Consider the following 54,935-nt stretch of genomic DNA (forward strand, 5'->3'; position numbering starts at 1 on the left):
ACCGAGCACAACCCCAGCACACAGCACCGCCCGACCGAGGACGGACACCCCCCGGCACGGCCCCGACCCACCACACAACCGAACGCGCTACACCCACCCCCACCACACCCGCACAGGCCGCCGCAGGCACACAGCCACCCAAACAGCCGAACCCCCAGGCAAAGAAACGGCCCCGCCCAAACCCGGGCGGGGCCACCTCAAGCACAACCGTCAGCGGCGAGCAACGCCCTCCGCCCGAGCCGCCGCAGCCACCGCCGCGGTCACAGCCGGAGCCACCCGCTCGTCGAACGGCGACGGAATGACGTAGTCAGCGGCGAGGTCGTCCCCCACCACCGACGCCAACGCCTCGGCCGCCGCGATCTTCATCCCCTCGGTGATCCGAGAGGCCCGCACCTGCAGCGCCCCCGCGAAGATCCCGGGGAACGCCAGCACGTTGTTGATCTGGTTCGGGAAGTCCGACCGCCCGGTAGCCACCACGGCCGCGTACTTGTGCGCGACCTCGGGGTGCACCTCGGGATTCGGGTTGGCCATCGCGAACACGAAGGCCCCCTCAGCCATGGAAGCAACGGCAGGCTCCGGCACCGTACCGCCGGACACGCCGATGAAGACGTCGGCGCCTTCCAGCGCGGCCTCCAGCGACCCGGTGATCCCGGCCTTGTTGGTGAACCCGGCCAGCTCCCGCTTCACGGACGTGAGGTCGTCCCGATCGGCGGACACAACGCCCTTGCGGTCGGCGACGGCAACGTCACCGATACCCGCCTCGACGAGCATCTTGGCGATGGCCACACCAGCGGCCCCCGCACCCGAGATGACGGCGCGCAGGTCCCCGATCGACCGCCCGCTCAGCCGCGCAGCGTTCCGCAGCGCAGCCAGCGTCACGACAGCCGTACCGTGCTGGTCGTCGTGGAAGACGGGAATGTCCAGCGCTTCCTGGAGCCGACGCTCGATCTCGAAGCACCGAGGCGCCGAGATGTCCTCCAGGTTCACGCCACCGAAGGACGGCGCGAGCCGCACCACGGTCTCGACGATCTCGTCGACACCGGTGCAGGCCAGGGCGATCGGAACCGCGTCCACGCCCCCGAACTGCTTGAACAGAATCGCCTTCCCCTCCATCACCGGAAGGGAGGCCTCGGGCCCGATGTCTCCGAGCCCCAGCACAGCCGTACCGTCCGTCACGACGGCGACGACGGACGACTTCCACGTGTAGTCGTGGACGAGGTCCGGCTGCTCGGCGATGGCGGTGCACACCCGCGCGACGCCGGGCGTGTACGCAAGGGACAGGTCGTCCTTGTCACGGACCGGCACGGTGGCCTGCACAGCCATCTTGCCGCCGCGGTGCAGCGCGAACGCGGGGTCGAAGGAATCGAGGGGCTCCGCCCCGCCGTCCTGGCCCGTATCGCTGTCGCTGCGAGGATTGACGATCTCCGCTGCCACTTTGTCTTACCCCTTAGGTCTTCATGGTTTGAGGGTGGCCACTCCTGGTTGAGAAGTGGGCGGGCACCGCATACGGCCCTTGTCGTTGATGCGTACGGGCCGGTACGCGACGGACGCGCCGCACACACGCCCTGAGCCCCGGATGAGGGGTGTAAAGAACCTTCTTACCGGACGACCGGCATCGAGGACGAGTCCAATACGTGCAAGGTCACATGACGGAACGTAAATCGATCATCGATCACCGCATGCCGGTGACATGAATCATGGGACGTCATACGGACAAGTTCCCGGCAGCCCCTTGACGGGCGCTCGACGGCCGCTCAAGCCGCCACGAACACCCCGGCGCGATCATCCGCATCCCGAGATGCGCCGAAGATCTTCCGGCCGGAATGCCACATTCCCGCAGATGGTCCGGTCGTGATGTACCAACCTGGTGTGGTTCGGGTGTCACCCGTTATCCGATTTTGACATGGCTGGCCCCCTGAATGCCTCAGTCCGAATGGCAAGATGCCGTAATCACACGAGGTCGCGGCACTCGAAGAGGTGTGCTCTCGTCGACCCAGGAACCAAGGCGGCCACCGAACCCATCGGCGGGCCGCGCCGCCCCATCGGCAACTCCACCCATCCGCCGGAGGAACCCAAAATGACCGCAAGCTCCACCCGTCGTACGACCACCGCGCGTTCCAGGACGGCCGCGGTAGGTGCGATCGCGGTCGCAGGCGCCCTGATTCTCACCGGTTGCGGTGACCAGACGAACAGCGGCGGCGACAACTCGTCGGACACCGCGTCCTCCAACAGCGCCCCGCTGTTCGACAAGCTGCCCGCGGACATCCAGAAGGCCGGCGTCATCAAGGTCGGCACCAACGCCGAGTACGCCCCCATGGAGTACCAGGAGGGCGGCAAGATCGTCGGGGTCGACCCCGACATCGCCGCCGCGCTGGGCAAGCAGCTGGGCGTGGAGTTCAAGTTCACCTCCGGCTCCTTCGACGGCCTGATCAGCTCGCTGAACTCCGGCCGCTACGACGTGGCGATGTCCTCCATCACGGACACCAAGGCGCGCCAGGAGGGCCTGGACGACGACGGCAAGAAGCTCGGCCCGGGTGTCGACTTCGTCGACTACTTCACGGCCGGCACCGCCATCTACGTCCAGAAGGGCAACCCGAAGAAGATCGACTCGATCGAGGACCTCTGCGGTCAGACGGCCGCCGTGCAGCGCGGCACGACCTACGAGCAGGCCCTGCAGAAGCAGTCCAAGGCCTGCACGGAGGGCGGCAAGAAGAAGATCACGATCGAGTCGTTCGAGAACGACACCGAGGCCCAGACCCGCGTGAAGTCGGGCGGCGCCGTCGCGGGCGTCAACGACTACCCGGTGGCCGTGGACCTGGCCCGCAAGGCCGACGGCGGCAACGCGTTCGAGGTCGTCGGCGAGCAGGTCGACGCGGGCCCGTTCGGCATCGCCGTGAACAAGGACAGCACGGAGCTCACCTCGGCTCTGGAGGCGGCCGTCAACGCGATCATCGAGGACGGCACGTACACGAAGATCCTCGAGAAGTGGGGCGCCGAGAGCGGCGCGATCGAGAAGTCCGCGATCAACGGCGGCAAGTGACCGACCCCGTAGCACTGAAGGGCAGTCACTGTGACTGACAAGTTCGACAAGGAACCGGCGGACGCGAGTCCGCCGGCCTCCACCGCAATCGCCCCCGAGGCGATCAAGGCCATTCCGGTCCGGCACTACGGCCGCTACGTCAGCGCCGTCGTGGTCCTGGCGCTGGTGGCGCTGCTGATCAACGCCTTCGCCACCGCCGAGAAGATCCAGTGGGACGCGGTCGGCGACAAGCTGTTCGACTCCACCGTCCTCGCGGGCGCCGGCCGCACCCTGCTGATCAGCGTCCTGGCGATGATCGTGGGTGTGGTGCTGGGCATCGTCCTGGCGGTGATGCGGCTCTCCAAAAACCCGGTGACTAGCTGGGTGGCCTGGGCCTACATCTGGTTCTTCCGCGGTACGCCGGTCTACGTCCAGCTGCTCCTCTGGTTCAACCTGGCGCTGATCTTCCCCATGCTGAATCTCGGTCCGATCTACAAGGACGAGATGACGGACGTCATGACCCCGTTCATGTGCGCCCTGCTGGGCCTCGGCCTGAACGAGGCGGCGTACATGGCGGAGATCTGCCGCGCCGGTCTGATGGCGGTCGACGAGGGCCAGACGGAGGCCGCGCACGCGCTCGGCATGAGCCACGGCAAGACGCTGCGCCGCATCGTCATCCCGCAGGCGATGCGGGTGATCGTGCCGCCGACCGGCAACGAGTTCATCAACATGCTGAAGACCTCGTCGCTGGTGTACGCGGTGACGTACAACGAACTGCTGCGCGCCACCTCGACGATCGGCTCCACGTCGTACGCCGTGATGGAGATGCTCTTCGTCGCGTCCATCTGGTACCTGGTCATGACCAGCATCTTCAGCGTCTTCCAGTACTACCTGGAGCGGCGTTACGCCCGCGGCACGCTGCGCCAGCTGCCGCCGACGCCGTGGCAGAAGATCAAGGCCAACATGCTGTCCCTGGGCCGTGAGAGGGGTGCCGCATGAGCGCCATGGTGAAGTCCGAGGGCGTGCACAAGTCCTTCGGCGCCCTGGAGGTCCTCAAGGGCATCGACCTGGAAGTGAAGTCGGGCGAGGTCTTCTGCCTGATCGGCCCCTCCGGTTCGGGCAAGTCGACCTTCCTCCGGTGCATCAACCACCTGGAGAAGATCAACGCCGGTCGGCTGTACGTCGACGGCGAGCTGGTCGGCTACCGCCAGAAGGGCGACAAGCTGTACGAGCTCAAGGACAGCGAGGTCGCGCTGCAGCGCCGGGACATCGGCATGGTCTTCCAGCGCTTCAACCTGTTCCCGCACATGACGGCCGTGGAGAACGTCATGGAGGCGCCGATCCAGGTGAAGGGCGCGAGCAGGGCCCAGGCCAGGGAGCGGGCGCGGGAGCTGCTGGAGCGGGTCGGCCTGGCCGACAAGGCCGGCAGCTACCCGGCGCAGCTCTCCGGCGGCCAGCAGCAACGCGTGGCGATCGCCCGGGCGCTGGCGATGGACCCGAAGCTGATGCTCTTCGACGAGCCGACCTCGGCTCTCGACCCGGAGCTGGTCGGTGACGTCCTCGACGTCATGCGCGACCTCGCCGAGTCCGGCATGACGATGGTCGTCGTCACCCACGAGATGGGCTTCGCCCGCGAGGTCGGCGACAGCCTGGTCTTCATGGACGGCGGCGTGGTCGTGGAGTCCGGCAACCCGCGGGACGTACTGACGAATCCGCAGCACGAGCGGACGCAGTCGTTCCTGTCGAAGGTGCTGTAGGACGAGGTGTTGTAGCAGGACAACGGAGAAGGGGCGGTACGAGATCCTCGTACCGCCCCTTCTCCGTACCCCGGCGCCTACTTGAGCGCGAGCAGCAGCGTGTCCGCCGGTGAGGACCACACCGGCCGCGCCTCCGCGAACCCCTTCTCGCGCAGCACGCGCGCGTGCCAGGCGGCGGAGGGCATGTCGCCGTCCGCGTGCTCGCCGTAGATCTCGAAGCGCTTTGCCGTGGGCTCGGCGAGGACGGGGTCGTTCGCGGCGACCTGCCACCACTCCGCCCAGTCGAGGGCGCCGCCCTGCTGGGCCCGCTCCATGACGGCGTGCCGCTGTTCCCGTTCGGCGGCGTTGATCCGGGGCGTGGAGTCGTCGATCATGTGGTCGGCGTTCATGAAGACGCCGCCGTGCCGGACGAGCCCGGCGACCTGGCCGTAGAGGGTGGCGAGGGGGTCGCTGTGCAGCCAGTGGAGGGCCGTGGCGGTGAGGACCGCGTCGTACGACTGGTGCGGCAGTCGCGTGGGCCAGTCCGCGGTCTTCAGGTCGGCCTCGACGAAGGTGACCCGGTCGTCGCCCTCGAAGGTGCCGCGGGCGATGGCGAGCAGCGCGGGGTCGAGGTCGATGCCGGTGCTGGTGGCCTTCGGGAAGCGGGCGAGCAGCCGGGCGGTGATGCTGCCGGTGCCGCAGGCGAGGTCGAGGACGCGCGGCGCGGGGCCGACGAGGGCCTCGACCATGTCGAGCATGACCCGGAACCGCTCCTCGCGGTCCGGCATGTACACCTCCTGCTGACGGTCCCAACTCTCCTGCCAGGCCTGCCAGTCGGTTCCGGTACGCGTGGACCCGGTATTCGTGGACATGGAAGCCCCCTCATTCAGTCGCGACGTAATACCCTGGAAGCACGATCAGCTGTTACCCCGACCGCACCACGACCATAGAGCGCCTCCGTAAGGACTACAAGTGGAACTGGCCTATTACTCGGATTACGCCGTACGACTCGTCAACAGCGAGGACCCGGCCCGGGGCAAGGACGCGCTGACCTCGGTGGACGCCGTTCGCGACCTGTTCGGCGGCAACTCGTCGGCGGCCCGCCGCGCCGCCGAGGCGGACGTGACACGGTTCCGCTCGGTCCGGGGCCGGCTGCGCTCGGTCTTCGAGGCGGCGGACCAGGGCGACGAGACGCTCGCGGTGGACCTGCTGAACTCACTTCTCCTGGAGTTCCCGGTGAGCCCGCAGATCTCCGGGCATGACTACCGGGACGACGACGGCCGCCCGTTGTGGCACATGCACCTGGCGGACCACCCGTCGAACGCGACGGCGGGCTTCGCGGCCATCGCGGCGATGGGCCTGGCCTTCCACCTCACCGAGTACGGCGTGGACCGCCTGGGCCTGTGCGAGGCGGCCCCGTGCCGCAACGCCTACCTGGACACGTCCACGAACCGCTCCCGGCGCTACTGCTCCGACCGCTGCGCCACCCGCGCCAACGTGGCCGCCTACCGGGCCCGCAAGCGCCTGGAGGCCGACCGGTCCGCGAAGACGGGCCTGGCGGCCGACAGCGCCCAGCGCAGCAGCGCGAGCGGCGAGCGCTGATCCGGCTTCGGCGGCCGGTAGCGGAAGCGGACCTTGCCGAGGATCAGTTCGTCGGGCACGACGCCGTAGTCATTGCTGTCGCTCCCGGCGAACGAGTTGTCCGCGAGCACCCACCAGCCGCCCTCGCGCCGCTGCACGGCGCGCTTGACGATGAGCAGGTCCTGCTGGAACGGATGGCGCAGGACGACCACGTCACCGGGCCTGACCCGGGCCCTGTGCTGCACCAGGAGCTGGTCCCCTTGATACAGCGTGGGCACCATGGACGGCCCGGTCACCTCGGCCACCCCGAAGGGCTGTGCAGCCCTCCCCCGCTCGGTCTCCTGCGACAGCTCCGGCATCCCCGGCACCTCCCCGGTACGTTCGTCCACCAGTCTCAGTCTGACCCCGGACTTTTGTCCTAAGCCCATGGGGGCACTCGCGAAAACGCTTCTTCCAGGGAGTAATGTCCCACCTGAGAAGACGATCACGAGGAAGGAATGCTCCATGCTTTCCCGCCTGTTTGCCCCCAAGGTCAAGGTCAGCGCACACTGCGACCTGCCCTGCGGTGTGTACGACCCCGCCCAGGCCCGCATCGAGGCGGAGTCGGTGAAGGCCGTGCAGGACAAGATGGCCGCCAACGACGACCCTCACTTCCAGGCCCGCGCCACCGTCATCAAGGAGCAGCGCGCCGAGCTCGCGAAGCACCACGTCTCGGTGCTCTGGAGCGACTACTTCAAGCCCCCGCACTTCGAGAAGTACCCGGAGCTGCACCAGCTGGTCAACGACGCCCTGAAGGCCCTCTCGGCCGCCAAGGCGTCCACCGACCCGGCCACGGGCCAGAAGGCTCTGGACTACATCGCCCAGATCGACAAGATCTTCTGGGAGACGAAGAAGGCCTGACACCACCAAGTCGGCCTCCGAGGACCGGCGATCGGTGCACCATCGCAAGTCCACGGGCATCCGTGAGGGGCTCGGCCGGTTCTCCGGCCGGGCCCCTTCGGCGTTGTGGCTCAGCTGCTGCTCGCGGAGCCGGCGCGCTGTGCGGCCTCGTCCGCGTCCATGCGCAGCATGGCGATGACGCCCCCGAACAGAAGCAGTCCCGCCGAGCCCAGGATGCCCACGAAGACACGGCCCGGCAGGTCGATGGGCAGGGCGAGCAGGACGAGCAGTCCGGCCCAGACCGGCAAGGCCTGTGCGAGGGGTGTCGGGATGGTCAGGAGCCAGCCGGCGTCCAGGTCGAGGTGGCGCGCCTGGCGTGCGCCGTCCGTCGGCACACCCTGGACGGCCGTCGCCGTCGCGCCTTCCGCTGTCTGCGGTTCGATCGCCCCGTGGACGTACCAACCGTCGTCGCTGATGAAGGCGGCGCCGATCCGGGTCGGCCCCTTGCGGCCGCCGGTGGGGTTACGGCCCGGATGCCAGACCAGGGAGCCTTCGGTGCCGTCCGTCGCCCGCGCGAACGCGAGGGTGGTCACATGGGCGTGGAACTCGACGGGCCCCGCGTCCGTGGCGAGCGTCAGCGGCTTCGCTCCGGACCCGCCGCGCACGACGCCGGTGATCCGGGCGCGCAGCACCCGTTCGTCGCCCTGCAGCGGATGCGGGAAGCGCTCGTCGCGCCGGGCCATGACGGCGGACCCGATCACGAGCGCCACAATGCCGAGCACGGGCAGGAGCAGGATGCCGGTCCACCACTTGCTGAGGGCACGGCCGTCCAACTGACGGTCCACCACGGCCCGTTCGTTGTCGCCGATCGCACCGAGCTCCGGCTGATCGGGGGCGTACGCGACGAACGCCCGCTGTCCTACGGCGCACTCGTCCGCCCACTCCGAGCGGAACTCGGCGCGCGCGCCCGGGCCGTTGCCGTCGGCGGCGGGCAGCGTGACCGTGCTGGTGCAGAAGCACGTGCTGCCGTTCTTGTGCTCGTCCTCCTCCACATCGCTCACGGACTCCACGCGCAGCTCGCGCACCACGGCACCGGCCGCCGCGAGGTCCGCGGCTGTCCCGGTGAGGACGGGGCTGCCCACGCCGAGCGCGAGCGGCACCACGATGACCGCGAACGCCCCGCCAAACGTGAGCACTTCACGGGAGCGGCGTTTGGCCAGGCCCTCCAGTCGTCCGGGAAGCGCCCCGTCACGAACCGTCGCCGCGGGCACGGAGACGCGCTGGACGAGGCCACGGTGCACCACGAGCCTCGCCGGACGGCCGGCGCGGCTGCGCGCGAGCCATCCCCACCCGACACAACCGGCCACGGCCGACGCCGAGACGAGCACCAGGGCATCGCGGAGTGCCGAGCTGTCCAGGGAGAGCCAACTGCCGAAGAGGAGGGACAGGGCGATGACGGCACCCCAGCCCACCACGTCGCCCACCACCACTGCCGAAGCGATCTTCGCGGCCTGACGGCCGGTCGGGGCGGCCTGGCTCGTCTGCTGCTGCGGGTCATTCATCCGAGGTCATCCGCGATGTAGAACTCGTCCGACAATTCCCCTGATCCCCTACGTCCAGGCCCGGCGCTCCGACACCAAATGCCCCGAGCCACACGGGACTTGGAGCGCGGCCCGCGTGACATTGCCCTTCACAGAGCTACGCTTTACTCGACCGTGACCAGGGGGAGTCGGACGAGGGGGCTTCAGCGCATGATCTTCACAACGTGCACCACGGAGCGCCGCAGAACAGCGGCCCCGTCGAGGTCATCACCCCGACGAGGCCGCTGCGGAAGAAGCCGTAGGACATCCCTAACGGCCGTCCACGTGATCGTCCTCCCCCGCCTCCAACAACCCTGCCGCCGCGCCCACGATCCGCGGATCAGGGCTGCCGACGACCTCCTCGTCCTTGTCGGTGTAGTCGAAGCGGGCCAGCACGCTGCGCATGGCCTCGACGCGGGCCCGCTTCTTGTCGTTGGACTTCACCACCGTCCAGGGGGCGTGCTCGGTGTCCGTCTCGCGGAACATGGCGACCTTGCCCGCGGTGTAGTCGTCCCAGCGGTCCAGGGAGGCGAGGTCCATGGGGCTGAGCTTCCACTGCCGTACGGGGTCGACCTGACGGATCGTGAAGCGGGTGCGCTGCTCGCCCTGTGAGACCGAGAACCAGAACTTGATCAGGTCCACGCCGTCGTCCGCGAGCATCCGCTCGAACAGCGGGGCCTGGCGCATGAAGCGCCGGTACTCGTCGTCCGAGCAGAAGCCCATCACGCGCTCGACGCCCGCCCGGTTGTACCAGGACCGGTCGAACAGCACGATCTCGCCGGCGGTCGGGAGGTGTTCGACGTACCGCTGGAAGTACCACTGCCCGCGCTCACGCTCGGTCGGCTTCTCCAGGGCCACCACACGCGCGCCACGGGGGTTCAGGTGCTCCGTGAAGCGCTTGATCGTGCCGCCCTTGCCCGCCGCGTCCCGTCCCTCGAAGACGATGACGAGCCGGCGGCCGGTCTCCTTGATCCAGCTCTGCAGCTTCAGCAGTTCGATCTGCTGGAGTCGCTTGTGCCAGTCGTACTCCCGGCGCTCCATGCGCTGCGCGTACGGGTAGTTCTCCCGCCACGTGTCGATCGGGCTGCCGTCCGGGCGGATCAGTACGGGGTCGTCGGGATCGGTGTAGTCGACCTTCAGGTCCGCCAGTTCGGACAGCAGGGATGGAGTCGTCGTCATCCGGTCCTCCAGAGTGCTCAGTGGAACTGCGGCACGATCAGATAGATGCCGTACGCCACCACGGCCGCGCACGCGAGGAAGCACAGGCCGGCCTGCGTGACGCCGAGGGCCGACGTGCCGCCGCCCTCCTCGCGGGCGCCCTCGAAGCGGGCGAGGCCGAGGACGCCGAGGGCGAAGACGACGACCACGGCGACGGTGACGCCGATGCTCACCGCGGTGACCTGGCCGAGTGCGGTCCAGTCGATGCTCATGTTGCGTAACTCCCGTGACTCGGACGTGACTCAGGCGGCCGTACCGACGGAGGCCGGTGCCGGGGTGCGGACAGGGACCTCGTGGTGGTCGTTGACGTTGTTGGCGTGCACCGGGTTGCGGCGCGAGAGAAGGACGATGCCCGCGGCGACGGCCGCGCCGATCAGGGCGACGACGACCGTGCCGAAGTTGCCGCCGTGCTTGACCACGCTCGCGGAGACGCCTCCGACGAACGCGGCGGCGGGCAGCGTGATCAGCCAGGCGGCGACCATGCGGCCCGCGACGCCCCAGCGCACCTCCGCCAGGCGACGGCCGAGGCCCGCGCCGAGGATGGAGCCGGAGGCGACCTGGGTGGTGGACAGGGCGAAGCCCAGGTGGGCCGACGTCAGAATCACCGCGGTGGAGGCCGTCTCCGCGGCGAAGCCCTGCGGGGACTGGATCTCGGTGAGGCCCTTGCCCATGGTGCGGATGATCCGCCAGCCGCCCAGGTAGGTGCCGAGGCCGATGGCGAGACCGGCCGACGCCACCACCCACACCGGCGGGCCGGCGTCGTGGCCGAGGGCGCCCGCGGAGATCAGGGTCAGGGTGATGACGCCCATGGTCTTCTGTGCGTCGTTCGTGCCGTGGGCGAGGGAGACGAGGGACGCGGAGGCGATCTGGCCGAGCCGGAAGCCCTTGGTCACCGACTTCTTGCGAGCGCGGGCGGTGATCTTGTAGGCGAGGTACGTGGCCAGCAGCGCCGCCACACCCGCCACCAGCGGCGAGGCCACCGCGGGGATCAGGACCTTCTCGACGACCTTGTCGAAGTGCACGCCGTGGGAGCCCGCACCGACCCACACGGCCCCGATGAGGCCGCCGAACAGGGCGTGCGAGGAGCTGGACGGCAGCCCGACCAGCCAGGTCAGCAGGTTCCACAGGATCGCCCCGACCAGCCCCGCGAAGATCATCCCTGGACTGACGAGAGTGTCGTCCACGATGCCGCCGGAGATCGTCTTGGCGACCTCGGTGGAGAGGAAGGCACCGACGATGTTGAGGACTCCACTCACCAGGACGGCTGTTCTCGGCTTGAGGGCGCCGGTCGCGATGGACGTGGCCATCGCGTTCGCCGTGTCGTGGAATCCGTTGGTGAAGTCGAAGGCGAGCGCCGTGACGATGACGACCGCCACGAGGAACGTGATGTGGTCCATGCCTCCCATGCAAACAAGCGCTTTCATACAGGAGGCGAACTGAGGGCAAAGCCCGGGTCAGGACCCGGCACGCAGCCGGTGACCATCGTGCGATGCTGACGTGGTGAATCGTGAGGATCTGGTACGGCTGCGGCAGGCACGCGACCGCATGGACCGCGAGTACACCGAACCGCTGGACGTCACGGCGCTCGCCCGCACCGCGCTGATGTCGCCGGGCCACTTCCAGCGCAGCTTCCGCGAGGCCTACGGCGAGACGCCCTACGGCTACCTGATGACCCGCCGCATCGAGCGCGCCAAGACCCTCCTGCGCCGGGGTGACCTCTCGGTCACGGACGTCTGCATGGCCGTCGGCTGTACGTCCCTGGGCTCCTTCAGCTCCCGCTTCACCGAACTGGTCGGCGAGACCCCGAGCTCCTACCGGGCCCGCTCGCACGACGAGAGCGCGGAGATCCCGCCCTGCGTGGTGCGGGCGTACACGCGCCCGAGACGGACGTAGCGCCGGTTTTGACCTTAGCTTGGACCCATGGACCTGAAACTCCACACCTGTTTCATCGCCGTCGACGACCACGACAAGGCGATCGCCTTCTACTGCGACGTCCTGGGCCTGGAGATCCGCAACGACGTCAAGTACGAGGGGATGCGGTGGACGACCGTCGGGTCGCCGCTGCAACCGGACGTGTCGATCGTCCTGGAGCCGCCCGCGGCGAACCCCGACCTCTCCCCCGCCGACCGGGAGGCGATGGACCAGCTGCTGGCCAAGGGCGTACTGCGCGGGGTCAACTTCACCACCGAGGACTGCGACGCCCTCTTCGCCCGCGTCCGGGAAGCCGGCGCCGACGTGCTCCAGGAACCGATGGACATGCCGTACGGAGTGCGTGACTGCGCGTTCCGGGATCCGGCGGGGAACATGCTGCGGTTCATGGAGCGGAAGGCATGAGCCGACAGGTCTTGTGGACCTACGCGTTCATCGACCGGCCAGCCGAACTCTTCGGGCAGGCCTGCGAGTTCTGGACGGCTGTCACGGACACACGTCTCTCCGAACTCCGGGGCGAGAACAAGGAGTTCACGACCCTCCTGCACGACGGGGCCGACGCCTGCGTCAAGGTACAGGGGGTGGTCTCGGGTCCGGGCGGTGCGCATCTGGACTTCCCGGTGGACGACGTACGGGAGTTCACGCGGTCGGCGCTGCGGTTCGGGGCGGAGATGATCGCCGATCACGGGACGTGGGCCGTACTGCGGTCGCCCGCAGGGCAGTTGCTGTGCACCATGCCCTGGCACGGGGAGACGACGCGCCCGCCCGTCGTGCGCGGCAGCCGCCTCGACCAGGTCTGCCTCGACATCCCGCCTTCGTCCTACGACGCCGAAGTCACCTTCTGGAGCGGTCTGTTGGCCGACTGGGACTCGGCGCCCGGCTCGCTCCCCGAGTTCCACGTGCTCAAGCCCCCGCCCCGCCTCCCGGTCCGCATCCTCCTCCAGCGCCTCGACGAGGAACGCCCCGCCTCCGCCCACCTCGACCTGGCCTGCGCGGACATCGAGGCGACGAGGACCGAGCACGAGCGCCTGGGCGCGACCCTCGTCGCCCGCGGCCGCCACTGGACGGTGCTGCGCGACCCGGCCGGCGGCACGTACTGCCTGACGGGACGGGATCCGGAGACGGGCGGGTTGCCCTAGGGCCTGCCCGACGGATCATGCCGGCGTCGCGGGGTCTGGCACGCACTCCCCCACTGCCTCAAAGGCGTGGGGGACCCCCAGCCGCGTTGTCGTCGGTTACCGACTCCCCCATCGCGTCGCCGCCCTCCTCCGCCTTGCAGCTGCACGCACCAGACCCCGCTCGACTTGCCTGGCAGGCGCCGTTTCTTGCAGCCGGGCAGGCCCTAGCCCGAGATGAACGCGCACGCGTGGATCACCCGCCTCCCGTCGGAATCGACGGTGGGGCTCGGGCACAGGGTCTCCCAGCCCTCCGGGAGCGAGGGCGTCCGGCTGGTCTTCTCCTCCCCGCCGTACGGCTCCGCCGAATCCTGCAGCCACAGCGTGAGCCCACCCCCGACCACCACGACGGCCGCCCACACCACCACGGCCCAGCGCCATAACCGGTGGCGACCGGTCACCGCCACGACTCCACGTCCACCACCGCGTCCACCGGGATCGGCCCGTACACGTGCGGGAACTCCTCGGCGCCGGGTTCGGAGGCCTCGTACTTGAGAGGTACGTCGAGACGGGCGGGGTCCACGACGAGCACCACGAGGTCGGGCACATCCGCGAAGAAGGCCGCGGCCGTGCGCGGGAGTTGCTCACGTGTCGAGCAGTGGATGAACCCCTCCTCCTGGAGGGTGCGGCCGCGGGTGGAGATCTCGTACGTGCCCCGGGCGCGGGCCTCCTCCCACAGAGAGCGTTCCGTGATGTGCAGGATGGGTGTCGTGGACATGGGGCCCACGCTACGGCCTCAGCCGCGCCGCCCGCCTCTGCAGATACCGCTGCTCGGGCAGGCTCAGCGTCTTCGCGGCCGCCGATTCGTAGGCGGCGCGGGCTTCGTCGTAGGAACCGGCCCGCTCCAGCAGATGCCCCCGCACCGCATCCAGGCGGTGCCCCAACTCGCCCGCCAGTCCGTCCAGTTCGGCGAGGCCCGCCTCCGGGCCATGGACCATGGCGACGGCGACCGCCCGGTTGAGGCGCTCGACGGGGCCGGGGACGAGGCGCACGAGGACGTCGTAGAGGCCGAGGATCTCCCGCCAGTCGGTCGCCTGCGCGGAGGGGGCCTCGTCGTGTACGGCGGCGATGGCGGCGCGCACCTGGTAGGGGCCCGCGTTCCGCCGGGCCAGCGCCCGGGTGACCAGCGCGACGCCCTCCTCGATCGCCGCCTTGTCCCAGCGGCCGCGGTCCTGCTCGTCGAGGCGGACGAGGTCGCCGTCCGGGCCGGTGCGCGCGTCGCGGCGGGCGTCGGTGAGGAGCAGCAGGGCCAGCAGGCCCGCCACCTCGCAGTCGTCGGGCAGGAGGCGGTGGACCGTGCGGGTCAGCCGGATCGCCTCGCCGGCGAGGTCGCGCCGTTGGAGGGCGGGGCCCGAGGTCGCCGTATGGCCCTCGTTGAAGATCAGGTAGAGGGTGTGCAGGACCGCCGGTAGCCGCTCCGCCCAGTTGTCCGGCCGCCCGAAGCGCACCCCGCGCACCTTCTGCTTGGCCCGGCTGATGCGCTGGGCCATGGTCGCCTCCGGGACCAGGTAGGCACGGGCGATCTCCGCCGTCGTCAGACCGCCGACCGCGCGCAGGGTGAGCGCGATCTGCGCGGGCGGGGTCAGATCCGGGTGGCAGCACAGGAAGAGGAGGGAGAGGGTGTCGTCCTCGTGGGGAGCCCGGTCTTCCGCGGAACGGGAGGTGAGCGCCGCGACCTTCTCCTCCCGCGCCCGCCGCGCCTCCTCCGCGCGCAGCGCGTCGGTCAGCCGCCGCGAGGCCACCTTGATGAGCCAGCCGCGCGGATTGTCGGGGATCCCTGCCGACGGCCACTGCCCGGCCGCCGCGAGCAGCGCCTCCTGTACGGCGTCCTCGGCGGCGTCGAAATAGCCGTACCGCCTGACCAGCGCGCCGAGGACCTGCGGCGCATGCAGGCGCAGCAGGTCCTCGGTCTCGGTCGTCCGTCCCACGGTTTCTGGAAGCTCCCGGCTCTCAGATGTCCCCGGCGCCGTCCAGGATGGGCCGGATGACCACCGGGTAGACGGGGGCTCCGGCGGGCTGGGGGCAGCGGGTGATGCGGTCGGCGATCTCCGTGACCCGCTCCAGGCTCTCGCACTCCAGCACCCAGTAGCCGGCCAGCAGCTCCTTGGTCTCGCTGTACGGACCGTCGGTGATCACCGCTTTGCCGTCCTCGCCCAGGGTGACGTGACGGACCTTCGCGGGCTCGGCGAGGCCCTGGCCGTCGAGCATCTCGCCGGTCTCGGACAGGTCGTCGTTGATCGCGCTCATGTAGCCGTACATCGCCTGGATCTCCTGCTCGCTCCAGGCCGGGGAGTGCTTGGAGGCCTTGCCGCGCATCGCCTCGTAGTCCTGCTGCGTGCCCTGCACCATGACCAGGTACTTCATGATTCCGCTCCTTCGGTGTCCTCGGCTCGGCCGCCCGGACTGGGCGGCTCTCACAGGGGACGTCGGAGCCGGGGCCGGATTCTCGACACGGGTTCAGGATTCTTCTGGCGGCCGGGTTCTCTTGGCGGCCGGATCCTCTTGGCCGCCGGATCCTCTTGGCCGCCGGATCCTCTTGGCCGCCGGTTCAGGATTTCTTCGCGGTGGGCTTGTCGCCGTGGTCCTCGTCGGACCCGGCGTCCTCGGCGTCCTTGTCGACGTGGGCCTCGCACTCGGGGTTGTGGCACGGGCCGCCCACCCACCGCGGGACCCACGCGCCCAGCGTCTTGTGACGCTGGACGACCGTCTGGACGGGGTGCCGGCAGACGGGACAGACGTGCTTGTCGCTGTCCATGTCTTCAGGGTAGGGCGAAGGGGGCGTCAGCGCTCCTGCTGTACGGGGGTCAGCGCTTCCCGGTGTACGGGAGTCAGCGCTTCCTGCTGTACGTCCGCACGAAGACGCCGTTTTTGAAGAGGCGCACCTCGTCGAGCCCGAACTCGGCGACCGCGAAGCCGGACCCGAACATCGGCATGCCGGTGCCGAGCACGATCGGGTACGTCTTGACGACGAGTTCGTCGATCTCGTCGAGCAGTTCACCGGCGAGCTTGGAGCCGCCGCACAGGTAGATCCCGAACTCGCCCTCCTCCGCCTTGAGTTCGCGCACCTTGCCGACCACGTCGTCCGCGACGATCTCGACGTGCGGGTCGGGCGACTCCTCCAGGGTGCGAGAGGCGACGTACTCGCGCAGGTGGGCGTAGGGGCTGGTGATGCCCTCCTTGAGCGCCACGTCGTAGCTGCCGCGCCCCTGGACGACCGTGTCGTACTTCTGGTTCTCCAGGTCGTCGATGCCGAGGGCCCTGCGGCCGCCGGACCCCATGGTCTCGGGATATTCGGCCTTGAGGAATTCGAAGAACTCCTCGTCCACGAAGGGGTACATGAACGACGCGTCGCCGCTCTCGTCCCCGATGAAGCCGTCGATCGAACAGGCGATGAAGTACGTGAGCTTTCGCAAGCTTGTCTCTTCTCGTAGGTGGGTTGCGCCCTTGGTTGCGTCCTGATTGTGAACCACTGTAGTTGTAGTGCTTCACTTGTAGTGGTTGCAAGGGTATTTTCGGGACCGGACGCAACTGGGAGGGGAGATTCCGTATGGCCAGCAATCCGGAGCGGCGGGCCGCGCTCGTCGACGCGGGGGTCGAGGTGCTCGCCCGCGAGGGGGCGCGCGGGCTGACGTTCCGCGCGGTGGACGCCGAGGCCGGGGTGCCCGTGGGCACGGCCTCGAACTACTTCACCGGCCGCGACGACCTGCTGCGGCAGATCGACTCCCACCTGCACGTACGGCTCGCACCGGACCCCGACATGCTCGCCGAGCTGATGACGAGACCGAAGGACCGCTCACTGGTCACGGCGTTCATGCACGACCTGATGGCCCGCGCGACCCGCGACCGCACCGGCTATCTGGCCCTCCTGGAGATGCGCCTGGAGGCCACCCGCCGCCCCGAACTGCGCGCCTCCTACACCAAGTCGATGCGCGCCGACCTGGAGTACGGCATGGAGCTCCACCGGGACGCGGGCCTGCCCGGCGGGGACGAGACCGTCACCGTGCTCTACCTCGCGATGCTCGGGCTGATCCTGGAGCACCTGACGCTGCCGGGCGTCCTCGACGGCATCCTGCCCGGGGTGAGCGTCCCGGACGGGCTGGTGGAACGGATCGTGGCGACGGTCGTACCGGAGCGATAGGTCTGGCGACAGGTCACCCGCGGGGCTCGCGCCACATCGGCCACATCTGCGGGCCGTCGGGGAGGTCGAGAGGGCGGTCGGGAAGCTCGAAGCCGAGGCGCTCGTACAGCTTCCTGCTGCGGGCACTGCTGGCCTCAAGGTAGGCGGGCAGGCCCTCGCGGTCGCAGCGGTCGAGGACCGGAGTCATGAGCGCGGTGCCGAGGCCCTCGCCCTGGCGCTCGGGGGCCACGCCGATCATCCACAGGTACTCGTGGGCCCGGCCGGAGGGGTGGATCGCGTTCGTCAACCGGCCGATCAGCTCGATGCGTTCGTTGTCCGGATCGATGCCGGCGCGCAGTTGGGCGGGGCCGTCCTCGCCCTCGGGATCGTGTTCGTCCGCGGGCACGGACATCCACAGCGCGCATGCCGTGCCGTCCTCGGTGAGGTCGATACGGCCCACGGTGAGCACGATGTCGGTGAACGCGGCCATGAGCCGGTGGTGGGTCGTACGGCGGTACTCGTCGTCCGGGAACACCCAGCGGCTCACCGGATCGTCCTGGAAGGCCTCGTCCAACAGCCGCACGACCAGCTCGCGGTCCCCTTCGTCCGCCGCCCGGATCGCCACGCCCATGTTCCGCCCGCCCCTCCGCCTCAACCGACCTTGATCGTACGGTCGTTGACCTTATCCGGTGAACGAAGAGAGACGGGGCCCGCGCACCGTGGGGATGCGCGGGACCCGTCAGCCGGAGACCCCGGCGTCCGCGCGGGGTCAGGAGCCGCACGGTGCCGGGGTCTCCGGGTCTTGGGGCCTGTCCTGAACGGACCTTGCGACGTCGGCTGCGGTTCGGCAGGGCCCCTGAAGGGGCGCGGGGCTGTGTCGATGTGCGGCTCCGCCGCGTGGGCGCGACCAGCCCCCACCGGCCCGCGCCAAACGAACCACAGAACGAACCGCAGAACCAGCGGAGCTAGTTACTACGCCTGGTCACGAACTCCGCCAGCGCCAGCAACCCACCCGCCGCCTCCGGATCAGGCACCGCACGGGCCAGCTCCTGCATCGCACGGGCCATCCGGTCGGCCGCCTGTGCCCCCGCCCAGTCACGCCCACCGGCCTGCTCGACGGCGAGCGCAGTCCGCTCCAAGTCCCCTTCCTCATACGGCGATCCGTACAGCTCGGCCAGCTCCGAGGCCGCCGGCGTGCCGGAGCCCAGCGCGGCAACCACCGGCAGCGACTTCTTGCGGGCGGCGAGGTCCGCACCGGCCGGCTTGCCGGTGTTGCGGGGGTCGCCCCATATGCCGATCACGTCGTCGATGAGCTGGAAGGCGAGCCCGGCCTCGCGGCCGAACGCGTCCAGCGCCGCCACGTCCTCGGCGGACGCCCCCGTGTACAGCGCGCCCAGCGCACACGCGCACCCCAGCAGCGCCCCCGTCTTGGCCTCGGCCATGGCGAGCACCTCGTCGAGGGTGACCTCGCCGGGACCGCGCCGCTCCATGGCCAGGTCCGCGTGCTGGCCCTCGCACAGCTCGACGACACAGGCCGCGAGCCGGGCGGCGGCGGCCGCGGCCGCCGGGTGCGGATCCTCGGCGAGCAGCCTGAGGGCCACCGCCTGGAGGGCGTCACCGGCGAGGATCGCGTCGCCGTCGCCGAACACGGTCCACGCGGTGGGCCGGTGCCGACGGGTGGTGTCCCGGTCCATCACGTCGTCGTGCAGCAACGTGAAGTTGTGGACCAGCTCCACCGCCGCTGCCGCCCGTACGGCCGCCGCCCGCGCCCGCGGTCCGCCGAGCGCGGCGGCCGCGGTGAGGACGAGCGCGGGGCGTATCGCCTTGCCCGCGTTGCCCGCCGCCGGTGTGCCGTCGGCGTGCTCCCAGCCGAAGTGGTAGAGCGCGATGCGGCGCATGGAGCCCGGCAGTGATTCGAGAGCGGAGCGCAGCTCGGGGTCGACCGACGCCCGGGCCCGTTCCAGGATCACCCCCGCCTCGTGCCCGTCGAGCGGGCGCGCCTCGGCGGGGCGCGCCTGCATCTCCGTCATGAACTCGGCCATCGGGTTCCCCTCGGTCGGTTCGCGGACGGTGGCGCTTCCGCTGTGGTCGGGCGCATACCGGGGTGTACCCGCCCCGGCGGGCGGGGACACGGCTCCGAGGTGGAGAAACGTCACCTCCAGCGACCGATCTCGACGTTCTCCAGCACGCCGAGCGCGTCCGGCACCAGGACCGCGGCCGAGTAGTACGCCGTCACGAGGTACTTGATGATCGCCTGTTCGTTGATGCCCATGAACCGCACGGACAGGCTCGGTTCGATCTCGTCCGGGATGCCGGCCTGCTGCAGACCGATGACACCCTGGTCGGCCTCGCCGGTACGCATGGCGATGATCGAGGTCGTACGGGCCTCGGTGACCGGGATCTTGTTGCACGGGTAGATCGGCACACCGCGCCAGGTCGGGATGCGGTTGCCGCCCATGTCGATGGTCTCGGGCACGAGGCCGCGCTTGTTGAGCTCACGGCCGATCGCGGAGATCGCGCGCGGATGGGCGAGCAGCAGCTTCGTGCCGCGCCGCCTGCTGAGGAGTTCGTCCAGGTCGTCGGGGCTGGGCACGCCGTCGTGCGGCTGGAGCCGCTGGTCGTACTCGCAGTTGTTCAGCAGTCCGAACTCGCGGTTGTTGATGAGCTCGTGCTCCTGGCGCTCCTTCAACGCCTCGACGGTCAGCCGGATCTGCTGTTCGGTCTGGTTCATCGGCTGGTTGTAGAGGTCGGCCACGCGTGAGTGGATGCGCAGCACGGTCTGGGCGATGCTCAGTTCGTACTCGCGGGGCCTCGCCTCGTAGTCGACGAAGGTGTGCGGGATGTCGGGCTCGCCGTCGTGGCCCGACGCGAGGTCGATCTCCTTCTCGCCGTGCTTGTTGGTGCGCTGCGCGGGGATCGCGCGCAGCTGCTGGAGGTGTTCGCGCAGGGTGTCGGCGCGCTCCGCGATCTGGTCGACGTCCTGGCGGGGCAGGACGAGCACGGTGCAGGCGGTGACCGCGCGGGCGGTGTACTCCCAGATGGCCTCCGGGTCGAGCAGCGACTGGTCGCCGAGATACGCCCCGTCGGCCAGGACGCCGAGGGACTCGTCCTCGCCGTACGGGCCGGTGCCGACCTTCTCCACCCTGCCGTGCGCCAGCAGGAACACCTCGTCGGTCCGACTGCCGAACGACGTGATCACCGCGCCCGCGGCGAACTCCCGCTGCTGGCAACGCTGGGCGAGCTCGGAGAGCACCTCGTCGTCCTCGAACGACCGCAGTGCGGGCAGCTCCCTCAACTCAGCCGGGATCACCTCGACGCGGTCGCCGGTCTTCACGAACGTGACCCGGCCGTCCCCCACGGCGTAGGTCAGTCGCCGGTTCACCCGGTACGTACCGCCCTGCACGTTCACCCAGGGCAGCATGCGCAGCAGCCAGCGGGAGGTGATCTCCTGCATCTGGGGTGCGGACTTGGTGGTGGTGGCCAGGTTCCGCGCGGCTGCCGTGCCGAGACTCTGCTGCGGCCGGTCCTGCTCGCTGCGGATCTCTTCGCCTACCGACATAAAGAATTGCCTCCCGGGTCATGCCCGGACGCACCCTGCGCCCGGGCATCGATGTGCACGGCCCACCCTTCCTCACGGAACGTGCCAGTGGTATTACACGAAAGAGCGGGAATGGATCACCGCTGACTGGGCATGCGTGCGATTCCTGTCCACCGCCTGTCCATTTCCTGTCCGAGCGTGGGGCGGCCAGCCACGACGGCGCCGCAGCCGAACGACGGCACAACGCGGCACTCCCAGCGGTGCGCTCGGCGTTCGGCCTTGCGAACGGAACGCCGTTGTCCGAATCGGCTCGCACGCTGTGCGAACGAGGAGTCGGGGCCCGCCGGTTTCGGTACAAGCAGCGGTACGAGGCGGTCGCACCCGGCGGCCGGCTGCGGGGCGCAGGAACACGAAGGAGACAGCCATGGCCTCACCCATGTCCGCGGGCAGATTCCTGGCCGTTCTGCGGGCGGAGGGTGCCACCGTCGTCGAGGTCGGCGACTGGGAACACCACAACCGCAACCACAAGGGCCCCTGGGGGCCCGTCCACGGCGTGATGATCCACCACACGGTGACCAAGGGCGCCGCGCGGACCGTGGAGCTGTGCCGCAAGGGCTACACCGGCCTGCCCGGGCCCCTGTGCCACGGCGTCATCACCAAGGACGGCACCGTCCACCTCGTCGGCTACGGCCGCGCCAACCACGCCGGCCTCGGCGACGACGACGTCCTGCGCGCGGTGATCGCCGAGAAGGCGCTGCCGCCCGACAACGAGGCCAACACCGACGGCAACCGCCACTTCTACGGCTTCGAGTGCGAGAACCTCGGCGACGGCGAGGACCCCTGGCCGGCGCCCCAGCTGGAGGCCATCGAGAAGGTCTCCGCGGCGATCTGCCGCCATCACGGATGGACGCAGCGGTCGGTCATCGGGCACCTGGAGTGGCAGCCGGGGAAGGTGGATCCGCGCGGGTTCACGATGACGCGGATGCGGGAGCGGATCCGGGACCGCCTGAAGTGACGCCCCAGGTCACAATGGTTCCGTGACCGGCCTCGACTCCCTGCACCCTCGCCTCCCCTCCCCCGTGCAGGAACTGTCGGACCCCCGCTTCGCCCGCCACGGCCTCCGCCTCCTCCTCAAGCGCGACGACCTCATCCACCCGGAGCTGATCGGCAACAAGTGGCGCAAGCTCGCGCCGAACCTCGCCGCCGCGGCCGGCCGCACCGTCGTCACCTTCGGCGGCGCGTACTCCAACCACCTGCGCGCCACGGCCGCCGCCGGCCGCCTCCTCGGTCTGCCCACGGTCGGCGTGGTCCGCGGCCAGGAGCTGGCGGACCGCCCGCTGAACCCCTCGCTGGCCCGGTGCGCCGCCGACGGCATGCGGCTCCACTTCGTCGACAGGTCGACGTACCGCCGTAAATCCGAACCGGACACCCTCGCGCGCGTGCTGCACGCGGCCGGCGCCGAGGACGCGTACGTCGTCCCCGAGGGCGGCAGCAACGCGCTCGCGGTACGGGGCTGTAGCGCGCTCGGCGAGGAGCTGCGCGGCCACGCCGACGTCGTCGCCCTCGCCTGCGGCACCGGCGGCACCTTCGCGGGCCTGGCGGCCGGCCTCGCCCCCGACCAGCACGCACTGGGCATTCCGGTTCTCAAGGGCGGCTTCCTGACCACCGACATAGAGGCCCTGCAACAGCGGGCCTTTGGCGGCCCGCGCGGCAACTGGCGCCTCGACGACCGCTTCCACTTCGGAGGCTACGCCCGCACCACCCCCGAACTCGACGCCTTCACCGAGGACTTCGAGAACCGCCACGGACTACGCGTCGAACGTCTCTATGTCGCCAAGTTGCTGTACGGACTTGTCACCCTGGCCGACGAGGCCGCCTTCCCGCGCGGGACGACGATCGCGGCCGTCGTCACGGGCCGCCCGTTCCCGTAGATCTCTGCAAGCCGCCGTAAACCCGGACCTGAGCGGGTCCGGCGAAGTCCCGTACGGTTCGACAGCGCCCCAAAGGGGGGCGGGGAACTGCGCGACCAGCCACGACGGACCCGCAGTCGAAGCACCGGATTTCCAGCGGAGCGCTACGCCGCCTCCCGGTAGGCTGCCGCCTCCTCCAGGTCCAGCCTGCGCAGCAGCGTCCGCAGCATCTCGTCGTCGATGTAGCGGCCGTCCCGCAGCTTCACGAACACCGCGCGCTCGGCGCTGATCATCTCCCGGGACAGACGCCGGTAGGTGTCGTCGACGCTTTCGCCGGTGACCGGGTTGGCCTGGCCGAGGCGCTCCCAGACGGAGTTGCGGCGGCGCTCCAGGACCTGGCGGAGGCGGTCGGCGAGGGGCGGCGGGAGGGCGTTGCGCTCGTCGGCGAGGAGTTCGTCCAGGCGCCGCTCGGCGGCCCGGGAGGCCTGCGCCTGGGCGTTGGCCTCCGCGAGGGTCTCGGCCTGCGCGTCCCGGCCCGGCAGCTTCAGGAAGCGGATCAGCGGGGGCAGCGTCAGACCCTGCAGGACCAGGGTTCCGATGACCGTGGTGAAGGTCAGGAACAGGATGAGGTTGCGCTCGGGGAACGGTTCGCCGTGGTGCATGGTCAGCGGGATCGAGAAGGCGATCGCCAGCGAGACCACGCCTCTCATCCCGGCCCAGCCGATGACGAACGGCGCCTTCCAGGTGGGGTGGTCCTCGCGCTCCCGGATCCGGGCCGACAGCAGACGGGGCAGGAAGGTCGCCGGATAGACCCACACGAACCGGGAGGCGACCACGACGAGGAAGACGGCGACCGCGTACCAGGCGGCGCTGAGACCCTCGTACTCCCCGAGACCCCTGAGGACGACGGGCAGTTGCAGTCCGATCAGGGCGAACACGGCGGACTCCAGAACGAAGGCAACCATTTTCCATACGGCCTCCTCCTGGAGGCGCGTCGCGAAGTCGACCTCCCACGCGCGGTGTCCGAGATAGAGCGCGACGACCACGACCGCGAGGACACCGGAGGCGTGCACCTGCTCGGCCGTCGCGTACGCGACGAACGGGATCAGCAGCGAGAGGGTGTTCTGCAGCAGCGCCTCCTTGAGGTGGGTGCGCAGCCAGTGGAGCGGCACCATCAGCAGCAGGCCGATGCCGACTCCGCCGACCGCGGCGAGCAGGAACTCGCCGATCCCACCGACCCAGGTGGCACCCTCGCCGACCGCGGCCGCGAGGGCCACCCGGTAGGCGGTGATCGCGGTGGCGTCGTTCACCAGGGACTCGCCCTGCAGGATCGTGGTGATCCGGGAGGGCAGCCCCACCCGGCGGGCGACCGCGGTGGCCGCGACCGCGTCCGGCGGCGCCACCACCGCGCCCAGCACCAGCGCGGCGGTCAGCGGCAGCTCCGGCACGATCAGGTAGGCGGCCCAGCCGACCACGAAGGTCGCGAAGAGCACGTACCCCACCGACAGGAGCGCCACGGGCCGCAGTTGCGCCCGCAGGTCGAGATACGAGCTGTCGGAGGCCGACGTGTACAGCAGCGGGGGCAGGAGCAGCGGCAGGACGACGTGCGGGTCGAGGGTGTACTCCGGGACCCCGGGAACGTACGAGATCACCAGTCCCGCCGCGACCAGCAGCAGCGGCGCCGGTACCGGCGTACGCCGGGCGGCCGCGGCGATCGCGGCGCTGCCCGCGACCAACAACAGCAGTGGCATCACGTCCATGGCCCTCGCCCGCCCTCGTTTTTCCGCGCGGTCATGCGCGCACCCGTCGTAATCTGGCAATCATGAAACAGTGCACGCACGCCGACGCGCTGCCGCACCCGGATCCACAGCCGCTCAGCGAGACCTGTCTGGAGTGCCTGGCCGACGGCAGCCACCCGGTTCAGCTGCGGCTGTGTCTCACCTGCGGTCATGTCGGCTGCTGCGACACCTCGCCGGGACAGCATGCGACAAAGCACCACAAGGACTCCGGCCATCCGATCATGCGAACCCACGAACCCGGCGAAGAATGGCGTTGGTGCTTCGTCGACCACGTACTCGTGTGACCCTGGGCGAGCGGGTTTCCGGACGGTTCGACCGTTCGACTGCTGGGTACGTCAACCCGGCGCGCGCTCTTCCCAATTGGGCTCGCAGACCCCCTAGCCACGGAGCGTGTCCGTAGGTTTACTATGAGTGACAGCATGGGGTTGGGGTCCCGGGGACAGGAAAGTCGAGAGCGCGATAGCGTCACCGCTGAACCACACTTCGCGTTACCCCGGGGGGCGACCCTCGGCCCCGAAAAGCTTGTACCACCTTGGAGGTGAGGGTGTCCCAGATCGCAGGCGAGCCCGCGACCCAGGACTTCGTGGAAGTCCGGCTGCCGGCTGCGGGTGCCTACCTGTCGGTGCTGCGGACGGCCACGGCCGGCCTCGCGGCCCGTTTGGACTTCACCCTCGACGAGATCGAGGATCTGCGCATCGCGGTGGACGAGGCCTGCGCGATCCTGCTCCAGCAGGCCGTGCCCGGCTCCGTACTCAGTTGTGTCTTCCGACTTGTCGACGACTCTCTCGAGGTCACCGTCTCGGCCCCGACCACGGACGGTCACGCACCCGCGCGGGACACCTTCGCGTGGACCGTGCTGTCGGCCCTGGCGGGCAAGGTCTCCTCGGCCGTGGACGAGGACAAAACCGTTTCGATCAGCCTCTACAAACAGCGCGGCGCGGGACCCGGGCCGGCGTGAGGAACGGGGACGGGCCGGTGCGGGACGAAGAGCGCGGCACACGGGAGCTGCCGGCCGAGGACGGGCATCGTCCGCCCTGCCCGAGCAATGCCGAGAGCTTGGGTGAAGGCGGTTCCCGACGCATGACGGACGGCATCGACGGCATCCCCGAGCAGGCCCGGCCGCACCCGGAGGAGGACGCCGACACCACAGCGGCGGCCGGTTTCCTGGGCGACGGGCAGCGTGATCGGGAAGGTGCCGTGCAGGGCGCGCCTCCGGCAGCGCGGATCGGGGTCTCCCCTGTCCGAGCCGAGGCGACGGCTCGGAGAAGGGCGACGGGCGGGACGATGAGCGAGCACGAGCGAAACTCGGACGAGCATGCGGCGGGCGCGCAGAGCGTGCCGGTCACGCGCCACGATCCACAGGACCGCAGCGGGGCACGCGCCCTGTTCATCGAGCTGCGCACGCTGAAGGACGGCAGCCCGGAGTACGCGGAGCTGCGCAACCGGCTGGTCCGGATGCATCTGCCGCTCGTCGAGCACCTCGCGCGCCGCTTCCGCAACCGCGGCGAGCCCTTGGACGACCTCACCCAGGTCGCCACCATCGGCCTGATCAAGTCGGTCGACCGCTTCGACCCGGACCGCGGCGTGGAGTTCTCGACGTACGCGACTCCGACGGTCGTGGGCGAGATCAAGCGGCACTTCCGCGACAAGGGCTGGGCGGTCCGGGTGCCGCGCCGTCTGCAGGAGCTGCGGCTCGCGCTGACCACGGCGACCGCGGAGCTCTCCCAGCAGCACGGCCGCTCCCCCACGGTGCACGAACTGGCCGAGAAGCTGGCCATCTCGGAGGAGGAGGTCCTGGAGGGCCTGGAGTCCGCCAACGCGTACTCCACGCTGTCCCTGGACGTCCCCGACACCGACGACGAGTCCCCGGCCGTGGCGGACACGCTCGGCGCCGAGGACGAGGCGCTGGAGGGCGTCGAGTACCGCGAATCCCTCAAGCCCCTGCTCGAAGACCTCCCGCCGCGCGAGAAGCGGATCCTGCTGCTGCGCTTCTTCGGCAACATGACCCAGTCGCAGATCGCGCAGGAGGTCGGCATCTCGCAGATGCACGTGTCCCGGCTGCTGGCCCGGACGCTGGCCCAGCTGCGGGAGAAACTGCTGGTGGAGGAGTAACAGCCGGTTCTACAGCGATCCGGCTACTGCTTGCCGTCCTGCGTTCGGCCCGGACCCCTGATCCCGAGGGCCTGGGTCGTCGCGGGGTTGATCAGCAGCACCAGCGCGGTGACCGCGACGACGGCGAGAGCGATACCGGCCGGGATGGCCACACTGTCGGCCTGCAGCAGGTTGTAGGCCACCGGCAGCGCCATGATCTGGGTGATGATGGCCGGCCCCCGGCTCCAGCCGCGCCGGCCGAGCAGCCCGCGCGCGGCGAGCAGCGGCAGCAGGGCGAGCACGATCAGGGTGACGCCTCCGGTGACGGCCGACTGCCGGTCGTCCGGATCCCCCGCGAGGCCCTCCACCAACATCCAGACGCCCCCGGCGACGAGCGCGAGCCCCTCCAGCGCGGCCAGTGCGGCGGCGTACGTCAGGCGCCGCGGGCGCGGACCGGTGGTTTCGGGGGTGGCGGGGGTCTGCTCGCTGCTCACCCCTGAAGAGTAGCCCTCGACCCACACGCCTCCATGGCGGACCCGTACGCCTCCGTGGCGAGGTTCACGCCCCCGAGTCTTACTTGATCCCTACCTCGCCCTGTGCCCGGTACCACCCAGTAGGTACGCTGCAACTCATGCGTGCACTTCTCGTGGTCAATCCGGCGGCAACCACCACAAGCGCACGTACGCGCGATGTCCTGATTCATGCCCTCGCGAGCGAGATGAAGCTCGAGGCGATCACCACCGAGTACCGCGGCCACGCGCGCGACCTGGGCCGACAGGCGGCGGAGAGCAAGGACATCGACCTGGTCGTGGCCCTGGGCGGCGACGGCACGGTCAACGAGGTCGTCAACGGCCTCCTGCACGCGGGCCCCGACCTCGATCGCCTCCCGGGCTTCGCCGTGGTCCCCGGCGGCTCCACCAACGTGTTCGCCCGCGCCCTGGGCCTGCCCAACGACGCCGTGGAGGCCACCGGCGCCCTGCTGGACGCCCTGCGGGAGGGCAGCGAACGCACGGTGGGCATGGGTCTCGCCGCGGGCACACCGGGCACCGAGGACGAGGCGGTGCCGTCCCGCTGGTTCACCTTCTGCGCGGGCCTCGGCTTCGACGCCGGCGTGGTCGGCCGGGTCGAACAGCAGCGAGAGCTGGGTAAGAAGTCCACCCATGCGCTGTACCTGCGCCAGGTCGTACGTCAGTTCCTGCAGGAACCCCACCGCCGACACGGCACCATCACTCTGGAGCAGCCCGGTGCCGATCCGGTGACCGATCTGGTGCTGTCCATAGTCTGTAACACCTCTCCGTGGACGTATCTGGGCAATCGCCCGGTGTACGCGTCGCCTAAGGCCTCGTTCGATACAGGTCTCGACCTGCTCGGTCTCAGCCGTATGTCCACGGTCGCGGTTGCCCGGTATGGCACCCAGTTGCTCGCTTCGTCCCCCGAGCGCGGACCCCACGGCAAGCACGTGACCTCCCTGCACGACCTGACCGAGTTCACCTTGCATTCGAAGGTGCCGTTGCCCCTGCAGATGGACGGCGACCACCTTGGACTGCGTACGAGCGTGACGTTCACAGGCGTACGCCGTGCACTGCGTGTGATTGTGTGAGCAGAAAGGGCTGAAGTCCTTTCACTCGAACGTTTAGGCCAGGGTCCACCCCATAGAAGTACGGCTGTGACCTAGTCGACACCGAGGAATCAAAAAAAACTTTCCGGAAGGGGTTGTATCCGCCGCTGAGGTTTGCGAGTCTCTACGTGGCGATCGAGACGGCCCGCAACACCGGCCTCCACGGATCACCGGAACCCCTCTTCAAAACCCAGGACCACGCCAGGGAAACCTGACGGACGGCCCTTCACTTGTTGAGGGATTCGTGAAAGCGTTCACATTCACAAGCAACCCGCATGTAATACCAAGGAGAGGTAGCAGCCATGGACTGGCGTCACAACGCCGTTTGCCGCGAGGAAGACCCCGAGCTCTTCTTCCCCATCGGCAACACCGGTCCTGCGCTGCTGCAGATCGAGGAAGCCAAGGCCGTCTGCCGCCGCTGCCCCGTCATGGAGCAGTGTCTGCAGTGGGCGCTCGAGTCCGGCCAGGACTCCGGCGTCTGGGGTGGTCTCAGCGAGGACGAGCGTCGCGCCATGAAGCGCCGCGCCGCCCGCAACCGGGCCCGTCAGGCCACCGCCTGACAACCCACCCCGCTAACAGCCTGAGCTTGGCGGCGCGTACAGCGAGTACGCATCTCCCGCCCCCGAGCCGCAGCGCGCAGTACCCCCGATGCGCAGCAAACGCTGGCAACGAGCATGTTGAGCCCCGGACCACCTGAACGGTCCGGGGCTCTTTGCTGTGCACCGGCTTCCTACGACGTCACTTGTGCGACCGCACCGGGACGTCCAGAATCACCCGGGTACCGCCCCCCGGCGCCGGGACCATGTCGAACGTACCGCCCAACTCGCCCTCCACCAGGGTCCGTACGATCTGCAGGCCGAGGTTGCCCGCGGTGTGCGGGTCGAAGCCCTCGGGCAGTCCGACGCCGTCGTCCTGGACGGTGACCAGGAGGCGGGACTCCTTGGTGGTGCCGCCGCGGACCGCGGAGACCTCGACCGTGCCGGTGTCGCCCTCGCGGAAGCCGTGTTCCAGGGCGTTCTGCAGGATCTCGGTGAGGACCATCGAGAGCGGAGTGGCGACCTCGGCGTCCAGGATGCCGAAGCGGCCGGTGCGCCGGCCGGCGACCTTGCCGGGCGAGATCTCGGCGACCATCGCGAGGACGCGGTCGGCGATCTCGTCGAACTCCACGCGCTCGTCCAGGTTCTGGGAGAGCGTCTCGTGCACGATCGCAATCGAGCCGACCCGGCGGACCGCCTCCTCGAGGGCCTCGCGACCGCGGTCGGAGTCGATGCGCCGGGCCTGGAGCCTGAGGAGAGCGGCCACCGTCTGGAGGTTGTTCTTCACCCGGTGGTGGATCTCCCGGATGGTCGCGTCCTTGGTGATCAACTCGCGCTCGCGGCGCCGCAGTTCGGTCACGTCCCGGAGCAGGACCAGCGAGCCGATGCGTGTGCCCTTGGGCTTGAGCGGGATCGCCCGGAACTGGATCACCCCGTCGCGGGCCTCGATCTCGAACTCGCGCGGCGCCCAGCCGCTGGCCACCTTGGCGAGCGCCTCGTCCACCGGTCCGTGGGTCGGGGCGAGTTCGGCGGTGGTCTTGCCGAGGTGGTGGCCGACGAGGTCGGACGCGAGGCCCATGCGGTGGTAGGCGGACAGCGCGTTCGGGGAGGCGTACTGGACGATGCCGTCGGCGTCGAGGCGGATCAGGCCGTCGCCGACGCGCGGCGCGGCGTCCATGTCCATCTGCTGATTCGGGAACGGGAAGGAGCCGGCCGCGATCATCTGCGCGAGGTCCGAGGCGCTTTGCAGATACGTCAGTTCGAGGCGGCTCGGGGTGCGCACGGTGAGGAGGTTGGTGTTGCGCGCGATGACACCGAGGACGCGGCCCTCCCGCCGTACCGGGATCGACTCGACGCGGACCGGGACCTCCTCGCGCCACTCCGGGTCGCCCTCGCGCACGATCCGGCCCTCGTCGAGCGCCGCGTCCAGCAGGGGGCGGCGGCCGCGCGGGACGAGGTGGCCGACCATGTCGTCCTGGTAGGAGGTCGGGCCGGTATTGGGCCGCATCTGGGCTACGGAGACATAGCGGGTGCCGTCGCGGGTGGGGACCCACAGAACGAGGTCGGCGAAGGAGAGGTCGGAGAGCAGCTGCCACTCCGAGACCAGCAGATGGAGCCACTCGAGGTCGGAGGCGTCGAGGGCGGTGTGCTGGCGGACCAGTTCGTTCATGGAGGGCACGTGTGCGAGCGTACCCGCCGGTTTGTGCAGGTCCTAAAAACGGGGGTTGGCCCCGAAAACACCCGCGGGCCGCGGCGCCTGGGAGGGACCCTCAACCCTCCCGGCACCGCAGCCCGGAGCAACATCGGCCGCGGGGTGTGCGGTCCCGGATGGCCGAAGGATGAGGAGCCGGGGCAGTCAGGGCAGAGAGCCTCGGATCCTCGGTCCGTCTTCCTGTGCGGGGAAGACGGAAGTCTGTTCGTTGTCATGCACCCTCTACGCATTGTGGACTAGACCACTACGTGTGTCCATGCGTTGAAGGCTGTTTGTTGTTGGCGCTTTCCCTTGCGGGACCAACTAGTCGGACGCCCTAACATCCACCACGCAGCCTAACCCGTGTGGGTTCATGTGCGGGGCCAGATGGCCATGGCAATTTCCGCGAGCGCCTCCAACTCCTCCCGGCTCGCCCCGTCGCGCGCCTGTTGCGACATGCCCTGGATGATCGCTCCGGTGTGCCGGGCGAGCGCGGCGGCGTCGGTACCGGCCGGCAGCTCCCCCGCGGCGATGTCCGCCCTGATCCGGCTCTCGAACGCGGCGATGTTGGCGTTGCGCCGCTCGCGCAGCGACTCCTCGACCTCCGGAGTGCTGCAGTTGGTGGCGGCATGGACGACGAGACAGCCGTGCGGACGGTCGGGGGCCGTGTACTCGGCGGCCGCCTCCCGCAGCATCCGCTGCACGGCGGCCCGGGCGGTGGGCTCCTCGGCGAGGGCCCGCTCACCGAAGGAGCCGTACCGCACGCCGTACTCCCTCACGACCTCCTCGAACAGCGACCGCTTGTCGCCGAAGGCGGCGTACAGACTCGGGGCGCCGATGTCCATGACCCGGGTGAGGTCGGAGACGGACGTGGCCTCGTAGCCGTGCTCCCAGAAGGCGAGGATCGCCTTCTCCAGAGCGGTCTCGCGGTCGAAGGAACGAGGCCGGCCGCGTGGTTTGGATACGGGTCTGACCTGCGCCTTCGTCTCCTCGCTGCTCACCATGGAGTGAATTGTATAGCGGGTGCTAGAGAAAAGCCGGAAGCCTGTTGTACGGTCTTTTCTGTAGCGACCGCTAGGAAATTGAGAAGGGGGCGCCGACATGGGCGTGCTTGCGGGCAGGACGGCACTCGTGACCGGGGCGAGCAGGGGCATCGGGCGAGGGATCGCCGAGCGGCTGGGGCGGGACGGAGCCCGGGTCGCGGTGCACTACGGCAGGAACGAGACGGCGGCGAAGGAGACGGTCGCCGCCATCGAGGCGGCGGGCGGCTCGGCCTTCACGATCAGGGCCGAACTGGGGATACCGGGCGACACCGAGGCCCTGTGGGAGGAGTTCGACCGACACGCGGACGGGCTGGACATCCTGGTGAACAACGCGGGGATCGGGGTGTCCCGGCCTATCGAGGAGATCGACGAGGAGGAGTACGACCGGGTCTTCGCGGTGAACGTGAAGGCGCCGTTCTTCGTCGTCAAGCAAGGTATGGCGCGACTGCGCGACGGCGGCCGGGTCATCAACGTCTCGTCGGGGCTGGCCCGGACCGCGGCCATGCCGAACAACATGGCGTACGCCATGACGAAGGGAGCCCTGGACGTCTTCTCCCGGGACCTGTCCAAGGTGCTGGGCCCGCGGAACATCACGGTGAACTCGGTGGCACCGGGCATCATCGCCACCGACAACACGCACGAGCTGCTGCACGCGAGCGAGGACGCGTGGGCGAACGCGGCGGCATACTCCGCGCTGGGTCGAGTGGGCGAGACCGCCGACGTCGCGGACGTGGTGGCGTTCCTGGCGTCGGACGGCGGGCGATGGGTGACGGGGAGCTGGGTGGACGCGACGGGGGGATCGCTGACGTAGGGCCGGGTCCGGCTCAGCGGGTCTCCGTCACCTTCGCCAGGGCGCGGGGCGCGTCCGGGTCCTGGCCGCGGGCGATGGTGACCTCGTAGGCCAGCAGTTGCAGAGGGGTGATCTCCAGGACGGGCTGGACCTCCTCGGCCACGCCCTCGGTGGGCAGGACGAAGCCGGCCGAGGCCTGCTCGACCTGGCTCCGGGGGCCGACGACGACCAGGTCGGCACCCCGGCCCCGCAGCCGGTCCAGGACGGGCTGGAGGGCCTCGCCGCCCTTGCCGTCGGTGACGACCGCGATGACCGGGGAAACGTTGTCGACCATGGCGAGGGGACCGTGCAGCAGGTCGGCGCCGGAGTAGGCGAGCGCCGGGATGTAGCTGGTCTCCATCAGCTTGAGGGCGGCCTCCTTGGCCGTGGGATAGCCGTAGCCGCGGGAGGTGATCACCATGCGTTCGGCGAAGCGGTAGCGGGCGGCGAGGGCGCGGACCTCGTCCTGCCGGGCGAGCAGTTGGGCTGCGAGGTCCGGCAGCACCTGGGCGGGGGCTCCGTCGCCGCCGTGCAGGCCTTCGACGAAGAGATAGAGCGCGAGGAGGGATGCGGTGTAAGTCTTGGTCGCGGGGAGCGCCTTCTCCGGTCCGGCCATGATGTCGACGTGGTACTCGGAGACGCCGGCCAGCGGGGAGTCGGGGTTGTTGGTCACCGCGAGGGTGATGGCGCCGGCCTCTCGGGCGGACCGGGTCGAGGCCACCAGGTCCGGGGAGCCGCCGGACTGGCTGACGGTGACGACGAGGACGTCGGTGAGGTCGGGGCGGGCGTCGTACGCCGTCGTGGTCGACATCGAGGTCAGGCCGCAGGGCAGGCCGAGGCGGACCTCGAGGAGGTACTTGGCGTAGAGGGCCGCGTTGTCGGAGGTCCCACGGGCGGTCAGCAGGACGAAGCGGGGCCTGCGGGCGGCGATCTCCTGGGCGACCTTGCGGATGCCCGGGGCGCCCTCGTCCAGGATGCGCCGCAGGACGGCGGGCTGCTCGGCCATCTCGCGGGCCATGATCCGGCCGGGGAGTTCGCTCAGCGGGTCCGGTGTCGTGGCGGTCATCGTGGGGGGCCTCCCGGGTCTGGGTGCTCACCGTGCGGGTGCTGCACATCGTGCGGGTGCTGCACATCGTGTGGGCACTGCACGTCGTGTGAGCACTGCACGTCCTGTGAGCACTGCACATCGTGTGGGCGCTGCGCACCGACAGCACCATTCCACTCCCCCGCGGGGAATGGCGCGCGTCCTCCGCGTGGAGCCGAGGTGGCCTTCGCCGACCTGGGCGACAGGGGCCGATTCTGTTAGATTGGTCTAAACCACCTGACCCTTCCAGGTACCGGTTGAGTCCCCACTTTCAGATCGGCAGGCCCAGCGTGGAAGTTGTCATCGTTCCGGATGCCAAGGCGGGCGGCGAGCTCATCGCCGAGGCCATGGCGCAGCTGCTCCGGCGCAAGCCCGACGCCCTGCTCGGGGTGGCCACCGGCTCGACGCCCCTGCCCATCTACCAGGCGCTGGCGGCGAAGGTGCGGTCCGGTGCGGTGGACTCCGCGCGGGCGCGGATCGCTCAGCTCGACGAGTACGTGGGGCTGCCGGCCGAGCATCCGGAGTCGTACCGTTCGGTGCTCAGGCGCGAGGTGCTGGAGCCGCTCGGGATCGGGATGTCCTCCTTCATGGGGCCGGACGGTACGGCGGAGGACGTGCAGGGGGCCTGCGAGGCGTATGACGCGGCGCTGGCGAACGCCGGGGGCGTGGATCTGCAGTTGCTCGGGATCGGGACCGACGGGCACATCGGGTTCAACGAGCCGTGTTCCTCGCTGGCCTCGCGGACCCGGATCAAGACGTTGACCGAGCAGACGCGGGTCGACAACGCGCGGTTCTTCGAGGGGGACATCTCGCAGGTGCCGCATCACGTCATCACCCAGGGGATCGGGACGATTCTGGAGGCGCGGCATCTGGTGCTGCTCGCGACGGGCGAGGGCAAGGCGGATGCGGTCGCGGCGACCGTGGAGGGGCCGGTGGCCGCGGTGTGCCCTGCTTCGGCGCTGCAGTTGCATCCGCATGCGACGGTTGTTGTCGATGAGGGTGCGGCGTCCAAGCTGAAGCTTGCGGATTACTTTCGGCACACGTTTGTCAACAAGCCTGACTGGCAGGGGATTTAGAGACTCCGGTCTCGTCTGCCGGGTTCGGTCCGTTGCGGGGTGCGCGTCGTTTGTGGCTGGTCGCGCAGTTCCCCGCCCCTAAAAGCCACAGGCGCCGGTTCCCTCCGAGGGAACCGGCGCCTGTCTCGTCGTAGGGGTTACTCCCCCGCGATGATCTCCGCCGCCGCCCTGCCGCACACACGAGCCGCGCCATGCGTCGCGATGTGCAGGGCTCCCCTCGCAGGTGCCTGCGGGAGGCCCATTTCGACCACGATGGTGTCGGGGCGGGCGGAGAGGAGGGTGTCGAGGGCCGCCGTCATCCAGGGATGGCGGTGTGCGTCGCGGACGACGGCCACGATGCGGCGGGAGCCGGCTGCTTCCAGCGCCGCGCTGCCCGCGTCCTCGCCGGCGAAGCTGCCCGTCTCCGTGCCGGGGAGCAGGCGGGTGAGTTCCGCGGCCACTCCCCACGGGGTCTCGTCGCCCACCGCGAAGTTCGCGACCGGGGTGAAGGCGGCGACGTAGGGGGGTTCGGTGAGCGGGGTGAAGCCCGCCGCGTCGGTCACGGTCAGGGCGCGGCGGGCCGCGCGCAGGCCCACCTCGGGGTCGGCGGTGCCGTCCGGGCCGGTCGCCGATGCCGCGGACGCCCAGCGGGCCAGTGCCCGGACGCGTTCCGCCGCCTCCGCCAGGCGCTCCTCGGGGAGTTCGCCCGTGCGTACCGCCGCGATCAGGGCGTCGCGCAGGCGTCGTACCGTCTCCTCGTCGGCCAGGCCGCCGCCCACGCAGATCGCGTCGGCGCCCGCGGCGATGGCGAGAACACTCCCCCGCTCGATGCCGTAGGTGCCGGCGATGGCCTGCATCTCCATGCCGTCGGTGACGATCAGGCCGTCGTAGCCGAGTTCACCGCGCAGAAGGTCGGTGAGGATGCGGTGGGACAACGTTGCCGGACGGTCGGGGTCCAGTTCGGGGACCAGGATGTGCGCGGTCATCACCGCGCGCGTGCCGGCGGCGATCGCCGCGCGGAACGGGTTCAGTTCGCGTTCCGACAGGACCGACGGGTCCGCGTCGATGCGCGGGAGTGCGTGGTGGGAGTCGACCGCGGTGTCGCCGTGGCCCGGGAAGTGCTTGGTGCAGGCGGCGACTCCGGCCGACTGGAGGCCGGTGACATAGGCGGCCGTGTGCCGGGCGACCAGGTCGGGGGCGGCGCCGAAGGACCGTACGCCGATCACCGGGTTGGACGGGTTGGAGTTCACGTCGGCCGACGGGGCCCAGTTGAAGTTGACGCCGCAGTCCGCGAGGCGGCGGCCGAGTTCGAAGGCCACCTCCCGCGTCAGGTCCACGTCGTCCACCGCGCCCAGGGCGTGGTTGCCGGGGAAGCTGGAGCCGGTCCGCACCTCCAGGCGCGTCACGTCTCCGCCCTCCTCGTCGATCGCGACCAGGACGTCGTCCCGCTCCGCGCGCAACTGGGCGGTCAGGGCGGCGAGTTGCTGCGGCGTGGCGATGTTGCGGCCGAACAGGCCGACGGAGGCGAGGCCCTCGCCCAGGCGGCGCAGCAGCCAGTCGGGGGCGGTGGTGCCGGTGAAACCGGGCTGGAGGACGGTGAGGGCGTCTCGCGTCAGGGTGTCTGTGCCGCTGGCGAATGTCGTCATCGGGTGGCGTTATCCCTTCACGGCGCCCGCGGTCAGGCCCGCGGCCATCTTGCGCTGGACGAGGAGGAACAGGACGACGATCGGCACGGCCATCATGGTGGATCCGGCCATCATCGGGGCGTATTCGGTGCCGTGCTTGGTGGTGAAGTTGCCGAGCCAGACGGTCGCGGTCTGGTTCTCCTGGCTGAGCAGCATGAGGGCGTAGAGGTACTCGTTCCAGGCCTGGATGAAGGCGTAGACCGAGGTGGCGACCATGCCGGGGGCCAGGAGGGGGAAGACGACGCGGATGAAGGCGGACGTGCGGCTGCAGCCGTCGACCATCGCCGCCTCCTCCAGCTCCTTCGGAATGTTGACGATGAAGCCACGCAGCGTCCACACCGTGAAGGGGAGGATGAAGGTCAGGTAGGTGAGGATCAGGCCCGACAACTTGTCGTACTGGCCGAGGTCGTTGAGCAGCAGGAAGACCGGGATGATCATCGCGACCAGCGGGACCATCTGGACCGCCAGGATGCCGACGATCACGATCTTCCGGCCGCGGAAGGCGAAGCGGGAGATGGCGAGCGCGGCCAGCAGCCCGATGACGATGCCGATCGCCACCACCGAGACGGACACGATGAGGCTGCGGCCGACCGGGCCCCAGAAGTCGGCGATGTCCAGCGCCCGGCTGAAGTTGGAGAAGGTGATGCCGGTGGGCAGCAGGCTCGGGTCCGGGTCGATGGCGTCCTTGGCCGGCTTGAAGGCCGTGTTGAGCATCCAGTAGACGGGGAAGCCCGCGATGACGAAGACGAGGAGACCGAGGAGGTTCCAGCCGAGCCGGGACCTGCCCCGCACAGTGACCGTGCTCATGCTGCTCATTCGACTTCCCCGATCTTCAGCATCTGGCGCATGTAGACCGCGACCACCCCGAGCAGCAGCAACACGGTGAGCAGGGCGATCGCCGAGCCCTGCGCGTAGTCGTTGACGACGAAGGCACGGTCGTACGAGTAGGTGGTGAGGAGCTGGAACTCGGCCTCCGGGTGCCCGTTGCGCATCACGAAGACCTGCGGGAAGACGCCCATGTCCCAGATGACCGACAGCGTCGTGAGCATCACGATGATCGGCTTGAGGATGGGCAGGGTGACGTAACGGAAGACGCCCCAGGCGCCCGCGCCGTCCAGCCGGGCCGCCTCCTCCAACTCGGCCGGGACCTGGGTGAGTCCGGCGCTGAGGGTGATCACGACGAAGGGCACGGCCCCCCAGACCACCAGGAGCATGATCACGGCCAGACCCTGCGGCCCGCTCGCGAACCAGTTGTGGCCGACGAGATCGACGCCGGGCAGCTTGCTGAGGATCGCGTTGAGGATGCCGTAGTCCGCGTCGAACAGCCACTTGAAGACCGTCGTGGCGACGATGATCGGCATGCCCCAGCTGGCCACCAGCGCGATGTTGACGAGGGTCTTCACCCAGCCGGAGACCCGCTGGAGGAGCAGCGCGATCAGCATGCCGGCGACCATCGTGAAGATGACGCAGCCGGCCGCGAAGACGATCGTGCGGACGACGACCGCCCAGAACTCGCCGTCGCCCAGCACGCCCGCGAAGTTGTCGAACCCGACCGACTCGGCCGGCTGGAAGCCCCACAGCTGGGACTGCCCGAACTTCTGGAAGGACAGGGTGACCAGGCGGACCAGCGGATAGCCCATCACCAGGGCGAGGATCAGCAGACAGGGGGCGAGCAGCAGCCAGGGGGTGCCGGCCGAACTCCGGTCTCTGGCCGGCCTCTTCGCCACAGGCAGTGGTGGCGGTGCCTGCCGCGGCGGCGGCACCTTGGCGGGGGTGGTCGTGTCGGCACTCATCCGTGCGCTCCTCAGCGGTCCCTCAGGTCGTACGAAGCCCTCGTACGCAAGCAACGCCCCGCATGGGCAGGTCGTACGAGAAGCAGGGCCCCGTCGCTCTCAACGGGGCCCCGCTGGTGGTCACTTGGTGTTGACGACCTTGTCGATCGCGGCGTCCGCTTCCTTCGCGGCGGCCTCGACCGACTTCTTGCCGGTGCCGATGGACTGCAGCATGGTCTGCAGGACCTGGGCCTTCTCGACCTGGCCCCAGCCCGGCGCCATCGGGACGAACCAGTTGGACTCGGCCGCGGTGGCCGGGACCGCCGTCGCCGGGTCGTTCTTCAGCGTGGCGAGGTCGGTCTTGTTGTTGGGCAGGTTGCCCTTGGCCATCAGGCCCTTCTGGCCGGAGGAACCCGCGAAGGCGTTGATCCACTCGGCGGCGACGGCCTGCGCGTCGGACTTCACCGGGACGGCGAGGTCGGAGCCGCCCAGGAAGACGGGGAGGTTCTTGCCGGACGGGCCGGGCATCACGAAGTTCTCGACGTTGCCCTCGAGCTTGCCGGTCTTGTCGTTCTCCTTCGCCGCGGCGGTCGCGCCCTCCCAGGCGGGGGCGAAGATCATGCCCGACTTGCCCTGGCCGTAGACGATGTAACGGTCGGACTCGTCCTTGGTCTTGTCGCCGTGCATGTACTTGTCGACGACGTTCTTGAACGCCTTCAGGCCCTCGATGGACTCCGGCGAGGAGAGGTTGCCCTTCCACTGGCCGCCGGACTCGACGGCGATGGAGCCGCCGGCGTCGTAGACGAAGGACATGGCCGCGTACCAGTCACGGGTGGGCTGGTACCAGGCGCTGAACTTGTCGCCCTCCTTCTTCTGGACCTTGTCCAGGGCGGCGGTGAGCTCGTCGTAGGTCTTCGGCGTGGACTTGACGCCGACCGAGGCGAAGAGGTCCTTGCGCCAGTTGGCGACGCGGCCGCCGGCGTAGTACGGGACGCCGTAGGTCTTGCCCTCGTAGGTCACCGAGGCCTTGAGGCCGTCCAGCCAGGCGTCCGAGTTGTCGAACTCCGCCGCATCGACGGGGGCGAAGGCGCCCTTGACCATGTAGCTGAGCATCTCGGTGTTGCCCATCTCGACCACGTCGGGGGCCTTGTCGGTGGCGAGGACCGCGTCGAGCTTGGTGTTCTTGTCCGGCCAGCCGTAGTACTCGTGCTTGATCTTGATGCCGGGGTGTTCCTTCTTCACCGCGGCATCCGCGGCCTTCACCAGCTCGGGCCAGTTGTTCTGCGCGTCGACGGTGAGCCAGACGGTGAGTTCCTTGGCGTCCGCGCCGCTGTTGTCCGAACTTCCGCTGCCACTGTCCCCGCACGCCGCGATGGACACCATCATGCCCGCGATACCGATCGCGGCTGTCAGCTTGCGCTTCACGCCACCCTCCTCAGGGATGCCCCCCCGGTACCGCCTACGGGGCCGGGACTGGACCAATGGTGTAGACCAGTACCGGGAGCTTGGACCAGACCATGACGCGTGTCAAGAGTGCTCGAAAGGCCTCCGACCAGCCGTTATGCGACCTACATATGCAGGAACCTTTAAGTAAGAAGCCAGCGAAATCCCCGACCTCGGAGTACTCTCGTCCGCTAGACCACTCGCCTCTATGGACTAGACCAAAAGAGACGGCGACGGTATACAGAAGGGATCACGATGTGATCCGCATCCGGAGCCGGGAAGGCAGAGCATGAGCAGCGACGTCAGCAGTGCGGAGAACGAGGGTGGGGCGACCGTCCGTACCGCGCGCGTGCCCAAGTACTACCGCCTGAAGAAGCACCTGCTCGACATGACGGAGACGCAGTCGCCCGGGACGCCGGTACCGCCCGAGCGGACGCTTGCCGCCGAGTTCGACACCTCGCGCACGACCGTGCGCCAGGCCCTCCAGGAGCTGGTCGTCGAGGGGCGCCTGGAGCGCATCCAGGGCAAGGGCACCTTCGTCGCCAAGCCGAAGGTCTCGCAGGCGCTCCAACTCACCTCGTACACCGAGGACATGCGGGCCCAGGGCCTCGAACCCACCTCGCAGCTCCTGGACATCGGCTACATCACGGCCGACGACCGCCTCGCCGAGCTCCTCGACATAACTGCCGGCGGCCGGGTGCTCCGCATCGAGCGGCTGCGCATGGCGAACGGCGAGCCGATGGCCATCGAGACGACCCACCTGAGCGCCAAGCGCTTCCCCGCCCTGCGCAGGTCCCTGGTCAAGTACACGTCCCTCTACACGGCGTTGGCCGAGGTCTACGACGTCCATCTCGCCGAGGCCGAGGAGACCATCGAGACCTCGCTGGCCACCCCGCGCGAGGCGGGTCTGCTCGGCACCGACGTCGGCCTGCCGATGCTGATGCTGTCCCGGCACTCGCTGGACCGGGACGGACAGCCGGTGGAGTGGGTGCGGTCGGTGTACCGGGGGGACCGCTACAAGTTCGTCGCCCGTCTGAAGCGGCCTGTCGAGTGATTCAAACGGCCGGTCGAGTCATGCACGCGGTGTAGCGCAACTGCCGCTCCTGCTCTACGGTCCTCCCGTCGCCGCATGGACGGGAGGACTCCCCGGTGCGTACCGCGAACGTCCGAACCATCGTCATCTGGACCGTCGTCGGGCTGGTCGGCGCCGCCGGCTGGTCCGTGCTAGCGCTCTCCCGGGGTGAGAACGTCTCGGCCGCCTGGATGGTGGCGGCCGCCCTCGGCTCGTACGCCATCGCCTACCGCTTCTACGCCAAGTTCATCGCGTACAAGGTGCTCAAGGTCGACCGGACCCGGGCCACCCCGGCCGAACGCCTCAACAACGGCATCGACTTCCACCCCACCGACCGGCGCGTGCTGCTCGGCCACCACTTCGCGGCGATCGCCGGCGCCGGACCGCTGGTCGGGCCGGTGCTGGCCGCGCAGATGGGCTATCTGCCGGGCACGATCTGGATCATCGTCGGCGTCATCTTCGCGGGCGCGGTCCAGGACATGGTGGTGCTGTTCTTCTCCACGCGGCGGGACGGCAGGTCGCTGGGCCAGATGGCACGCGAGGAGATCGGCCCGTTCGGCGGGGCCGCGGCCCTGCTCGCCGCCTTCGCCATCATGATCATCCTGCTCGGGGTACTGGCCCTGGTCATCGTCAACGCCCTGGCCGCCTCCCCGTGGGGCACCTTCTCCATCGCGATGACCATCCCGATCGCCCTGCTGATGGGCTTCTACCTGCGCGTCCTGCGGCCGGGCCGGGTCTCCGAGGTCTCGCTCATCGGCGTGGCACTGCTGCTGCTCGCGCTGGTCGCGGGCCGCTGGGTCGCCGAGTCCTCGTGGGCCGACACCTTCACCCTCGCGCCCTCCACCCTGGTCATCTGGCTGGTGGCGTACGGCTTCATCGCCTCGATCCTGCCGGTGTGGATGCTGCTCGCGCCCCGCGACTACCTCTCCACCTTCATGAAGATCGGCACGATCTTCCTGCTCGCCCTCGGTGTCGTCATCGCGGTGCCGACGCTGAAGATGGACGCGGTCACCGACTTCGCCTCACGCGGGGACGGCCCGGTGTTCGCGGGCTCGCTCTTCCCCTTCGTCTTCATCACCATCGCGTGCGGCGCCCTCTCCGGCTTCCACTCGCTGATCTCCTCCGGTACGACGCCGAAGATGATCCAGAAGGAGACGCAGGTCCGGATGATCGGCTACGGCTCCATGCTGATGGAGTCGTCGGTCGCGATCATGGCGCTGGTCGCGGCGAGCATCATCGACCCCGGCCTCTACTTCGCGATGAACGCGCCCGCCGGGGTCATCGGCACCACCGTCGACTCCGCGTCCCAGGCGGTCGCCAACCTCGGCTACACGATCTCGCCGGACGACCTGGCCAGGGCGGCGAGCCAGGTCGAGGAACAGACCCTGCTCTCCCGCACCGGCGGGGCCCCCACCCTCGCCGTCGGCGTCTCGGAGATCTTCTCCCAGGTCACCGGCGGGAGCCTGCGCGCCTTCTGGTATCACTTCGCGATCATGTTCGAGGCGCTGTTCATCCTGACCGCACTGGACGCCGGCACCCGGGTTGGCCGGTTCATGCTCCAGGACATGCTGGGCAACGTCGTGAAGCCCTTCAAGAACGTCAGCTGGAAGCCGGGCCTGGTCATCACCAGCGCGATCGTGTGCGCCCTGTGGGGCTACTTCCTGTGGGTCGGCGTCCACGAACCCCTCGGCGGCATCAACCAGTTGTTCCCGATCTTCGGCATCTCCAACCAGCTCCTCGCGGCGGTCGCCCTGGCCGTCTGCACGACCCTGCTGGTGAAGTCCGGGCGCCTCAAGTGGGCCTGGATCACCGGGGTTCCGCTGGTCTGGGACGCGGTCGTGACGCTCACGGCCAGCTTCCAGAAGGTGTTCTCCAGCGATCCCAGGGTCGGCTTCTTCAAGCAGCGGTCCGTGTTCCAGGACGCCATCGACGACGGGAAGGTCCTGCCGCCCGCCAAGTCCATGGACGACATGCAGACCGTGGTCACCAACTCCACGGTGGACGGCATCCTTTCGGCGGTCCTCGCCCTCCTGATCATCATCGTGATCGCGGACGCCCTGCGCGTCTGCGTCCGGCACATCCGCCGCCCCGCCCTGTCCACGCTGAGCGAGGCGCCGTACGTCGAGTCGAAGATCGTGGCCCCGGCCGGGCTGATCCCGACCAAGGAGGAGAAGGAGGAGGAGCGCCGTGCGGTCACTCCGGCGGGCACTTAGGGGCGTGCGCTGGTACGTGCGGGAGCTGACCGACGAGTCGGCGTACGACCGCTATGTCGCCCACGTGCGCAAGGACCACCCGCAGGCCCGGGTGCCGACGCGGAGGGCGTTCGAGCGGATGCGGACGGACCGGCAGGAGAAGGATCCTCGGCAGGGGTTCCGCTGCTGCTGACGACTGCTGCTGACGACTGCTGTTGACGACTGCCACTGACCACTGCCGCCGAGGCCCACACGGAATCAACACATACCGGTATGCGGACGTGGGGTTCCGTTCCTGCGACGCCGTGACCTAGATTACCTGCGCGTTTCACAGGTGATCAGTGAGGGGACGGAGCCGTCAGATGTCAGATGCGCCAGAGGCGAGCAGAGGGCCGGTGGTGACGCCCGTGCGTGTCGTCATCGCCCTCTGCCTTTTCGCGCCCTTCGTGGCGATGTTGTGGGTGGGGTCGTACGCGAAGGTCGACCCGGCCTTCATCGGCATCCCGTTCTTCTACTGGTACCAGATGCTGTGGGTGCTCATCTCCGCCGCGCTCACGATGACCGCGTACAAGCTGTGGCAGCGTGACCAGCGTGCGCGCGCCTCTCAGAAGGGCGGTGCGTCGCAGTGAACGACGGCGTGAACGGCGTCGCACTCGCCGTCTTCATCTTCTTCTTCGTGGCCGTCACGGTCATGGGCTTCCTGGCGGCGCGCTGGCGCCGGGCCGACAACGAGCAGACCCTCGACGAATGGGGCCTGGGCGGACGGTCGTTCGGCACCTGGATCACCTGGTTCCTGCTCGGCGGCGACCTGTACACGGCGTACACCTTCGTGGCGGTCCCGGCGGCGATCTACGCGGCGGGCGCGGCCGGCTTCTTCGCGGTGCCGTACACCATCCTGATCTACCCGCTGATCTTCACCTTCCTGCCCCGCCTGTGGTCGGTCTCGCACAAGCACGGATACGTGACGACCTCGGACTTCGTGCGCGGCCGCTTCGGCTCGAAGGGCCTGTCGCTGGCGGTGGCCGTCACCGGCATCCTGGCGACGATGCCGTACATCGCGCTCCAACTCGTCGGCATCCAGGCGGTGCTGGACGTCATGGGCGTGGGCGGCGGCGAGGACACCAACTGGTTCGTGAAGGACCTGCCGCTGCTGATCGCCTTCGGCGTGCTGGCGGCGTACACGTACTCGTCGGGTCTGCGTGCTCCCGCGATGATCGCGTTCGTGAAGGACACGCTGATCTACATCGTCATCGCGGTGGCGATCATCTACATCCCGATCAAGCTGGGCGGCTTCGACGAGATCTTCGCGAAGGCGGGCGAGAAGTACACGGAGGCCGGCGCGGGCGGTCTGGTCCCGCCCGAGGCGGGTCAATGGACGTACGCCACGCTGGCGTTGGGCTCCGCGCTCGCGCTCTTCATGTACCCGCACTCGATCACCGCGACGCTCTCCTCCAAGAGCCGTGACGTGATCCGCCGCAACACCACGATCCTGCCGCTGTACTCGCTGATGCTCGGCCTGCTGGCCCTGCTCGGCTTCATGGCGATCGCGGCCGGAGTCAAGGTCGCCAACGGCCAGTTGGCGATCCCGCAGCTGTTCGAGGACATGTTCCCGGACTGGTTCGCGGGCGTGGCCTTCGCGGCGATCGGCATCGGCGCCCTCGTCCCCGCGGCCATCATGTCCATCGCGGCCGCGAACCTCTTCACCCGCAACATCTACAAGGACTTCATCAAGCCCGACGCGACGCCCGAGCAGGAGACCAAGGTCTCCAAGCTGGTCTCGCTCCTGGTGAAGGTCGGCGCGCTGGTCTTCGTCCTCACCATGGACAAGACGGTCGCGATCAACTTCCAGCTCCTGGGCGGCATCTGGATCCTCCAGACCTTCCCGGCCCTGGTCGGCGGCCTGTTCACCCGCTGGCTCCACCGCTGGGCGCTGCTCGCCGGCTGGGCGGTCGGCATGATCTACGGCACGGTCGCCGCGTACGGCGTCGCCTCCCCGACCAACCCGGACCAGAAGCACTTCGGCGGCTCCAACGCCGCGATTCCGGGCATCGGCGAGATGGGCTACATCGGCCTCACGGCGTTCGTGCTGAACGTGGCCGTCACGGTGGTCCTGACCTTCGTCCTGAAGGCACTCAAGGCCCCGGAGGGCATCGACGAGACGTCCCCCGCGGACTACACGGCGGACGCGGGCGACCCGGGTGTGCAGGTGGAACTGCCGCCGGCGACTGCCGGTGCCGCCCACTGAGAGTTGCCTGATCACGGGCCGTCGGAGAAATCCGGCGGCCCGTTGTCGTACCGGTCGGGCACACTCGCCTGCATGGACATCGTGATCCGGCAGGCGGCACCCGACGAGTACGACACCCTCGGCGAGATCACCGCCCAGGCCTACCTCCAGGACGGCCTCCTGACCTTCGGCGAGACCGACTGGTACCTCGACGAGCTCAGGAACGTCGCCAAGCGAGCGGCCGCCGCCGACGTACTGGTGGCCACGCAGGGCGGTCAACTCCTCGGCGGAGTCACCTTCGTACCGTCCGGCGGCCCGATGGCCGACCTCGCCCGCCCCGGAGAGGCGGAGATCCGCATGCTCGCCGTGGCGCGGTCGGCACGAGGCCGCGGCGCCGGAGAGGCCCTCGTCCGTGCCTGCGTCGACCGGGCCAGGGCCACGGACGGCTGCACCGGCATCGTCCTGTCGACCCAGGCCATCATGTACGCCGCCCACCGCATCTACGAACGCCTCGGATTTCTCCGCGCCCCCGAGCGCGACTGGAGGCCGATGCCGGACCACGACTTCACGCTCCTCACTTATGAGTTGACGCTGTGAGTTGACACTCCGACACGCTCTGAAGTCACCGCGACACAACATCTAGGGGTGCGACCAGAACCCGGCACAAGATGTATGCTCATGCTCGCTGTCGCCGCAGGGGAATCCGGTGCAAATCCGGAACTGTCCCGCAACGGTGTACTCATGCGTGCATAAGCACCTATGAGCGTCAGTCCGAGGACCTGCCGACAGTACGCCCGGCCATACCGGCCCGGGTGTCCTGACGTCCGGGTCTCGTGGAGTGGGCCGGTGGACGCGACGCCGCGTGCGCTCGTGTGCTGCCCCCTGCCCTCCGCAAGGCCCCGTGCCCAGCGAGGGAGAGCCCCACGTGACCATCGCGCCAGCCGAACCGGCTTCAGCGACCACGACCACCCCTGTGGACGAACACGGTCCCGGTACCGCCCTGTTGCGGACCCTGACCGAGCTGACCGCCGACCTCCCCGACGCCGATCCCGGACGGGTCGCCGCCGCAGCGCTCCGGGGCCGGTCCGCGCGGGCAGACGAGGCGGAGTTGCGCGAGTTGGCCACCGAGGCGGCGGCCGGCCTCATCTCCGAGGACCCCGCCTACTCCCGGCTGGCCGCCCGTCTGCTGACCATCAGCATCGCCGCGGAAGCCGCCTCGCAGGGCGTCACGTCGTTCACCGAGTCGGTCGCGGTCGGGCACCGCGAGGGGCTCATCGCCGACCGTACGGCGGAGTTCGCGCGCGTCCACGCGGCCCGCCTCGACGCGCTGATCGACACACACGGCGACGACCGCTTCGGCTACTTCGGCCTGCGCACCCTGCACAGCCGGTACCTGCTCCGGCACCCGATCACGCGCAGGGTGATCGAGACGCCTCAGCACTTCATGCTCCGGGTGGCGTCCGGTCTGGCGGAGGACGACACGACCCGCGCGCTGGACGAAGTCGCGGCCCTCTACCGGCTCATGAGCCGCCTCGACTACCTCCCCTCCTCCCCCACGCTCTTCAACTCCGGCACCCGGCACCCGCAGATGTCGTCCTGCTACCTCCTCGACTCCCCGCTGGACGAGCTGGACTCCATCTACGACCGCTACCACCAGGTCGCCCGCCTCTCGAAGCACGCCGGCGGCATCGGGCTGTCGTACTCCCGTATCCGTTCCCGCGGTTCGCTGATCCGCGGCACCAACGGGCACTCCAACGGCATCGTCCCGTTCATGAAGACCCTCGACGCCTCGGTCGCCGCCGTGAACCAGGGCGGCCGGCGCAAGGGCGCGGCCGCGGTCTACCTGGAGACCTGGCACTCCGACATCGAGGAGTTCCTGGAGCTGCGCGACAACACGGGTGAGGACGCCCGCCGTACGCACAACCTGAACCTCGCGCACTGGATCCCGGACGAGTTCATGCGCCGTGTGAACGCCGACGCACCGTGGTCGCTGTTCTCCCCCGCCGACGTTCCCGAGCTGGTCGACCTGTGGGGCGAGGAGTTCGACGCGGCGTACCGGAAGGCCGAAGCGGACGGCCTCGCGCGCAAGACCATCCCCGCCCGTGACCTCTACGGCCGCATGATGCGCACCCTCGCGCAGACCGGCAACGGCTGGATGACCTTCAAGGACGCCGCCAACCGCACCGCCAACCAGACGGCCACCCCGGGCCACGTCGTCCACTCCTCCAACCTCTGCACGGAGATCCTGGAGGTCACGGATGACGGGGAGACGGCGGTCTGCAACCTGGGGTCGGTGAACCTGGGTGCCTTTGTCGACACGACGACCGGCGACATCGACTGGGAGCGGCTGGACGAGACCGTCCGCACCGCCGTCACCTTCCTCGACCGCGTCGTCGACATCAACTTCTACCCGACCGAGCAGGCGGGCCGCTCCAACAACAAGTGGCGCCCGGTGGGCCTCGGCGCGATGGGCCTCCAGGACGTCTTCTTCAAGCTGCGCGTCCCCTTCGACTCCCCCGAGGCGAAGGCGCTCTCCACCCGCATCGCCGAGCGCATCATGCTCGCCTCCTACGAGGCCTCCGCCGACCTGGCCGAGCGCAGCGGCCCGCTGCCGGCCTGGGAGAAGACCCGTACGGCGAAGGGCGTCCTGCACCCCGACCACTACGACGTGGACCTCACCTGGCCGGAGCGCTGGGCGGCCCTGCGCGAGCGGATCGCGGCCACGGGCATGCGCAACTCGCTCCTGCTGGCCATCGCGCCCACCGCCACCATCGCGTCGATCGCCGGTGTCTACGAGTGCATCGAGCCGCAGGTCTCGAACCTCTTCAAGCGCGAGACGCTGTCCGGCGAGTTCCTCCAGGTGAACTCGTACCTGGTGGCCGAGTTGAAGAAGCTCGGCGTGTGGGACGCCCGCACCCGTGAGGCCCTGCGCGACGCGAACGGCTCGGTGCAGGACTTCACCTGGATCCCGGCGGACGTACGGGCGTTGTACCGCACGGCCTGGGAGATCCCGCAGCGCGGCCTGATCGACATGGCGGCGGCGCGGACCCCGTTCCTCGACCAGGCCCAGTCCCTGAACCTGTTCCTGGAGACGCCGACCATCGGCAAGCTCTCCTCGATGTACGCGTACGCCTGGAAGTCGGGCCTGAAGACGACGTACTACCTGCGCTCGCGCCCGGCGACCCGCATCGCCCGCGCGGCACAGGCGCAAGCCACTGTCCCCGTTCAGCAGGCCGACGACCCCGAGGCCGTCGCCTGCTCCCTGGAAAACCCCGAGTCCTGCGAGGCCTGCCAGTAATGTCCGCCCACCCGTCGCCCGACCACCGCCCCTCAACGACGGCGCTTCGCGCCGGCACCTCCCAACACCAGAACCTGCTCGACCCGGGCTTCGAGCTGACTCTCCGCCCCATGCGCTACCCCGACTTCTACGAGCGCTACCGGGACGCCATCAAGAACACCTGGACCGTCGAGGAGGTCGACCTCCACTCGGACGTCGCCGACCTGGCGAAGCTGTCCGAGGGCGAGCAGCACATGATCGGCCGGCTGGTCGCGTTCTTCGCGACGGGCGACTCGATCGTGGCGAACAACCTCGTGCTGACCCTGTACAAGCACATCAACTCCCCCGAGGCACGGCTCTACTTGAGCCGCCAGCTCTTCGAGGAGGCCGTGCACGTCCAGTTCTACTTGACGCTGCTCGACACCTACCTCCCCGACCCGGAGGACCGTGCGGCCGCCTTCGACGCGGTGGAGAACATCCCCTCCATCCGCGAGAAGGCCGAGTTCTGCTTCAGGTGGATGGACTCGGTCGAGAAGCTGGACCGCCTGGAGACGAAGGCCGACCGCCGCCGCTTCCTCCTCAACCTCATCTGCTTCGCCGCGTGCATCGAGGGCCTGTTCTTCTACGGCGCCTTCGCGTACGTCTACTGGTTCCGCAGCCGGGGTCTGCTGCACGGCCTCGCCACCGGCACCAACTGGGTGTTCCGCGACGAGACGATGCACATGTCCTTCGCCTTCGAGGTGGTGGACACCGTCCGCAAGGAGGAGCCGGAGCTCTTCGACGAGCAGCTCCAGCAGCAGGTCGTCGACATGCTCAAGGAGGCCGTCGAGGCCGAGCTGCAGTTCGGGCGCGACCTGTGCGGTGAGGGCCTGCCGGGCATGAACACCGAGTCGATGCGCCAGTACCTGGAGTGCGTCGCCGACCAGCGCCTCAGCCGCCTCGGCTTCGCCCCGGTGTACGGCTCGGAGAACCCCTTCTCCTTCATGGAGCTGCAGGGCGTCCAGGAGCTGACCAACTTCTTCGAGCGGCGTCCGTCCGCGTACCAGGTGGCGGTGGAGGGCACCGTCGACCTGGACGAGGACTTCTGACGGGGCGCGAAGGAATGGATCCGGGTGCGTGGGTCGTACGTCTCATAGGTGAGGAGGCCTCATCATGCGCCGTACGACCCACCACACGACCCTCGCCGTCGCAGCGCTGACGCTGCTGCTCGCGGGGTGCGGCACCCAGGCCGGCAGCGGTGAGGGCGACGGTGACACGGTGTCACCGTCGCCCTCGACGTCGACCTCGCCCTCGCCGGGCTGCACCTCCGTGCCGGAGCTCGACGCCGACGACAGCGGCCGCACGGTGTGCCTGGCGGCGGGCGACACGATCCGGGTCGGCCTGGACGGAACCAAGAGCCGCCCATGGAAGTCGGTCACCGCCGAGGGTGGCGTCCTCGAGCCCACCAACAGCGGCATCGTGCTTCTGCCCGGCGACGCGAGCTCCGCCTTCAAGGCGGTCTCGGCGGGCACGGCACGACTGAGTTCCTCACGCCCACTGTGCGCCACCGAGACCGGCAAGGTCTCGTGCAAGGGGATTCAGGAGTGGTCGGTCACCGTGGTGGTGAAGTAACCGACCATCCCGCGACGGTCACTTGAGCTTGACCGCGTCCCCCACCGACACGACACGTGCCGTCGTCGTGGTGCCGGGGAAGTACCAGCGCCAGCTGCCCGCCGACGTGACGGTCACCTTCGTGCTCAGCTTGCCGTGGGTACCCGTCGTCACGGTCTTGACCGTGCTGTAGTGGGCGCCGCCGGCGGGCCGGAACTGCAGCTTGGCCGTCTGCCCGGTGAACCCGTGGTACTCGAGGTTCTCCCAGTTCGCGCGGGTCAGCTTGCCGTTGATGGTCAGCTTCGCGCCCTTGGCGACCGGCTCGGGGGTCGCGTCGGTGGTGAGCCGGGAGGCGCGCTTCACCTTGTAGTCGGCGATGTAGTCGGAGATCCAGTAGTCGCCGTCGTTCGCCTTGACCGTGGCGTTGACCGTCCACTCACCGGCGGCCTTGTTGCTGTCGGCGTCGCTGTAGTCGGGGATCCAGGCCGGGGTGATCCTCATCGTGGCCGTGCACACCGACGTGGTCGACGACTTTTTCACACACGTGCTGTCGGTCCACTCGGCGAAGCCGCCGCCTTCGTGATTGGTCGCGCTGAAGGTGCTGACGTCCGTGAGCCCCTTCACCCCCGAGTCGTCCTTGATGGTGATGGCGACCGGGTAGTCGACGGCCTTCGTGGTGCCGACGATGACGTTCTTGCCGCCGTTGACAACCGTCTTGGTGACCCGGATGTCGCCCTCGCCCTCGGCGTGGGCCCCGGTGGCCGTGAGCAGGGTCAGGGCTGCCGCCCCGCCCGCCACGGCCCACAGTCTGTGTCTCATGATCCTCCCCTGGTGGTTCAGGAGAGGCTACACACGAGACCGGCCGCGCTCGTACAGGTTTGCGATCAGGCCGCCCGGGCGAAGCGCTGGAGCCTCCCCTGGCGGTCCTGTGCCTTCTTGATCTGGCGGTCGATGCGCCGGTCGTGGACGATGCCGAGCACCGACGGGAGGATCAGGAGAACGAGGATTCCGAGGACGGTGAGCATTCCGATCAGTCCTTCTGTCTGCGTGGAAGTCATGTAACTACTGTCCCGCCGCATGCCCCTTACCAACAGTGGCAGGACTGCCGCACACCCTCGATTTACTGCCACTTCCGAGGCACACTGGCAGCATGCTGAAAAACGTGGCCGCAGTGCTCCTGAACGGTGTGCACCCCTTCGAACTGGGCGTCATCTGCGAGGTGTTCGGCATCGACCGCAGTGACGAGGGGTTGCCGACATACGACTTCGCCGTGGTCTCGGCGGAGGGGCCGACGCTCGGCACCCATGTCGGCGGGCTCAGCGTCTCCACGCCGTACGGACTGGAACGGCTGGAGGAGGCCGACCTGATCGCCGTGCCTGCCGGGAGTGATTACGTCACCCGCGACTATCCGCCCGAACTGCTCGACGCCCTGATCAGGGCGGTGGACCGCGGCGCCCGGGTGCTCAGCGTGTGCTCCGGTGTCTTCGTGCTCGGCGCCGCCGGGCTGCTCGACGGGCGGCGGTGCAGTGTGCACTGGCGGCAGGCGGACGAGCTCGCCGTGCGCAATCCGCGGGCGGTCATCGAACCGGACGTGCTGTACGTCGACGAGGACCCGGTGATCACCAGCGCCGGCACCGCCGCCGGTATCGACGCCTGTCTGCACATCGTGCGCAAGGAGCAGGGGCCGGAGGTCGCCAACAAGATCGCCCGGCGCATGGTCGTACCGCCGCACCGGGACGGCGGACAGGCGCAGTACATCGAGCGGCCGTTGCCGCGGTCGCAGTGCGACACCGTCGGCGAGGTGCTCGTGTGGATGGAGCAGCACCTCGACGAGGAGGTCACCGTCGAGCAGCTCGCGGAGCGCGCGCACATGTCCCCGCGCACCTTCGCCCGCCGCTTCCAGCAGGAGACGGGCACGACTCCCTACCGCTGGATCCTGCGCCAACGGGTGCTGCTGGCACAGGACTTGCTGGAGGCGTCGGACGAGACGGTGGACGCGATCGCGGGCCGAACGGGGTTCGGCACCGCGGCCGCGCTGCGCCATCAGTTCCTGCGGGCGGTGGGGACCACCCCCAACGCCTACCGGCGCACCTTCCGCGGCCCGGAGGCCGCCTGACTCACGACCTCGGCACCGGGGTCAGCAGCAGCCGGTGCGGGCGGAGCGTGATGCCCACCCGGGTCCCGTCGTCGGACCCGGACACCTGCTCGAAGCGGTACTTCGTGGCCAGGGCCGCCGTGATCAGCGACAGCTGGGCCATCGAGAAGTGGTCGCTCGGGCACTTGCGGTTGCCCGTACTGAATGGGCTCATGGCGTGTTTCGGCACCGACTTGACCCGGTCCGGAAGCCACCGGTCGGGATCGAACTCCAGGTTGTCCGCGTACGATTGCGGATCGCGTTGGATCGCGTACGGGCTGTACACGATGTCGGCCCCGGCCGGAATGCGATAGCCACCGAGTTCCGTGTCCCGCACCGCCCGCCGCGTCAATATCCATACGGCGGGCCGCAAACGCATGGCCTCGACGACGACATTGTTCGTGTGCCGGAGCGCCCGGACGTCCTCGAATGCCACCGGACGTCCGCCGGTCACGGATTCAACTTCCGCGCACACCCTGTCCGCGTGTTCCGGGTGTTCGGCGAGCACCTGCAACAGCCACATGATCGTGGACGCGACGGTTTCGCTGCCGGGCGTGAGTATGGCGACGACCTGGTCGTGGATCTCCTGTTCCCCGATGGGGTCGCCATTGTCGTCCTTTGCCTCCAGCAAGGCCGTCAGCAAATCGTCCGGCTTTTGACCAGAGGCCCGCCGCTCGGCGACGATCTCGTCGACGAGGAGATGCAAATCGGCCAGCGCCGCGTTGAATTTGCGATTGGCCGGGAGCGGCAGCCGGTACAGCGCCCCGGCGGGTATCACCATCCGCCGGTACATGCCCCGGAAGACGGTGGCGAGGGCGACACACAGCCGCTCGGCCCGCTCGTCCATGAAGTCTCCGCGCAGCAGGCAGCGGGCCGCGATACGCACCGCGACACGGAAGGACTCGGAGGTGCAGTCGATCGTCTCGCCGGGCTTCCAGCGCTCGGTGAGCGCGTGTGCCTCCTCCTCCATGATGGGCCCGTACGCGGGGATCGCGTCGAGCCGGAAGGCGGGCTGGATGGTGCGCCGCTGACGCCGGTGCGTGGGCCCGTTCGCGGTGGCCACGCCCTCTTTCCCGAGCAGGCCCTCCAGTGACTCCCACAGTGGTCCGTCGATGATGTAGTCGTTGCTCAGCGCCATGGCTCCGGTGAGCGCCGGCGTGGTGACGGCATAGACCGTCTTGGGGCCGAGCCTGAGTCGTACGACATCGCCGTGGCTGCCCAGTCGGGCCATGAAGCTCAGCGGGTCGCGGACCAGTTTCCAGCCGTGGCCGAGGACGGGTACGCCCCCGCCCGCGAAGGGCGGCTCGAGCAGCTCCGGGGTCACCGGGGCTTCGGGCCTGACGGACTCGACGGTCATTTCTCACCTGCCGCTTCGTTGTTGACGTACGGGGGCGTGGACCGGTCGTCCCAGCTGTCGACCATGTACCGGCCGGACTCGTGGTGGAACCAGTAGACGGTGCTGAACCAGTTCCGCATGTTGCAGACGCAGGCCCGTACGGCGGCACTCAGTTCCTTTCCCCGCAGCGTGCCGTCGGCGAGGAGATCGGCGAACCGTAAGGCGTCCTGTTCCGCGACGAGGAATTCGTCCACGCATTTCTCGACGCGCCGCCGGACTTCCCTGACCGCCTCTTCCAGGGTCAGCCCCTCATATTTGATGAGGCTGATTCCGAGATTGTGCACCTCGTCGCCCGCTATTTCCTTGGGGAGCGAACAGAGGTCGTTGTACCAGGCGGCGAACTCCTGACTCAGCAGTGCCGCCCGCCGATATGCCGGGTGTTTCCGTACACGGTCCGGGAGTTCACAGCCCGCGGCCGGCTCCAGCAGATCGGTCCAGATCCAGTGCGCGAAGGTGAGCCGACGCAGCGCCAGGTACTCCTCGACCGGGGGAATGATTCCCTCGGTACGATTGCGGAATTCCCGGTCGTAGGCCTCGATCACCTGGTGGAAGTGGCGGGCGAACCGCGTGTTCCACGTCTGCGGCAGGAACGAGTACAGCCGCAGCATGCTGTCGGCGAAGGCGGCCACCAGGGGATCCTCGTGGTGCAGATGGTCCCGTGGGGAGTCGAGGGCCGCGTGCAGGCGCATCCTGAGCCGCCGCCACGCGCCCGGCCGCCGGTGGACGATGTCACGGTCGTGCCGGTCGTCCCAGACGAAGAACCACGCGCTGTAGTCCGCTATCGCCTGGAGGACCTCGTCCGGGGCACCCATGTAGTACCCGGCCATGAGGTCGGTGTAGCAAAGTCCGTCGGCATATTCCTCCACCTTGTCCGCCGGCATGAGCCGCTTTTCCAGGAGCCAGGTACGGGTCTTCTCCTGGAGCCTGGGCCAATACGGGTGCAGTTGCCTGGGAAACGCTGCCTCGATCACCGAGAGGAAGAGCGATGGCGGAACCGCGACCGCCGTCGGTGCCGATGTGGTGCTGTGTGGGAAAGCATGCACGAACAAACCCCTTCCAGCCGCCAGTCGCGCACGCCCCTCCCGCTGAACCGGGCGTGCGCCGTTGCGTATCCCCGCACTTCCATTCAGCACCACAACTGACCGATCTGGGAACGGATTTGCTTCATTCACTACCCCACAGTGCCGGAATTCTCCCCTTGCGTGACTTGTTTCCGATCGCTACAGGTGTACATCCGATCGAATGTGCGACGGACAGACGGACGGCGCCTGTTCAGGAAGGGGTTCCTGAACAGGCGCCGTGCGTGCGGGAGTTGTGGGGCGTCAGTCGTTTGCGACCACGGGGTAGCGGGGCTCGTTCTCGGCCATCTGCCGCAGCGCGTCCTTGCGTTCGCGCTTGGAGAGCCGGTCGATGTAGAGGTATCCGTACAGGTGGTCGGTCTCGTGCTGCAAACACCGTGCGAAGTAGCCGGTGCCGCGCACCTTGATCGGGTTGCCCTTCTCGTCCTGCCCGGTCACCTCGGCGTAGTCCGGGCGGGCGAGCGGCGCGTACGCGGTCGGCACCGACAGACAGCCCTCATTGCTGTCGTCCAGGCTGCGCCGATCGGCGGGCAGGTCGACGACCTTCGGGTTGCAGACGACACCGACGTGCCGCTTGCCCTCGTCGTCCATGCAGTCGTAGATGAAGACCTTCAGGTCGACGCCGATCTGGTTGGCGGCCAGGC

The 54,935-nt window shown here is 69.1% G+C and carries 58 protein-coding genes and 1 riboswitch (1 of these 59 running past the window's edge); of the genes, 28 read left to right on the top strand and 30 right to left on the bottom strand.

Annotated features, from left to right (window positions below; genetic code table 11):
* Window positions 1-210 precede the first annotated feature (210 nt).
* Complete coding sequence (locus IG08_RS0100005) at window positions 211-1,434, bottom strand: NAD(P)-dependent malic enzyme (protein ID WP_030594286.1); 1,224 nt, start codon at window positions 1,432-1,434, stop codon at window positions 211-213.
* A gap of 643 nt (window positions 1,435-2,077) precedes the next feature.
* On the opposite strand from IG08_RS0100005, the gene IG08_RS0100010 reads away from it, so the two are divergent.
* From IG08_RS0100010 to IG08_RS0100020, 3 genes are read left to right on the top strand one after another with little or no spacing between them, the layout of a single operon-like run.
* Complete coding sequence (locus tag IG08_RS0100010; RefSeq protein WP_030594289.1) at window positions 2,078-3,040, top strand: ABC transporter substrate-binding protein; 963 nt, start codon at window positions 2,078-2,080, stop codon at window positions 3,038-3,040.
* A gap of 30 nt (window positions 3,041-3,070) precedes the next feature.
* Window positions 3,071-4,018 (top strand): amino acid ABC transporter permease, encoded by a 948-nt coding sequence (locus IG08_RS0100015; RefSeq protein WP_030594292.1) that lies wholly within the window; start codon window positions 3,071-3,073, stop codon window positions 4,016-4,018.
* Entirely contained in the window at window positions 4,015-4,776 is a 762-nt protein-coding gene (locus tag IG08_RS0100020; protein ID WP_030594295.1) for an amino acid ABC transporter ATP-binding protein, read from the top strand. The genes IG08_RS0100015 and IG08_RS0100020 overlap by 4 nt, the downstream gene beginning before the upstream one ends.
* 77 nt (window positions 4,777-4,853) lie before the next feature.
* Here IG08_RS0100020 and IG08_RS0100025 read toward each other — a convergent pair whose 3' ends face one another.
* Complete coding sequence (locus IG08_RS0100025) at window positions 4,854-5,627, bottom strand: class I SAM-dependent methyltransferase (protein ID WP_030594298.1); 774 nt, start codon at window positions 5,625-5,627, stop codon at window positions 4,854-4,856.
* A gap of 100 nt (window positions 5,628-5,727) precedes the next feature.
* On the opposite strand from IG08_RS0100025, the gene IG08_RS0100030 reads away from it, so the two are divergent.
* Window positions 5,728-6,357 (top strand): CGNR zinc finger domain-containing protein, encoded by a 630-nt coding sequence (locus IG08_RS0100030; protein ID WP_030594301.1) that lies wholly within the window; start codon window positions 5,728-5,730, stop codon window positions 6,355-6,357.
* Here the strand turns inward: IG08_RS0100030 and sodX are convergent.
* Window positions 6,261-6,695 carry a nickel-type superoxide dismutase maturation protease gene (sodX, locus tag IG08_RS0100035; protein WP_043452897.1) on the bottom strand — a complete coding sequence of 145 codons (435 nt, stop codon included), beginning with the start codon at window positions 6,693-6,695 and terminating at the stop codon, window positions 6,261-6,263. The genes IG08_RS0100030 and sodX overlap by 97 nt on opposite strands.
* 145 nt (window positions 6,696-6,840) lie before the next feature.
* Here sodX and sodN point away from each other — a divergent pair, with 145 nt between their 5' ends.
* On the top strand, window positions 6,841-7,236 hold the full coding sequence (gene sodN, locus IG08_RS0100040) for a superoxide dismutase, Ni (protein WP_005480378.1): 396 nt from the start codon (window positions 6,841-6,843) through the stop codon (window positions 7,234-7,236).
* 110 nt (window positions 7,237-7,346) lie between these two features.
* On the opposite strand, the gene IG08_RS0100045 is transcribed toward sodN, so the two are convergent.
* The 4 genes from IG08_RS0100045 to IG08_RS0100065 form a co-directional block, all read right to left on the bottom strand.
* Window positions 7,347-8,777 (bottom strand): hypothetical protein, encoded by a 1,431-nt coding sequence (locus tag IG08_RS0100045; protein WP_030594309.1) that lies wholly within the window; start codon window positions 8,775-8,777, stop codon window positions 7,347-7,349.
* Between the two features lie 288 nt (window positions 8,778-9,065).
* Window positions 9,066-9,974, bottom strand: a complete 909-nt coding sequence (ppk2, locus tag IG08_RS0100055; protein WP_030594312.1) for a polyphosphate kinase 2 — start codon at window positions 9,972-9,974, stop codon at window positions 9,066-9,068.
* 17 nt (window positions 9,975-9,991) lie between these two features.
* A complete protein-coding gene (locus IG08_RS0100060) occupies window positions 9,992-10,225 on the bottom strand; it encodes a hypothetical protein (protein ID WP_030594314.1) in 234 nt (77 codons plus the stop codon).
* 30 nt (window positions 10,226-10,255) lie between these two features.
* The gene (locus tag IG08_RS0100065) at window positions 10,256-11,410 is read right to left on the bottom strand and encodes an inorganic phosphate transporter (RefSeq protein WP_030594317.1); all 1,155 of its coding nucleotides are present in this window, start codon (window positions 11,408-11,410) and stop codon (window positions 10,256-10,258) included.
* 103 nt (window positions 11,411-11,513) lie between these two features.
* Between IG08_RS0100065 and IG08_RS0100070 the strand changes: the two genes are divergently transcribed.
* The 3 genes from IG08_RS0100070 to IG08_RS0100080 are packed head-to-tail and all read left to right on the top strand — an operon-like array spanning window position 11,514 to window position 13,081.
* On the top strand, window positions 11,514-11,906 hold the full coding sequence (locus IG08_RS0100070; RefSeq protein ID WP_030594319.1) for a helix-turn-helix transcriptional regulator: 393 nt from the start codon (window positions 11,514-11,516) through the stop codon (window positions 11,904-11,906).
* Between the two features lie 27 nt (window positions 11,907-11,933).
* A complete protein-coding gene (locus tag IG08_RS0100075; protein WP_030594329.1) occupies window positions 11,934-12,347 on the top strand; it encodes a VOC family protein in 414 nt (137 codons plus the stop codon).
* Window positions 12,344-13,081, top strand: a complete 738-nt coding sequence (locus tag IG08_RS0100080) for a VOC family protein (RefSeq protein ID WP_030594332.1) — start codon at window positions 12,344-12,346, stop codon at window positions 13,079-13,081. The genes IG08_RS0100075 and IG08_RS0100080 overlap by 4 nt, the downstream gene beginning before the upstream one ends.
* 203 nt (window positions 13,082-13,284) lie before the next feature.
* Here IG08_RS0100080 and IG08_RS0100085 read toward each other — a convergent pair whose 3' ends face one another.
* The 6 genes from IG08_RS0100085 to IG08_RS0100110 form a co-directional block, all read right to left on the bottom strand.
* Window positions 13,285-13,518: a hypothetical protein gene (locus IG08_RS0100085; protein ID WP_234342769.1), complete on the bottom strand. Its 234-nt coding sequence runs from the start codon at window positions 13,516-13,518 to the stop codon at window positions 13,285-13,287.
* Window positions 13,515-13,835, bottom strand: a complete 321-nt coding sequence (locus IG08_RS0100090) for a DUF952 domain-containing protein (protein WP_030594337.1) — start codon at window positions 13,833-13,835, stop codon at window positions 13,515-13,517. Before IG08_RS0100090 ends, IG08_RS0100085 begins: the two co-directional genes overlap by 4 nt.
* 10 nt (window positions 13,836-13,845) lie before the next feature.
* On the bottom strand, window positions 13,846-15,045 hold the full coding sequence (locus tag IG08_RS0100095) for an RNA polymerase sigma factor (protein WP_030594341.1): 1,200 nt from the start codon (window positions 15,043-15,045) through the stop codon (window positions 13,846-13,848).
* A 22-nt stretch (window positions 15,046-15,067) separates the two neighbouring features.
* Window positions 15,068-15,481, bottom strand: a complete 414-nt coding sequence (locus IG08_RS0100100) for a YciI family protein (protein WP_030594345.1) — start codon at window positions 15,479-15,481, stop codon at window positions 15,068-15,070.
* 184 nt (window positions 15,482-15,665) lie between these two features.
* Window positions 15,666-15,872, bottom strand: coding sequence for a hypothetical protein (locus tag IG08_RS0100105; RefSeq protein WP_030594348.1), 207 nt, complete (start codon window positions 15,870-15,872; stop codon window positions 15,666-15,668).
* A 73-nt stretch (window positions 15,873-15,945) separates the two neighbouring features.
* The gene (locus IG08_RS0100110; RefSeq protein ID WP_030594350.1) at window positions 15,946-16,530 is read right to left on the bottom strand and encodes a dihydrofolate reductase family protein; all 585 of its coding nucleotides are present in this window, start codon (window positions 16,528-16,530) and stop codon (window positions 15,946-15,948) included.
* Between the two features lie 134 nt (window positions 16,531-16,664).
* Here IG08_RS0100110 and IG08_RS0100115 point away from each other — a divergent pair, with 134 nt between their 5' ends.
* The gene (locus IG08_RS0100115; protein WP_030594353.1) at window positions 16,665-17,255 is read left to right on the top strand and encodes a TetR/AcrR family transcriptional regulator; all 591 of its coding nucleotides are present in this window, start codon (window positions 16,665-16,667) and stop codon (window positions 17,253-17,255) included.
* A gap of 13 nt (window positions 17,256-17,268) precedes the next feature.
* On the opposite strand, the gene IG08_RS0100120 is transcribed toward IG08_RS0100115, so the two are convergent.
* The 3 genes from IG08_RS0100120 to IG08_RS0100130 all read right to left on the bottom strand — a co-directional run bounded on the left by IG08_RS0100120 (window position 17,269) and on the right by IG08_RS0100130 (window position 20,793).
* On the bottom strand, window positions 17,269-17,865 hold the full coding sequence (locus IG08_RS0100120; protein WP_030594355.1) for a GNAT family N-acetyltransferase: 597 nt from the start codon (window positions 17,863-17,865) through the stop codon (window positions 17,269-17,271).
* Window positions 17,866-18,199: 334 nt separating this feature from the next.
* On the bottom strand, window positions 18,200-19,276 hold the full coding sequence (locus tag IG08_RS0100125; RefSeq protein WP_030594357.1) for a family 2 encapsulin nanocompartment cargo protein polyprenyl transferase: 1,077 nt from the start codon (window positions 19,274-19,276) through the stop codon (window positions 18,200-18,202).
* A 110-nt stretch (window positions 19,277-19,386) separates the two neighbouring features.
* A complete protein-coding gene (locus IG08_RS0100130) occupies window positions 19,387-20,793 on the bottom strand; it encodes a family 2B encapsulin nanocompartment shell protein (protein WP_030594359.1) in 1,407 nt (468 codons plus the stop codon).
* 403 nt (window positions 20,794-21,196) lie between these two features.
* On the opposite strand from IG08_RS0100130, the gene IG08_RS0100135 reads away from it, so the two are divergent.
* A complete protein-coding gene (locus IG08_RS0100135; RefSeq protein WP_030594360.1) occupies window positions 21,197-21,787 on the top strand; it encodes an N-acetylmuramoyl-L-alanine amidase in 591 nt (196 codons plus the stop codon).
* A gap of 22 nt (window positions 21,788-21,809) precedes the next feature.
* Window positions 21,810-22,703, top strand: a complete 894-nt coding sequence (locus IG08_RS0100140; RefSeq protein ID WP_030594362.1) for a 1-aminocyclopropane-1-carboxylate deaminase/D-cysteine desulfhydrase — start codon at window positions 21,810-21,812, stop codon at window positions 22,701-22,703.
* Window positions 22,704-22,846: 143 nt separating this feature from the next.
* On the opposite strand, the gene IG08_RS0100145 is transcribed toward IG08_RS0100140, so the two are convergent.
* Window positions 22,847-24,442 (bottom strand): Na+/H+ antiporter, encoded by a 1,596-nt coding sequence (locus IG08_RS0100145; RefSeq protein ID WP_030594364.1) that lies wholly within the window; start codon window positions 24,440-24,442, stop codon window positions 22,847-22,849.
* Between the two features lie 62 nt (window positions 24,443-24,504).
* Here IG08_RS0100145 and IG08_RS0100150 point away from each other — a divergent pair, with 62 nt between their 5' ends.
* The 3 genes from IG08_RS0100150 to IG08_RS53815 all read left to right on the top strand — a co-directional run bounded on the left by IG08_RS0100150 (window position 24,505) and on the right by IG08_RS53815 (window position 26,593).
* The gene (locus IG08_RS0100150) at window positions 24,505-24,765 is read left to right on the top strand and encodes a UBP-type zinc finger domain-containing protein (RefSeq protein ID WP_030594368.1); all 261 of its coding nucleotides are present in this window, start codon (window positions 24,505-24,507) and stop codon (window positions 24,763-24,765) included.
* Window positions 24,766-25,025: 260 nt separating this feature from the next.
* Complete coding sequence (locus tag IG08_RS0100155; protein WP_019058277.1) at window positions 25,026-25,439, top strand: ATP-binding protein; 414 nt, start codon at window positions 25,026-25,028, stop codon at window positions 25,437-25,439.
* Window positions 25,440-25,456: 17 nt separating this feature from the next.
* Window positions 25,457-26,593: an RNA polymerase sigma factor SigF gene (locus IG08_RS53815; protein ID WP_078655364.1), complete on the top strand. Its 1,137-nt coding sequence runs from the start codon at window positions 25,457-25,459 to the stop codon at window positions 26,591-26,593.
* A 23-nt stretch (window positions 26,594-26,616) separates the two neighbouring features.
* Here the strand turns inward: IG08_RS53815 and IG08_RS0100165 are convergent, their stop codons facing one another.
* Window positions 26,617-27,066: a hypothetical protein gene (locus IG08_RS0100165; protein ID WP_030594376.1), complete on the bottom strand. Its 450-nt coding sequence runs from the start codon at window positions 27,064-27,066 to the stop codon at window positions 26,617-26,619.
* A 137-nt stretch (window positions 27,067-27,203) separates the two neighbouring features.
* On the opposite strand from IG08_RS0100165, the gene IG08_RS0100170 reads away from it, so the two are divergent.
* Window positions 27,204-28,172 carry a diacylglycerol/lipid kinase family protein gene (locus tag IG08_RS0100170; protein WP_030594379.1) on the top strand — a complete coding sequence of 323 codons (969 nt, stop codon included), beginning with the start codon at window positions 27,204-27,206 and terminating at the stop codon, window positions 28,170-28,172.
* Window positions 28,173-28,492: 320 nt separating this feature from the next.
* On the top strand, window positions 28,493-28,750 hold the full coding sequence (locus IG08_RS0100175; RefSeq protein WP_006380970.1) for a WhiB family transcriptional regulator: 258 nt from the start codon (window positions 28,493-28,495) through the stop codon (window positions 28,748-28,750).
* 178 nt (window positions 28,751-28,928) lie between these two features.
* On the opposite strand, the gene IG08_RS0100180 is transcribed toward IG08_RS0100175, so the two are convergent.
* Both IG08_RS0100180 and IG08_RS0100185 read right to left on the bottom strand, forming a co-directional pair.
* Window positions 28,929-30,395 carry a sensor histidine kinase gene (locus IG08_RS0100180; protein ID WP_030594386.1) on the bottom strand — a complete coding sequence of 489 codons (1,467 nt, stop codon included), beginning with the start codon at window positions 30,393-30,395 and terminating at the stop codon, window positions 28,929-28,931.
* 392 nt (window positions 30,396-30,787) lie between these two features.
* Window positions 30,788-31,420: a TetR/AcrR family transcriptional regulator gene (locus IG08_RS0100185; RefSeq protein ID WP_030594390.1), complete on the bottom strand. Its 633-nt coding sequence runs from the start codon at window positions 31,418-31,420 to the stop codon at window positions 30,788-30,790.
* A 97-nt stretch (window positions 31,421-31,517) separates the two neighbouring features.
* Here IG08_RS0100185 and IG08_RS0100190 point away from each other — a divergent pair, with 97 nt between their 5' ends.
* Window positions 31,518-32,270 carry an SDR family oxidoreductase gene (locus tag IG08_RS0100190; RefSeq protein WP_030594392.1) on the top strand — a complete coding sequence of 251 codons (753 nt, stop codon included), beginning with the start codon at window positions 31,518-31,520 and terminating at the stop codon, window positions 32,268-32,270.
* A gap of 13 nt (window positions 32,271-32,283) precedes the next feature.
* Here IG08_RS0100190 and IG08_RS0100195 read toward each other — a convergent pair whose 3' ends face one another.
* Complete coding sequence (locus IG08_RS0100195) at window positions 32,284-33,354, bottom strand: SIS domain-containing protein (RefSeq protein WP_030594394.1); 1,071 nt, start codon at window positions 33,352-33,354, stop codon at window positions 32,284-32,286.
* Between the two features lie 308 nt (window positions 33,355-33,662).
* On the opposite strand from IG08_RS0100195, the gene nagB reads away from it, so the two are divergent.
* A complete protein-coding gene (nagB, locus tag IG08_RS0100205; RefSeq protein WP_030594398.1) occupies window positions 33,663-34,448 on the top strand; it encodes a glucosamine-6-phosphate deaminase in 786 nt (261 codons plus the stop codon).
* Between the two features lie 137 nt (window positions 34,449-34,585).
* On the opposite strand, the gene IG08_RS0100210 is transcribed toward nagB, so the two are convergent.
* The 4 genes from IG08_RS0100210 to IG08_RS0100225 form a co-directional block, all read right to left on the bottom strand.
* Window positions 34,586-36,073 carry a glycoside hydrolase family 3 protein gene (locus IG08_RS0100210; RefSeq protein ID WP_030594401.1) on the bottom strand — a complete coding sequence of 496 codons (1,488 nt, stop codon included), beginning with the start codon at window positions 36,071-36,073 and terminating at the stop codon, window positions 34,586-34,588.
* Between the two features lie 9 nt (window positions 36,074-36,082).
* Entirely contained in the window at window positions 36,083-36,919 is an 837-nt protein-coding gene (locus tag IG08_RS0100215) for a carbohydrate ABC transporter permease (protein WP_420823270.1), read from the bottom strand.
* 5 nt (window positions 36,920-36,924) lie between these two features.
* On the bottom strand, window positions 36,925-37,905 hold the full coding sequence (locus tag IG08_RS0100220; protein WP_030594405.1) for a carbohydrate ABC transporter permease: 981 nt from the start codon (window positions 37,903-37,905) through the stop codon (window positions 36,925-36,927).
* 120 nt (window positions 37,906-38,025) lie between these two features.
* Window positions 38,026-39,309 (bottom strand): extracellular solute-binding protein, encoded by a 1,284-nt coding sequence (locus IG08_RS0100225; protein ID WP_030594406.1) that lies wholly within the window; start codon window positions 39,307-39,309, stop codon window positions 38,026-38,028.
* A gap of 307 nt (window positions 39,310-39,616) precedes the next feature.
* Between IG08_RS0100225 and IG08_RS0100230 the strand changes: the two genes are divergently transcribed.
* The 9 genes from IG08_RS0100230 (at window position 39,617) to IG08_RS0100270 (ending at window position 49,703) form a co-directional block, all read left to right on the top strand.
* On the top strand, window positions 39,617-40,381 hold the full coding sequence (locus IG08_RS0100230; RefSeq protein WP_030594409.1) for a GntR family transcriptional regulator: 765 nt from the start codon (window positions 39,617-39,619) through the stop codon (window positions 40,379-40,381).
* Window positions 40,382-40,476: 95 nt separating this feature from the next.
* Window positions 40,477-42,612 (top strand): carbon starvation CstA family protein, encoded by a 2,136-nt coding sequence (locus tag IG08_RS0100235; protein ID WP_030594411.1) that lies wholly within the window; start codon window positions 40,477-40,479, stop codon window positions 42,610-42,612.
* Complete coding sequence (locus tag IG08_RS0100240; RefSeq protein WP_030594413.1) at window positions 42,587-42,784, top strand: YbdD/YjiX family protein; 198 nt, start codon at window positions 42,587-42,589, stop codon at window positions 42,782-42,784. The genes IG08_RS0100235 and IG08_RS0100240 overlap by 26 nt, the downstream gene beginning before the upstream one ends.
* A gap of 169 nt (window positions 42,785-42,953) precedes the next feature.
* On the top strand, window positions 42,954-43,220 hold the full coding sequence (locus tag IG08_RS0100245; RefSeq protein ID WP_030594417.1) for a DUF3311 domain-containing protein: 267 nt from the start codon (window positions 42,954-42,956) through the stop codon (window positions 43,218-43,220).
* Entirely contained in the window at window positions 43,217-44,836 is a 1,620-nt protein-coding gene (gene mctP / locus IG08_RS0100250; RefSeq protein ID WP_030594420.1) for a monocarboxylate uptake permease MctP, read from the top strand. The genes IG08_RS0100245 and mctP overlap by 4 nt, the downstream gene beginning before the upstream one ends.
* 72 nt (window positions 44,837-44,908) lie before the next feature.
* Window positions 44,909-45,412: a GNAT family N-acetyltransferase gene (locus IG08_RS0100255; protein WP_030594423.1), complete on the top strand. Its 504-nt coding sequence runs from the start codon at window positions 44,909-44,911 to the stop codon at window positions 45,410-45,412.
* A gap of 75 nt (window positions 45,413-45,487) precedes the next feature.
* Window positions 45,488-45,616, top strand: a riboswitch (cobalamin riboswitch).
* A gap of 124 nt (window positions 45,617-45,740) precedes the next feature.
* Window positions 45,741-48,113, top strand: coding sequence for a ribonucleoside-diphosphate reductase subunit alpha (locus IG08_RS0100260; RefSeq protein ID WP_030594426.1), 2,373 nt, complete (start codon window positions 45,741-45,743; stop codon window positions 48,111-48,113).
* Window positions 48,113-49,180 carry a ribonucleotide-diphosphate reductase subunit beta gene (locus tag IG08_RS0100265; RefSeq protein ID WP_199820786.1) on the top strand — a complete coding sequence of 356 codons (1,068 nt, stop codon included), beginning with the start codon at window positions 48,113-48,115 and terminating at the stop codon, window positions 49,178-49,180. Before IG08_RS0100260 ends, IG08_RS0100265 begins: the two co-directional genes overlap by 1 nt.
* A gap of 64 nt (window positions 49,181-49,244) precedes the next feature.
* Entirely contained in the window at window positions 49,245-49,703 is a 459-nt protein-coding gene (locus IG08_RS0100270; protein WP_030594431.1) for a hypothetical protein, read from the top strand.
* An 18-nt stretch (window positions 49,704-49,721) separates the two neighbouring features.
* Here the strand turns inward: IG08_RS0100270 and IG08_RS0100275 are convergent, their stop codons facing one another.
* The gene (locus tag IG08_RS0100275) at window positions 49,722-50,501 is read right to left on the bottom strand and encodes a hypothetical protein (RefSeq protein ID WP_030594434.1); all 780 of its coding nucleotides are present in this window, start codon (window positions 50,499-50,501) and stop codon (window positions 49,722-49,724) included.
* A gap of 65 nt (window positions 50,502-50,566) precedes the next feature.
* The gene (locus tag IG08_RS59870) at window positions 50,567-50,740 is read right to left on the bottom strand and encodes a hypothetical protein (RefSeq protein ID WP_158812161.1); all 174 of its coding nucleotides are present in this window, start codon (window positions 50,738-50,740) and stop codon (window positions 50,567-50,569) included.
* 92 nt (window positions 50,741-50,832) lie between these two features.
* Between IG08_RS59870 and IG08_RS0100285 the strand changes: the two genes are divergently transcribed.
* Complete coding sequence (locus IG08_RS0100285; protein WP_030594437.1) at window positions 50,833-51,798, top strand: helix-turn-helix domain-containing protein; 966 nt, start codon at window positions 50,833-50,835, stop codon at window positions 51,796-51,798.
* Window position 51,799: 1 nt separating this feature from the next.
* On the opposite strand, the gene IG08_RS0100290 is transcribed toward IG08_RS0100285, so the two are convergent.
* The 3 genes from IG08_RS0100290 to def all read right to left on the bottom strand — a co-directional run.
* Window positions 51,800-53,173, bottom strand: a complete 1,374-nt coding sequence (locus tag IG08_RS0100290; protein WP_030594439.1) for a bifunctional albaflavenone monooxygenase/terpene synthase — start codon at window positions 53,171-53,173, stop codon at window positions 51,800-51,802.
* On the bottom strand, window positions 53,170-54,255 hold the full coding sequence (gene cyc1 / locus IG08_RS0100295) for an epi-isozizaene synthase (RefSeq protein ID WP_106980851.1): 1,086 nt from the start codon (window positions 54,253-54,255) through the stop codon (window positions 53,170-53,172). Before cyc1 ends, IG08_RS0100290 begins: the two co-directional genes overlap by 4 nt.
* Before the next feature lie 279 nt (window positions 54,256-54,534).
* A protein-coding gene (def, locus tag IG08_RS0100300; protein WP_030594445.1) for a peptide deformylase crosses the window boundary here: on the bottom strand, window positions 54,535-54,935 show its 3' portion. The gene runs 250 nt beyond the window's last position; only the last 401 of its 651 coding nucleotides appear in the window; its start codon lies beyond the right edge, outside the window; its stop codon occupies window positions 54,535-54,537.

The organism is Streptomyces fulvoviolaceus (assembly GCF_000718165.1).
GTDB lineage: Bacteria > Actinomycetota > Actinomycetes > Streptomycetales > Streptomycetaceae > Streptomyces > Streptomyces fulvoviolaceus.

What these genes read in the sequence shown, in the direction of transcription:
- IG08_RS0100010 (WP_030594289.1), top strand. Translation starts at nt 2,078, where the DNA reads ATGACCGCAAGCTCCACCCGTCGTACGACCACCGCGCGTTCCAGGACG.
- IG08_RS0100020 (WP_030594295.1), top strand. Translation starts at nt 4,015, where the DNA reads ATGAGCGCCATGGTGAAGTCCGAGGGCGTGCACAAGTCCTTCGGCGCC.
- IG08_RS0100025 (WP_030594298.1), bottom strand. Translation starts at nt 5,627, where the DNA reads ATGTCCACGAATACCGGGTCCACGCGTACCGGAACCGACTGGCAGGCC.
- sodX (WP_043452897.1), bottom strand. Translation starts at nt 6,695, where the DNA reads ATGCCGGAGCTGTCGCAGGAGACCGAGCGGGGGAGGGCTGCACAGCCC.
- sodN (WP_005480378.1), top strand. Translation starts at nt 6,841, where the DNA reads ATGCTTTCCCGCCTGTTTGCCCCCAAGGTCAAGGTCAGCGCACACTGC.
- IG08_RS0100045 (WP_030594309.1), bottom strand. Translation starts at nt 8,777, where the DNA reads ATGAATGACCCGCAGCAGCAGACGAGCCAGGCCGCCCCGACCGGCCGT.
- ppk2 (WP_030594312.1), bottom strand. Translation starts at nt 9,974, where the DNA reads ATGACGACGACTCCATCCCTGCTGTCCGAACTGGCGGACCTGAAGGTC.
- IG08_RS0100060 (WP_030594314.1), bottom strand. Translation starts at nt 10,225, where the DNA reads ATGAGCATCGACTGGACCGCACTCGGCCAGGTCACCGCGGTGAGCATC.
- IG08_RS0100065 (WP_030594317.1), bottom strand. Translation starts at nt 11,410, where the DNA reads ATGGACCACATCACGTTCCTCGTGGCGGTCGTCATCGTCACGGCGCTC.
- IG08_RS0100075 (WP_030594329.1), top strand. Translation starts at nt 11,934, where the DNA reads ATGGACCTGAAACTCCACACCTGTTTCATCGCCGTCGACGACCACGAC.
- IG08_RS0100080 (WP_030594332.1), top strand. Translation starts at nt 12,344, where the DNA reads ATGAGCCGACAGGTCTTGTGGACCTACGCGTTCATCGACCGGCCAGCC.
- IG08_RS0100090 (WP_030594337.1), bottom strand. Translation starts at nt 13,835, where the DNA reads ATGTCCACGACACCCATCCTGCACATCACGGAACGCTCTCTGTGGGAG.
- IG08_RS0100100 (WP_030594345.1), bottom strand. Translation starts at nt 15,481, where the DNA reads ATGAAGTACCTGGTCATGGTGCAGGGCACGCAGCAGGACTACGAGGCG.
- IG08_RS0100105 (WP_030594348.1), bottom strand. Translation starts at nt 15,872, where the DNA reads ATGGACAGCGACAAGCACGTCTGTCCCGTCTGCCGGCACCCCGTCCAG.
- IG08_RS0100115 (WP_030594353.1), top strand. Translation starts at nt 16,665, where the DNA reads ATGGCCAGCAATCCGGAGCGGCGGGCCGCGCTCGTCGACGCGGGGGTC.
- IG08_RS0100120 (WP_030594355.1), bottom strand. Translation starts at nt 17,865, where the DNA reads ATGGGCGTGGCGATCCGGGCGGCGGACGAAGGGGACCGCGAGCTGGTC.
- IG08_RS0100125 (WP_030594357.1), bottom strand. Translation starts at nt 19,276, where the DNA reads ATGGCCGAGTTCATGACGGAGATGCAGGCGCGCCCCGCCGAGGCGCGC.
- IG08_RS0100130 (WP_030594359.1), bottom strand. Translation starts at nt 20,793, where the DNA reads ATGTCGGTAGGCGAAGAGATCCGCAGCGAGCAGGACCGGCCGCAGCAG.
- IG08_RS0100135 (WP_030594360.1), top strand. Translation starts at nt 21,197, where the DNA reads ATGGCCTCACCCATGTCCGCGGGCAGATTCCTGGCCGTTCTGCGGGCG.
- IG08_RS0100145 (WP_030594364.1), bottom strand. Translation starts at nt 24,442, where the DNA reads ATGGACGTGATGCCACTGCTGTTGTTGGTCGCGGGCAGCGCCGCGATC.
- IG08_RS0100150 (WP_030594368.1), top strand. Translation starts at nt 24,505, where the DNA reads ATGAAACAGTGCACGCACGCCGACGCGCTGCCGCACCCGGATCCACAG.
- IG08_RS0100170 (WP_030594379.1), top strand. Translation starts at nt 27,204, where the DNA reads ATGCGTGCACTTCTCGTGGTCAATCCGGCGGCAACCACCACAAGCGCA.
- IG08_RS0100175 (WP_006380970.1), top strand. Translation starts at nt 28,493, where the DNA reads ATGGACTGGCGTCACAACGCCGTTTGCCGCGAGGAAGACCCCGAGCTC.
- IG08_RS0100180 (WP_030594386.1), bottom strand. Translation starts at nt 30,395, where the DNA reads ATGAACGAACTGGTCCGCCAGCACACCGCCCTCGACGCCTCCGACCTC.
- IG08_RS0100185 (WP_030594390.1), bottom strand. Translation starts at nt 31,420, where the DNA reads ATGGTGAGCAGCGAGGAGACGAAGGCGCAGGTCAGACCCGTATCCAAA.
- IG08_RS0100190 (WP_030594392.1), top strand. Translation starts at nt 31,518, where the DNA reads ATGGGCGTGCTTGCGGGCAGGACGGCACTCGTGACCGGGGCGAGCAGG.
- IG08_RS0100195 (WP_030594394.1), bottom strand. Translation starts at nt 33,354, where the DNA reads ATGACCGCCACGACACCGGACCCGCTGAGCGAACTCCCCGGCCGGATC.
- IG08_RS0100210 (WP_030594401.1), bottom strand. Translation starts at nt 36,073, where the DNA reads ATGACGACATTCGCCAGCGGCACAGACACCCTGACGCGAGACGCCCTC.
- IG08_RS0100215 (WP_420823270.1), bottom strand. Translation starts at nt 36,919, where the DNA reads ATGAGCACGGTCACTGTGCGGGGCAGGTCCCGGCTCGGCTGGAACCTC.
- IG08_RS0100220 (WP_030594405.1), bottom strand. Translation starts at nt 37,905, where the DNA reads ATGAGTGCCGACACGACCACCCCCGCCAAGGTGCCGCCGCCGCGGCAG.
- IG08_RS0100230 (WP_030594409.1), top strand. Translation starts at nt 39,617, where the DNA reads ATGAGCAGCGACGTCAGCAGTGCGGAGAACGAGGGTGGGGCGACCGTC.
- IG08_RS0100245 (WP_030594417.1), top strand. Translation starts at nt 42,954, where the DNA reads ATGTCAGATGCGCCAGAGGCGAGCAGAGGGCCGGTGGTGACGCCCGTG.
- IG08_RS0100255 (WP_030594423.1), top strand. Translation starts at nt 44,909, where the DNA reads ATGGACATCGTGATCCGGCAGGCGGCACCCGACGAGTACGACACCCTC.
- IG08_RS0100265 (WP_199820786.1), top strand. Translation starts at nt 48,113, where the DNA reads ATGTCCGCCCACCCGTCGCCCGACCACCGCCCCTCAACGACGGCGCTT.
- IG08_RS0100270 (WP_030594431.1), top strand. Translation starts at nt 49,245, where the DNA reads ATGCGCCGTACGACCCACCACACGACCCTCGCCGTCGCAGCGCTGACG.
- IG08_RS0100275 (WP_030594434.1), bottom strand. Translation starts at nt 50,501, where the DNA reads ATGAGACACAGACTGTGGGCCGTGGCGGGCGGGGCGGCAGCCCTGACC.
- IG08_RS59870 (WP_158812161.1), bottom strand. Translation starts at nt 50,740, where the DNA reads ATGACTTCCACGCAGACAGAAGGACTGATCGGAATGCTCACCGTCCTC.
- IG08_RS0100285 (WP_030594437.1), top strand. Translation starts at nt 50,833, where the DNA reads ATGCTGAAAAACGTGGCCGCAGTGCTCCTGAACGGTGTGCACCCCTTC.
- IG08_RS0100290 (WP_030594439.1), bottom strand. Translation starts at nt 53,173, where the DNA reads ATGACCGTCGAGTCCGTCAGGCCCGAAGCCCCGGTGACCCCGGAGCTG.